This is a genomic window from Methylobacterium sp. CB376 (assembly GCF_029714205.1).
Classification (GTDB): domain Bacteria; phylum Pseudomonadota; class Alphaproteobacteria; order Rhizobiales; family Beijerinckiaceae; genus Methylobacterium.
Map to the genome: position 1 here is coordinate 515,264 of NZ_CP121648.1, position 54,128 is coordinate 569,391.

The 54,128-nt window shown below is 72.6% G+C and carries 55 protein-coding genes, 1 tRNA gene and 1 pseudogene (2 of these 57 running past the window's edge); 27 read left to right on the forward strand and 30 right to left on the reverse strand.

The window, feature by feature from the left end; genetic code table 11:
- The 3 genes in view from efeB to efeU are tightly spaced (at most 21 nt apart) and all read right to left on the reverse strand, a layout consistent with a single transcriptional unit that may run on beyond the window.
- A protein-coding gene (efeB, locus tag QA634_RS02180; protein WP_012330415.1) for an iron uptake transporter deferrochelatase/peroxidase subunit crosses the window boundary here: on the reverse strand, positions 1 to 185 show its 5' end (the start). The gene continues 1,054 nt to the left of window position 1, outside the view; only the first 185 of its 1,239 coding nucleotides appear in the window; the start codon lies at positions 183 to 185; its stop codon lies beyond the left edge, outside the window.
- Positions 186 to 195: 10 nt separating this feature from the next.
- On the reverse strand, positions 196 to 1,311 hold the full coding sequence (gene efeO, locus QA634_RS02185; RefSeq protein WP_012330416.1) for an iron uptake system protein EfeO: 1,116 nt from the start codon (positions 1,309 to 1,311) through the stop codon (positions 196 to 198).
- 21 nt (positions 1,312 to 1,332) lie between these two features.
- Entirely contained in the window at positions 1,333 to 2,169 is an 837-nt protein-coding gene (efeU, locus tag QA634_RS02190) for an iron uptake transporter permease EfeU (protein WP_012330417.1), read from the reverse strand.
- Between the two features lie 223 nt (positions 2,170 to 2,392).
- Here efeU and QA634_RS02195 point away from each other — a divergent pair, with 223 nt between their 5' ends.
- From QA634_RS02195 to QA634_RS02210, 4 genes are all read left to right on the forward strand, one after another.
- Positions 2,393 to 3,046 carry an ABC transporter ATP-binding protein gene (locus tag QA634_RS02195; RefSeq protein ID WP_012330418.1) on the forward strand — a complete coding sequence of 218 codons (654 nt, stop codon included), beginning with the start codon at positions 2,393 to 2,395 and terminating at the stop codon, positions 3,044 to 3,046.
- A 239-nt stretch (positions 3,047 to 3,285) separates the two neighbouring features.
- The gene (locus QA634_RS02200) at positions 3,286 to 4,527 is read left to right on the forward strand and encodes a capsule polysaccharide transporter (protein ID WP_012330419.1); all 1,242 of its coding nucleotides are present in this window, start codon (positions 3,286 to 3,288) and stop codon (positions 4,525 to 4,527) included.
- Positions 4,528 to 4,539: 12 nt separating this feature from the next.
- Positions 4,540 to 5,313: an SHOCT domain-containing protein gene (locus QA634_RS02205; protein WP_012330420.1), complete on the forward strand. Its 774-nt coding sequence runs from the start codon at positions 4,540 to 4,542 to the stop codon at positions 5,311 to 5,313.
- Positions 5,314 to 5,446: 133 nt separating this feature from the next.
- Positions 5,447 to 6,493, forward strand: a complete 1,047-nt coding sequence (locus tag QA634_RS02210) for a spore photoproduct lyase family protein (RefSeq protein ID WP_085984456.1) — start codon at positions 5,447 to 5,449, stop codon at positions 6,491 to 6,493.
- 16 nt (positions 6,494 to 6,509) lie between these two features.
- Here QA634_RS02210 and QA634_RS02215 read toward each other — a convergent pair whose 3' ends face one another.
- Both QA634_RS02215 and QA634_RS02220 read right to left on the reverse strand, forming a co-directional pair.
- Complete coding sequence (locus QA634_RS02215) at positions 6,510 to 6,818, reverse strand: ETC complex I subunit (RefSeq protein WP_012330421.1); 309 nt, start codon at positions 6,816 to 6,818, stop codon at positions 6,510 to 6,512.
- A gap of 42 nt (positions 6,819 to 6,860) precedes the next feature.
- Positions 6,861 to 6,937: transfer RNA gene (locus QA634_RS02220), tRNA-Pro, on the reverse strand.
- Between the two features lie 305 nt (positions 6,938 to 7,242).
- Between QA634_RS02220 and QA634_RS02225 the strand changes: the two genes are divergently transcribed.
- Complete coding sequence (locus QA634_RS02225) at positions 7,243 to 7,698, forward strand: hypothetical protein (RefSeq protein WP_012330422.1); 456 nt, start codon at positions 7,243 to 7,245, stop codon at positions 7,696 to 7,698.
- Positions 7,699 to 8,245: 547 nt separating this feature from the next.
- Positions 8,246 to 9,016 (forward strand): glycosyltransferase, encoded by a 771-nt coding sequence (locus tag QA634_RS02230; protein WP_168169127.1) that lies wholly within the window; start codon positions 8,246 to 8,248, stop codon positions 9,014 to 9,016.
- Between the two features lie 6 nt (positions 9,017 to 9,022).
- Here the strand turns inward: QA634_RS02230 and QA634_RS02235 are convergent, their stop codons facing one another.
- Positions 9,023 to 9,997 carry a class I SAM-dependent methyltransferase gene (locus tag QA634_RS02235; RefSeq protein ID WP_265576511.1) on the reverse strand — a complete coding sequence of 325 codons (975 nt, stop codon included), beginning with the start codon at positions 9,995 to 9,997 and terminating at the stop codon, positions 9,023 to 9,025.
- Between the two features lie 409 nt (positions 9,998 to 10,406).
- Here QA634_RS02235 and QA634_RS02240 point away from each other — a divergent pair, with 409 nt between their 5' ends.
- On the forward strand, positions 10,407 to 11,108 hold the full coding sequence (locus tag QA634_RS02240) for a glutathione binding-like protein (protein WP_012330424.1): 702 nt from the start codon (positions 10,407 to 10,409) through the stop codon (positions 11,106 to 11,108).
- Positions 11,109 to 11,317: 209 nt separating this feature from the next.
- Here the strand turns inward: QA634_RS02240 and QA634_RS02245 are convergent, their stop codons facing one another.
- The 3 genes from QA634_RS02245 to QA634_RS02255 all read right to left on the reverse strand — a co-directional run bounded on the left by QA634_RS02245 (position 11,318) and on the right by QA634_RS02255 (position 13,799).
- A complete protein-coding gene (locus tag QA634_RS02245) occupies positions 11,318 to 11,548 on the reverse strand; it encodes a hypothetical protein (RefSeq protein ID WP_018262793.1) in 231 nt (76 codons plus the stop codon).
- A gap of 143 nt (positions 11,549 to 11,691) precedes the next feature.
- On the reverse strand, positions 11,692 to 12,186 hold the full coding sequence (locus tag QA634_RS02250; protein WP_012330425.1) for a GNAT family N-acetyltransferase: 495 nt from the start codon (positions 12,184 to 12,186) through the stop codon (positions 11,692 to 11,694).
- Positions 12,171 to 13,799 carry a glucan biosynthesis protein G gene (locus QA634_RS02255; protein ID WP_012330426.1) on the reverse strand — a complete coding sequence of 543 codons (1,629 nt, stop codon included), beginning with the start codon at positions 13,797 to 13,799 and terminating at the stop codon, positions 12,171 to 12,173. Before QA634_RS02255 ends, QA634_RS02250 begins: the two co-directional genes overlap by 16 nt.
- A 674-nt stretch (positions 13,800 to 14,473) precedes the next feature.
- Here QA634_RS02255 and QA634_RS02260 point away from each other — a divergent pair.
- Together QA634_RS02260 and QA634_RS02265 are read left to right on the forward strand one after the other, a co-directional pair.
- Complete coding sequence (locus QA634_RS02260; RefSeq protein ID WP_026190940.1) at positions 14,474 to 15,640, forward strand: type III PLP-dependent enzyme; 1,167 nt, start codon at positions 14,474 to 14,476, stop codon at positions 15,638 to 15,640.
- A 197-nt stretch (positions 15,641 to 15,837) separates the two neighbouring features.
- Positions 15,838 to 16,401: a GNAT family N-acetyltransferase gene (locus QA634_RS02265; protein WP_012330428.1), complete on the forward strand. Its 564-nt coding sequence runs from the start codon at positions 15,838 to 15,840 to the stop codon at positions 16,399 to 16,401.
- A gap of 796 nt (positions 16,402 to 17,197) precedes the next feature.
- Here the strand turns inward: QA634_RS02265 and QA634_RS02270 are convergent.
- Complete coding sequence (locus tag QA634_RS02270) at positions 17,198 to 17,419, reverse strand: hypothetical protein (protein WP_012330430.1); 222 nt, start codon at positions 17,417 to 17,419, stop codon at positions 17,198 to 17,200.
- A gap of 427 nt (positions 17,420 to 17,846) precedes the next feature.
- On the reverse strand, positions 17,847 to 18,059 hold the full coding sequence (locus QA634_RS02275; protein ID WP_018262790.1) for a hypothetical protein: 213 nt from the start codon (positions 18,057 to 18,059) through the stop codon (positions 17,847 to 17,849).
- Between the two features lie 254 nt (positions 18,060 to 18,313).
- On the opposite strand from QA634_RS02275, the gene QA634_RS02280 reads away from it, so the two are divergent.
- The 5 genes from QA634_RS02280 to QA634_RS02300 all read left to right on the forward strand — a co-directional run bounded on the left by QA634_RS02280 (position 18,314) and on the right by QA634_RS02300 (position 24,251).
- The gene (locus QA634_RS02280) at positions 18,314 to 19,744 is read left to right on the forward strand and encodes a homospermidine synthase (RefSeq protein ID WP_012330432.1); all 1,431 of its coding nucleotides are present in this window, start codon (positions 18,314 to 18,316) and stop codon (positions 19,742 to 19,744) included.
- 135 nt (positions 19,745 to 19,879) lie between these two features.
- A complete protein-coding gene (locus tag QA634_RS02285) occupies positions 19,880 to 20,446 on the forward strand; it encodes a Uma2 family endonuclease (protein ID WP_012330433.1) in 567 nt (188 codons plus the stop codon).
- A 14-nt stretch (positions 20,447 to 20,460) separates the two neighbouring features.
- The gene (locus QA634_RS02290) at positions 20,461 to 20,802 is read left to right on the forward strand and encodes a hypothetical protein (protein WP_012330434.1); all 342 of its coding nucleotides are present in this window, start codon (positions 20,461 to 20,463) and stop codon (positions 20,800 to 20,802) included.
- 31 nt (positions 20,803 to 20,833) lie between these two features.
- Positions 20,834 to 22,249: an amidase gene (locus tag QA634_RS02295; protein WP_012330435.1), complete on the forward strand. Its 1,416-nt coding sequence runs from the start codon at positions 20,834 to 20,836 to the stop codon at positions 22,247 to 22,249.
- 40 nt (positions 22,250 to 22,289) lie between these two features.
- On the forward strand, positions 22,290 to 24,251 hold the full coding sequence (locus QA634_RS02300) for an SDR family NAD(P)-dependent oxidoreductase (protein ID WP_012330436.1): 1,962 nt from the start codon (positions 22,290 to 22,292) through the stop codon (positions 24,249 to 24,251).
- A gap of 301 nt (positions 24,252 to 24,552) precedes the next feature.
- Here QA634_RS02300 and QA634_RS02305 read toward each other — a convergent pair whose 3' ends face one another.
- Positions 24,553 to 25,590, reverse strand: a complete 1,038-nt coding sequence (locus tag QA634_RS02305; protein WP_415926897.1) for a DUF2865 domain-containing protein — start codon at positions 25,588 to 25,590, stop codon at positions 24,553 to 24,555.
- A gap of 161 nt (positions 25,591 to 25,751) precedes the next feature.
- Between QA634_RS02305 and QA634_RS02310 the strand changes: the two genes are divergently transcribed.
- Positions 25,752 to 26,273, forward strand: a complete 522-nt coding sequence (locus QA634_RS02310; protein WP_018262787.1) for a CreA family protein — start codon at positions 25,752 to 25,754, stop codon at positions 26,271 to 26,273.
- 130 nt (positions 26,274 to 26,403) lie between these two features.
- Here QA634_RS02310 and QA634_RS02315 read toward each other — a convergent pair whose 3' ends face one another.
- Positions 26,404 to 26,739, reverse strand: a complete 336-nt coding sequence (locus QA634_RS02315) for a hypothetical protein (RefSeq protein WP_012330439.1) — start codon at positions 26,737 to 26,739, stop codon at positions 26,404 to 26,406.
- Between the two features lie 345 nt (positions 26,740 to 27,084).
- On the opposite strand from QA634_RS02315, the gene cysS reads away from it, so the two are divergent.
- Entirely contained in the window at positions 27,085 to 28,467 is a 1,383-nt protein-coding gene (cysS, locus tag QA634_RS02320; protein ID WP_012330440.1) for a cysteine--tRNA ligase, read from the forward strand.
- Positions 28,468 to 28,676: 209 nt separating this feature from the next.
- On the opposite strand, the gene QA634_RS02325 is transcribed toward cysS, so the two are convergent.
- Positions 28,677 to 29,270 carry an LOG family protein gene (locus QA634_RS02325; RefSeq protein WP_012330441.1) on the reverse strand — a complete coding sequence of 198 codons (594 nt, stop codon included), beginning with the start codon at positions 29,268 to 29,270 and terminating at the stop codon, positions 28,677 to 28,679.
- A 213-nt stretch (positions 29,271 to 29,483) separates the two neighbouring features.
- Here QA634_RS02325 and QA634_RS02330 point away from each other — a divergent pair, with 213 nt between their 5' ends.
- Entirely contained in the window at positions 29,484 to 30,599 is a 1,116-nt protein-coding gene (locus QA634_RS02330; RefSeq protein WP_283027207.1) for a peptidoglycan-binding protein, read from the forward strand.
- Positions 30,596 to 30,802: a LysM peptidoglycan-binding domain-containing protein gene (locus QA634_RS02335; RefSeq protein WP_283027208.1), complete on the forward strand. Its 207-nt coding sequence runs from the start codon at positions 30,596 to 30,598 to the stop codon at positions 30,800 to 30,802. Before QA634_RS02330 ends, QA634_RS02335 begins: the two co-directional genes overlap by 4 nt.
- Positions 30,803 to 31,095: 293 nt before the next feature.
- Here QA634_RS02335 and QA634_RS02340 read toward each other — a convergent pair whose 3' ends face one another.
- From QA634_RS02340 to QA634_RS02355, 4 genes are read right to left on the reverse strand one after another with little or no spacing between them, the layout of a single operon-like run.
- Entirely contained in the window at positions 31,096 to 31,827 is a 732-nt protein-coding gene (locus tag QA634_RS02340; RefSeq protein ID WP_012330443.1) for a maleate cis-trans isomerase family protein, read from the reverse strand.
- Positions 31,827 to 32,600 carry an ABC transporter ATP-binding protein gene (locus QA634_RS02345; RefSeq protein WP_012330444.1) on the reverse strand — a complete coding sequence of 258 codons (774 nt, stop codon included), beginning with the start codon at positions 32,598 to 32,600 and terminating at the stop codon, positions 31,827 to 31,829. Before QA634_RS02345 ends, QA634_RS02340 begins: the two co-directional genes overlap by 1 nt.
- Positions 32,601 to 32,602: 2 nt before the next feature.
- Positions 32,603 to 33,469, reverse strand: a complete 867-nt coding sequence (locus QA634_RS02350; protein ID WP_012330445.1) for an ABC transporter permease — start codon at positions 33,467 to 33,469, stop codon at positions 32,603 to 32,605.
- Entirely contained in the window at positions 33,453 to 34,454 is a 1,002-nt protein-coding gene (locus QA634_RS02355; RefSeq protein WP_043700745.1) for an ABC transporter substrate-binding protein, read from the reverse strand. Before QA634_RS02355 ends, QA634_RS02350 begins: the two co-directional genes overlap by 17 nt.
- Positions 34,455 to 34,687: 233 nt before the next feature.
- On the opposite strand from QA634_RS02355, the gene QA634_RS02360 reads away from it, so the two are divergent.
- Complete coding sequence (locus tag QA634_RS02360) at positions 34,688 to 35,407, forward strand: GntR family transcriptional regulator (RefSeq protein ID WP_012330447.1); 720 nt, start codon at positions 34,688 to 34,690, stop codon at positions 35,405 to 35,407.
- A 3-nt stretch (positions 35,408 to 35,410) separates the two neighbouring features.
- A complete protein-coding gene (locus QA634_RS02365; protein WP_012330448.1) occupies positions 35,411 to 36,163 on the forward strand; it encodes an aspartate/glutamate racemase family protein in 753 nt (250 codons plus the stop codon).
- 23 nt (positions 36,164 to 36,186) lie between these two features.
- Here QA634_RS02365 and QA634_RS02370 read toward each other — a convergent pair whose 3' ends face one another.
- The 5 genes from QA634_RS02370 to QA634_RS02390 form a co-directional block, all read right to left on the reverse strand.
- The gene (locus tag QA634_RS02370) at positions 36,187 to 36,720 is read right to left on the reverse strand and encodes a gamma carbonic anhydrase family protein (protein WP_012330449.1); all 534 of its coding nucleotides are present in this window, start codon (positions 36,718 to 36,720) and stop codon (positions 36,187 to 36,189) included.
- A gap of 64 nt (positions 36,721 to 36,784) precedes the next feature.
- Entirely contained in the window at positions 36,785 to 37,501 is a 717-nt protein-coding gene (locus QA634_RS02375) for a di-trans,poly-cis-decaprenylcistransferase (protein ID WP_012330450.1), read from the reverse strand.
- 56 nt (positions 37,502 to 37,557) lie between these two features.
- Positions 37,558 to 37,926: a transcriptional regulator gene (locus tag QA634_RS02380; protein WP_415926898.1), complete on the reverse strand. Its 369-nt coding sequence runs from the start codon at positions 37,924 to 37,926 to the stop codon at positions 37,558 to 37,560.
- Positions 37,913 to 38,533 carry a hypothetical protein gene (locus tag QA634_RS02385; protein ID WP_012330452.1) on the reverse strand — a complete coding sequence of 207 codons (621 nt, stop codon included), beginning with the start codon at positions 38,531 to 38,533 and terminating at the stop codon, positions 37,913 to 37,915. The genes QA634_RS02380 and QA634_RS02385 overlap by 14 nt, the downstream gene beginning before the upstream one ends.
- Positions 38,534 to 38,848: 315 nt before the next feature.
- Positions 38,849 to 40,351, reverse strand: a complete 1,503-nt coding sequence (locus QA634_RS02390) for a response regulator (RefSeq protein ID WP_050777456.1) — start codon at positions 40,349 to 40,351, stop codon at positions 38,849 to 38,851.
- A gap of 431 nt (positions 40,352 to 40,782) precedes the next feature.
- On the opposite strand from QA634_RS02390, the gene trxA reads away from it, so the two are divergent.
- The gene (gene trxA, locus QA634_RS02395) at positions 40,783 to 41,106 is read left to right on the forward strand and encodes a thioredoxin (protein WP_012330454.1); all 324 of its coding nucleotides are present in this window, start codon (positions 40,783 to 40,785) and stop codon (positions 41,104 to 41,106) included.
- A gap of 123 nt (positions 41,107 to 41,229) precedes the next feature.
- On the opposite strand, the gene QA634_RS02400 is transcribed toward trxA, so the two are convergent.
- The 7 genes from QA634_RS02400 to QA634_RS02430 all read right to left on the reverse strand — a co-directional run bounded on the left by QA634_RS02400 (position 41,230) and on the right by QA634_RS02430 (position 48,347).
- Positions 41,230 to 42,138, reverse strand: a complete 909-nt coding sequence (locus tag QA634_RS02400; RefSeq protein WP_012330455.1) for an outer membrane protein — start codon at positions 42,136 to 42,138, stop codon at positions 41,230 to 41,232.
- 331 nt (positions 42,139 to 42,469) lie between these two features.
- Positions 42,470 to 43,795: a bifunctional folylpolyglutamate synthase/dihydrofolate synthase gene (locus QA634_RS02405; protein WP_012330456.1), complete on the reverse strand. Its 1,326-nt coding sequence runs from the start codon at positions 43,793 to 43,795 to the stop codon at positions 42,470 to 42,472.
- Between the two features lie 336 nt (positions 43,796 to 44,131).
- A complete protein-coding gene (gene accD, locus QA634_RS02410; protein WP_012330457.1) occupies positions 44,132 to 45,043 on the reverse strand; it encodes an acetyl-CoA carboxylase, carboxyltransferase subunit beta in 912 nt (303 codons plus the stop codon).
- Positions 45,044 to 45,153: 110 nt separating this feature from the next.
- Positions 45,154 to 45,981, reverse strand: coding sequence for a tryptophan synthase subunit alpha (gene trpA, locus QA634_RS02415; protein WP_012330458.1), 828 nt, complete (start codon positions 45,979 to 45,981; stop codon positions 45,154 to 45,156).
- 72 nt (positions 45,982 to 46,053) lie between these two features.
- On the reverse strand, positions 46,054 to 47,055 hold the full coding sequence (locus QA634_RS02420) for an ABC transporter ATP-binding protein (protein WP_012330459.1): 1,002 nt from the start codon (positions 47,053 to 47,055) through the stop codon (positions 46,054 to 46,056).
- A gap of 6 nt (positions 47,056 to 47,061) precedes the next feature.
- Complete coding sequence (locus tag QA634_RS02425; protein WP_012330460.1) at positions 47,062 to 47,343, reverse strand: hypothetical protein; 282 nt, start codon at positions 47,341 to 47,343, stop codon at positions 47,062 to 47,064.
- 149 nt (positions 47,344 to 47,492) lie between these two features.
- Complete coding sequence (locus tag QA634_RS02430; RefSeq protein ID WP_012330461.1) at positions 47,493 to 48,347, reverse strand: LysR family transcriptional regulator; 855 nt, start codon at positions 48,345 to 48,347, stop codon at positions 47,493 to 47,495.
- Positions 48,348 to 48,463: 116 nt separating this feature from the next.
- Here QA634_RS02430 and QA634_RS02435 point away from each other — a divergent pair, with 116 nt between their 5' ends.
- From QA634_RS02435 to QA634_RS02460, 6 genes and pseudogenes are all read left to right on the forward strand, one after another.
- Positions 48,464 to 49,096 (forward strand): cysteine hydrolase family protein, encoded by a 633-nt coding sequence (locus QA634_RS02435; RefSeq protein WP_012330462.1) that lies wholly within the window; start codon positions 48,464 to 48,466, stop codon positions 49,094 to 49,096.
- A 221-nt stretch (positions 49,097 to 49,317) separates the two neighbouring features.
- The gene (locus tag QA634_RS02440) at positions 49,318 to 49,989 is read left to right on the forward strand and encodes an SCO family protein (protein WP_012330463.1); all 672 of its coding nucleotides are present in this window, start codon (positions 49,318 to 49,320) and stop codon (positions 49,987 to 49,989) included.
- 1,067 nt (positions 49,990 to 51,056) lie between these two features.
- Positions 51,057 to 51,605, forward strand: a pseudogene (locus QA634_RS02445) (galactose oxidase-like domain-containing protein); the annotation flags it as partial.
- A gap of 296 nt (positions 51,606 to 51,901) precedes the next feature.
- Entirely contained in the window at positions 51,902 to 52,504 is a 603-nt protein-coding gene (locus QA634_RS02450; RefSeq protein ID WP_283027209.1) for a tectonin domain-containing protein, read from the forward strand.
- Between the two features lie 352 nt (positions 52,505 to 52,856).
- Positions 52,857 to 53,201, forward strand: coding sequence for a DUF2293 domain-containing protein (locus QA634_RS02455; protein ID WP_012330465.1), 345 nt, complete (start codon positions 52,857 to 52,859; stop codon positions 53,199 to 53,201).
- Positions 53,202 to 53,280: 79 nt separating this feature from the next.
- Positions 53,281 to 54,128, forward strand: the 5' portion of a protein-coding gene (locus QA634_RS02460; RefSeq protein WP_012330466.1) for a primosomal protein N'. It continues 1,345 nt past the right edge of the window; only the first 848 of its 2,193 coding nucleotides appear in the window; the start codon lies at positions 53,281 to 53,283; its stop codon lies off the right edge, out of view.

A 54,128-nucleotide genomic window follows, 5' to 3' on the forward strand; every position in this document is an offset into this window, starting at 1 on the left:
AGCGCGGAGGCTGGCTGGGGCGTCAGGATGCCGGCCTGGTGGAGGCCCCGGAAGGGCTGGCGGTCGGCGGTGCCGTCCGCCTCCTCCAGGGAGGCGGCCCGGCCGGGGACCGGCGCCAGGGCGGCGGCGCCGGTGCCCGCGGCGAGGGCGCGCAGGAGGCTGCGGCGGGAGGGAGCGTCGGTCATCGTCCTGGCCTCAATCGAGCCCGAGCTTGCCGCGCAGGGTCGAGAGATCCTCGGCCAGCACGGTGATGGGGGCCTTGAGGGCCTGCCGGTCGCGCTCGCTGAGCTTGTCGTAGGGCGCGAAGCTGCCGTCCTCGGACCGGTACTTCAGCAGCAGGGCGTCGACGCGGGCGAAGTTCTTGTCGGTGCGGGCGACGAGGTCGGGGTCCCGCTTATCCACCAGCGGCCGCAGCAGGTCGTAGATCTTGCGCGAGCCCTCGACGTTGGCGTGGAAGTCGGACAGGTCGGTGCGGCTGTAGCGGTCCTCCTCGCCGGAGATCTTGGTGGCCGCGACCTCCTCGATCAGGCCCGCGGCCCCGCCCACCATCTTGGCGGGCGGGATGGTGAGGTCGCGGACGCGGCGCTGCAGTTCCTCCGCATCGGCCAGGAGCTTGTCCGCGTGCGGGCCGAGCTCCTCCGTGCTGTTGTCGGCCCAGAGGCCCTTCTCGATGCGGTGGAAGCCGATGAAGCCGGGATCGGCCTCCTTGTGCTCGAAATCGTCCGCCCGCACGTCCATGCTCTTGTCGAGGTCGTTGAACAGCGAGGCGACCGGCTCGATCCGCTCGTAGGGCTGGCGGGCGGCGGCGTAGAGGGCCTTGGCCTCGGCGAGGCGGCCGGCCTTGACGGCCTCCGCGAAGGCCCGGGTGCGCGCCACGAAGGTGTCGACCTGCGTCGAGACGTAGTGCTTGTAGGCGGCGAGCGGCCCGACCAGGGCCAGCGGATCCGGGGGCCCGCCGGGCGCGGTCTCGGCGGCGGCCAGCACGGTCAGCGTGCCCTTCGGGTTGCTGAGGAGCCCGCAGGTCATCTGGTAGGAGCCGGGCTGCAGCGTCGCGCTCAGCGTCTGCACGAAGCCCGGCACGATGTTCTCGCGCTCCTCCACGATCATCGTGCCCTGGAGGATCTCCCATTCGAGCACCCGCCGGCTCTGGTTGCGGATGCGGAAGACCGACTTGCCGGCCGGCACGGTGAGGCTCGCCGGCTCGCAGCCCTTGTCGGTCACCGTGACGGCGACGGGCGGCGGAGCCTCCGCGAGGGCGCCGCCCGGCAGGGCGAGGAGGGCGGCGAGGGCCGGGAGGCGACGGGGCGGCATGGGACGGCGCTCCTGAGACGATCAGGCGTGGAGGGTTTCGGGGCGGGGCGGGGCCGCGACCGCCGCGGGGGACGCGGCCAGGAAGAGCCAGAGGCTCGGGACCAGGAAGGCGAGGTAGGCCAGCACCTCGCCCCAGGCCGGCGCCTCCTGGTAGCCGAAGATGCCGGTGAGCAGGGTGCCGAGCACCGTGTCGGCGGGCAGCACGCCGCTGAGGTCGAAGGCCGTCGCCTGGAGGTGGTTCCAGAGTCCCGCCTCGTGGAAGGCCCTGAGCGCGCTCGCGATCAGGCCGGCGGCGACGAACAGGATGAAGATCCCGGTCCAGCGGAAGAAGCGGCGCAGGTCGAGGCGCACGCCGCCGCGGGCGATGCCCCAGCCGACCAGGACCGAGGCCGCGATGCCGAGGGCCGCCCCGGCGGGAACGCCCCAGCCCACGTCCTGCTGCACCGTGGCGAGCAGGAAGAACACCGATTCGAGCCCCTCGCGCCCGACGGCCAGGAAGGCCATCAGCACGAGGCCGAAGGCGCCGCGGTGCAGGGCCGCGTCGACCGCCCCGTGCAGGTCGGCCCGCACCGAGCGCGCGGCCTTGCGCATCCAGAACACCATCCCGCTCAGCATGCCGGCGGCCAGGAGCGCGATGGCGCCCTCCACCATTTCCTGCTGCTTCTGGGGGAATTCGGCGCCGACCCGGTCGAGGACGAGGCCCAGCGCGAGGCACAGCAGGGCGGCGAGCACCACGCCCGTCCACACCGCCGGCATCCAGGCGCGCCGGCCGGTCTGCGCGAGATAACCCGCGATGATGCCGACGATGAGCGCGGCCTCGATCCCCTCGCGCAGCATGATCAGGAAAGCGATGAGCACGATCGGGCACCCGCGCAGCGTTACGACAGGCCCCGGCTCTTAATCCCCGATCGCGCGGCCGAGAAGCCGACAATTGGAAGCAAAGCTTCTTTATAACAAATCGAAATTGGCCCGGGTCGGCGCGGCGAGGGTGGGGGCGCGTTCTCAGATTCGCCGCTTTCGGCGCTTAGGGCCGAGGCTCGGCAGGGAGCGCCGCGCGCCGCCCGTCACCACCGATCGTACCATGATCCGCTTCGAGAACGTCACCAAGATCTACAGGACGAGCGGGCATCGCCGCACCGTCCTCGACCGGGCCTCGTTCACCATGCGCTCCGGGGTGAGCTACGGCATCCTCGGCATCAACGGTGCGGGCAAGTCCACGATGATCCGCATGATGGCGGGGTCCGAGGGCCTGACCAAGGGCCGGATCATCCGCACCTCGCGGGTGTCCTGGCCGCTCGGCTTCTCGGGCGGCTTCCACCCGAACATGACCGGCAAGGAGAACGCCATCTTCGTGGCGCGCGTCTACGGCGAGGACCCCTACAAGGTGCTCGACTTCGTCAGCGATTTCGCCGAGATCGGCGACTACATGAACGTTCCGATCCGCACCTACTCCTCGGGGATGGGATCGCGCTTCAATTTCGGGATGAGCATGGCGATCCCGTTCGACACCTACCTGATCGACGAGATCACCTCGGTGGGCGACGCCCGCTTCCAGCAGCGCTGCGAGGAGGTGTGGAGCAAGCGGCGCGCGAACGCCGACATTATCATGTGCTCCCACAACATGGACGTGATCCGCCAGTTCAGCTCCGAGGGCATCGTCCTGGCGAACGGGCGCGCGGTCATCTACTCGGACGTCAACGACGCCATCGAAGTCTACCAGAGGCTGAACCAGTAGCGCATTTTCCGACGAAGCGGATGCCGGGTCGTCGGAGACGATGCGGCACGATCGATGACCGAGAGCAGCGCCCGATCGCCCCGTGATCGGGCGCTGCTCTCGCGCAGAGCCCGGCGGGCAATCCGCGCCCGACCGGCGATGCGGACAAGTTCCCCTCTCGGCGCGGGATCCGGCCCTCGCCGGACCGCCCTTCCCGCCCGTCGCGCCGGTCGCGCGTCGCGCCTGCCACGGATCCCCGCATGACGGTCGATGCCCGCAACCCGACTGGCCAGCCGCTCGACTCGGCCGAGCGGTCGCGCCTGATCGCGGAATCGCTGCGCCAGATGGCGCGCGTGTCGCGCCACAACGACCCGCGCGCGGTCGTCCGCGGCGGCGGGCTGCTGCGGGGCCGGGACCTCGTCACCCCGCTCCTGTTCCTGGCGCTCTGCGTCCTGCCCTCGCTGCTCGCGACCGCCTTCTTCGGGTTCTACCTCTCGGACCGCTACGTGACGGAGGTGCATTTCGCGATCCGCCCGGCGCTCGGCGCGGCCGAGAACGCCGCCCGGGACGGGATGGGGATGACGGCGGCCATTCCCCGCGAGATGATCGCGCAGGACACGCTCCTGCTCGCGGATTACATCGCGAGCCGGCCGATGGTGGAGGCGATCGAGCGCCAGCTGCCGCTGCGGGAGATGTTCTCCCGCCCCTCGATCGACGCCCTGTCGCGCTTCGACCCGAAGCGGCCGGTGGAGAAGCTCGTGCGCTACTGGCGCAACCGGGTCGCGGCGAAGATCGAGGGCACCTCCGGCATCATCTCGGTGACCGTCAACGCCTTCGAGGCGGGGGAGGCGGTGGCGATCAGCCGGGCGGTCCTGGCCGAGAGCGAGCGGATGGTGAACGACCTCAACGCCCGCGCCCGCCAGGACGCGCTCGCCGCAAGCGAGAGCGCGCTCGCGCGCATCAAGGAGCGCCTCGACGCGGCCGAGGAGGCGGTGCGGGATCTGCGCAACCGGGACCGGGTTCTCGACGCGCTGAAGACCAACGAGGCCACGATCAAGACCATCGGGCAGCTGCGCGAGCAGCGCATCGCGCTCAGCGTGAAGCAGTCGCTGCTGCTGCGCGACCTGCGGGAGGACGCGCGCAGCGTCCAGGATCTCAAGGCCCAGATCGCGCAGCTCGACGGCTCGATCCAGCGCCTGGAGCGCGAGGCGACGACCCCGGATCCGACGCGGCGCCAGGCGCTCGCCGACGCGCTGACGCGCTTCGAGGAGGCCGACACCGAGCGCAAGAACGCCCAGGCCCTCTACAACGCGGTGCTGGCGGCGCGCGACCGGGCACGGATGATCCTCGACCGCCAATTCGAGTTCTTCAGCGTGGTGGTGGCGCCGGTCGAGGCGCAATCCCCGCAGCAGCCGCGGCGCGGCCTGTGGATCGGCAGCATCGTGGCCGCCTCCGCCCTCGCCTTCGCGGCCGTCGTCATGACCCGCAAGATCCTCGCCTGACAGGGTGCCGCCATGCTCGACCTCTCCGCGATCGCCGCCCGCCACGGGGTGAGCGTCGACGCCGCCCGCCACCTCGCCGAGGCGCTCGCGCAGGGCGGCGGGACGGCCGCGCAGTTCAACCACCCGGACCTTGGCGGGATGGGGCAATGGTCGTCCGGCGGCATGATCATGATCGGCGACATGTTCAATGCCGGCCTCAAGGCCCGCGTCGCCGCGCTCTGCGCCGACCTCGCCCCGATCGCCGGGAGGCTGGCGGCGCCGGCCGGCTGGTGGCCCGCCGAGCTCGGCCACCCGGCCTCGGCCGGGTCGCAGAACGGGCTGCGCTACGCCTACTTCCCCGACACGCGCCGCCTCGCCGTGGAGGCGGGAGGGCAGCTCGCCGTCTACGACACCGGCGAGCACCGGATCGGCGGCGTGTCGCAGCAGCAGGGCGGCGCGTCCTCGCTGCTCTTCACGAGCCAGTTCGGCCCGGTGCGCCCGGAGGATCTCCCGCTGGTGAGCGGCGGCGCGGCGCAGGCCCCCGCGCCGCCGGTCCCCGCGCCGCCGCAGCTGCAGGTCCAGGGATGGGCGCAGCCGGCTCCCCCTCCGGCGGCCCCGCAGGCCCCTCCGGCGGCCCCGCAGGCCGAACCGCCGATTCCGGCCCCCGCGCCGGCGGCGGCCGCGGTGCCCGCCGCGGCGGGCGATCCGCTAGCCCTGATCGAGCGCCTCGCCGAACTGCACCGCAAGGGCGTGCTGACCGAGGCGGAGTTCACCACCAAGAAGAGCGAGCTGCTCGGGCGGCTGTGAGGCGCGACCGGGCGCCCCGCCGGCCGGGCCCTGGCGGCGCGGGTCCCGGGGCGCCATATCGGGCGGCGACGGCGCCGCGGGCGCCCCGCGCCGAGGCCCGCCCCTGCCCTCCTCGCCCCATTCCCCCTCGCCCCTGGCCATCGATACGATCTACCTGGAGCCCGCCGTCGAGGCGTACCGGCGGGGCCGCGAGATCCGCGCGCGCTTCCCCGAGGCGCGCCGCATCCCGGTGCGGTCGCACTGGGCGATCCCCGAGCTGCACGGCAATGCCGGCGCCGCCGAGGAGTGGCTGCGGATCAAGCGCAGCACCCTGGTGCTCGGGGTCAAGAAGGGGCTCGGCCTGCGCCCGAACGGGCGCAGCGCCCATTTCATCGCGCCGTCGAGTTCGAACGGGTGCGCGATGGCCTGCGCCTACTGCTACGTGCCCCGCCGCAAGGGCTTCGCCAACCCGATCACGCTCTTCGCGAACACGGAGGAGATCGCCGCGGCGATCGCGCGCCACGCCGCGCGCCAGGGTCCCCTCCCGGCCCCGGATCAGATCGACGAAAGCTGCGTCGTCTACGACATCGGCGAGAACGGCGACCTCTCAGTGGACGCCCTCGCCTGCGACACCCTGCGCGACCTCGTCGCCCTGTTCCGCGCGCTTCCGTACGCGAAGGGCTCCTTCGCGACCAAGTTCGTGAACCGCGACCTCCTGGATTACGCGCCGGCCGGCAAGACGCGGATCCGCTTCTCGCTCATGCCGGAGCGCGTCGCGCGGGTCGTCGACGTGCGCACCTCGCGGATGGCCGAGCGCATCGCGTCGATCGACGACTTCGTGCGCGCCGGCTACGAGGTCCACGTCAACTTCTCGCCCGTGATCCTGTACGAGGGCTGGGAGGCGGATTGGCGCGACCTGTTCCGGGCCCTCGACGCGGGGATCGGCGCCGCCGCGCGGGCCCAGCTCGCCGCCGAGATCATCTTCCTGACCCACAATGCGGCGCTGCACGCGGTCAACCTGCGCTGGCATCCGCGGGCCGAGGAATGGCTGTGGCGCCCCGACATCCAGGAGACCAAGCGCTCCGAGGGCGGCCAGGAGAACCTGCGCTACCGGAGCGCCTGGAAGGGGCGCTGGCTGGCGCGGTTCCGGGCGCTCCTCGCCGCCGAACTCCCCTCCTGCCGGGTCCGCTACGCCTTCTGACGGATTGCCGGCGCGGTCAGTGGGTCCAGGGCGCGGTGCGGTTGTACTTGAAATTGTCCGCGTAGGAGAGGCCCTTGCGCAGCAGGGGCTTGGGCTCTTCGAGGCGGTAGGCGATGCCCTCGCGGGTGGCGTAGGCGACCGCCTCCTCGCGCGTGTCGAATTCCAGGCGCACCTGCTGGAGCATGTCGGACGACGAGGTCCAGCCCATCAGCGGATCGGTCTCGCGCGGGGCGGTCTGGTCGAATTCCAGCACCCACTGCTTGGTCCGGGCCATGCCGGACTGGGACGGATCCTTGGCGGGCTTGTAGATGCGGGCGCTCGGCATGCCGTGTCGATCTCACGAGGGAGCCGGAAAGGGGGGAGCCGGTGGTCGGGGCGGCCGGATTCGAACCAGCGACCCTCTGGTCCCAAACCAGATGCGCTACCAGACTGCGCTACGCCCCGCGAACCGGCTACGGGGTTGATCCTGTATCGGTTCGGGCCCCGCGCCGCAAGCGGCGCGGGCCGCACGGAGGGGCGCCGAGGGACGCGGGGGGAACCGGGAAGCCAAGCCGGGACGGGAAACCCCAACCGGGCCTCCCGGCCCGTTCGCCCAACCCGCCCCGTCCTCGACGGAGGATCCGCGGACGGGGCTCGCCGGCGCGCCCCGATCGTGGCGCGACCGCTCTGCTCCGAGCGGCACTCCGCGCGGTGGCCGCAGCGTCGGAGCAGCCCTACCATCCTGAGGGGGGGGGCGGAGCGGACGAGCGATGCTGGGAGACGTCACCAAGCTGTCGATGGGAGCGGGCGCGGTCCTGGTCGCCTCGGCTCACCCCGCGCCTGCCGAGCCCATCGCCAACTGGGCAGAGATGCGGGCGGCGCTCGCCGCCTGCTGGACAATCCCGTCCGGCACCGAGGGATCACTGATCGCGTTCCGGTTCGGACTCGACAAGACGGGCGCGATGCGCGGCCAGCCGCTCGTCACCGCGCGTCGCTTCAAGGGCGACAGGGGCGCTGCCGAGCACTTCGAGGACGCGGCCCGCGCGGCCCTGGCGCGCTGCTTTCCCATGCGGGTGACCCCGTCATTCGGCGCGATCCTCGGCGAGAGCCCGATCCGCCTTCGCTTCGTCAACACCCGGCCGTCGAACGCCTACCAGATCAACAGCAATATCACGATCTTCGCCCCGCAGAACGATGCGTCACCGGCAACTCCGTCCCGGCCGTGAGTTGCGGCGATCGATTCCGGATCAGGCGTGCACCGGATGGGGCGCGGAACAAGGGCTCGCTGCCCGCGACGGGATCGACCGGCAGAGGGATGTCTCGCCGCGAGCGTGAGCAGGCCGCCCGTGAACTGGCAATCGGACGGGTGTCCCCGCCGCCCGCGGCGGGGGCCGACCACGCCGCGATCCGATACGGATCCGGGACATCGAAGGTGGAGCGACGCCCACGATGAGCGGGCGTTCCCCCGGGGGGAGTTCGCCGAGAGTCATGCCCGCGCGCCGGCCAAGGGCGGCAGGGCGGCGGGATCGGGGGCGAGCCAGCGACGCTCGCGCAGGTGACGGCCTGCGAGGCGCGAGATGCCGCGCGTTCCGAAAATTGAAGACAGGCCGCGCGCGAGGCGCCCTGAGCCGGACAAAGCTAATTCCGCCCCGCGCCCCAGAGCGAGGACCTCACCCGAACGCGTTCATTACCGTTGACAAACAGGACACCCCACGCAATGAAGAGTCGGCTGCACATGCGAGGCGCGCACCTATGCCGACAATTTCTGGTGTCATGCTGGTTCTGAATGAGCTTCCTTTCTTAGAAATCAACGTTCCTCTATTGGTGTCTTTGCTGGACGAGCTCATCATTGTCGATATGGGCTCAACCGACGGCAGCAGAGATTTCATCAGCACAACCAACAGCATTCCTGCCAAGCTGGTTGATTATCCAAGGTCAAACCTCTTTCGATTCGGCTTCGCCCACGCGAGAAACTATGGCGCCGGATACGCCCGCGGCGACTGGATCTTCTCGATCGACGCCGACGAGATCATCCTGGACGACGCCCTGCGCGCGGCCGTGAGCTCCTGCGATCACCAGACGAATTGCCTCCTGGTCGAGAGAAAAAACTATAAACTAAACCCAGAACTCAAATTATCGGAGCCGCGCGCGATCGTCCGCTCGGCAGAATATTCCGTTGAACATCATAAAAGAATCTACAGAAACGTTTCTTCTTTAGAATATAGAGGAATCGTGCACGAGGAACTGCATGAGAACGGCGTCAGCCCCGTCGTCAATCAAAAGTACACCGACCTGACATTACATCACCTTTCAGCTTACCGCCCCGGGAATGATTCGAACGAGAAGCATCTACTCTACAGTTATTTATTAATGAAAGCATATCATTACAAGAGTTTCCGAGCCGGAATGAACGATTGGTATTTTAAAGAATACATTCCGAAATATTTCCAAGACATCAACCACATGGCAGTCGCCTTCGCCGACGCGAATGGACTGGAACGCTACGACGCCGATCCTGTCCCCCTCGGCCGGGCGGCGGGATGACGCGTCTCAGCGGTAGCGCCGCTCGGCCTTCATCGATTTCAGCAGATTGACGACGTTCTGCTTGGCGATCCAAACGCTCGCGTGATGGTAGCCGGGAAGCGCGCGGTGAACCGTGTCGAAGCCGAGTCGGGTGAGGTTGTCCAAGAAGTAGCTGCGCTGAAACCCGAACTCGACCCATCCGACATCCCTGATGGCGCTGAGAGCGCCACCGTCCATGCGAAATCCCCAGGGGAAGGGGACCACCGGATCGTCGTCGTCGCAGATCGGCTCGGCGCCGAAGATGAACACACCCTCCGCGGACAGATGGTTCCTAAGTTGGCGCACGATCCCCCACGGCGACGGCATGTGGTGAAACGACTCGTAGAAGACGATCGCGTCGAACTCTTTGTCGAACGTCATGTGTTCGACCTCGCCGGCACGGGCGTCCACCGTCCCGCCGAAGCTCTTGACGCGCTGCTCCAGGTAGTCGCAATTGCTCTGACGCACCTCGACGGCGGTCACGTCGAGGCCGCACCTCACCATGAGTTCCGCTAGGCCGCCGGCGCCGAAACCGATCTCAAGCACCCTGCTGCCGCGGCTCAACGAGGCCATCTGGATCAGGTGAGCATAACAGATCTCCCAATATGCTGCGTCGCTCGGTCCGCCCCCAAACGGAAACGCGGTCATAGCATCGAAATTTACCGTATCATGCCCCTCAAAATTCAATTCATGCCGCCTCCCGGCGATCGGTTCATAGATAAGCCTGAGCTGAGCCTCATAGTATGATTGCGTTCCGATGGCATATTGAGACAATTCGCGCCGCATCTCGTCCGGCGGAACGAACATAACTTGAGACAGGATCTCGGATCCTTTTTGGATATCGGACCTCCGCACCGCCAATCCTTCATCAAGAGCGCGAATCAAATCTTCTATATTATCAATATATTTCACAGCACGATCCCTGATCCTGGACGATCCGAATCTCTCGGTGCCGCGGAACATGATGCTTGTCGCGCGGCACCGGGGAGTCGGGCCGCGCACGCGACGTCGCTGCCAGCGTTCCCCGAGCCAGGCTAGTACCGGGCGCGGCGCCCGAAGGGCAACAGGCGAGTGAGGGGGCGCGACGCCGGCGCAGGACGGCGCCGCGGCACCCGCTCCCGGCGGCGGCCGAGCGCGCCTCCGACCCGGAGCAGAATGACGGTCGCAGAACCGTCCGGACCGCCGTGCCTCGCACCGGCCGCGCCCGCGAGGGTCGCGAGGAGACCGCGGAGGCGGGCCCGCGACCGTGCCACCGTCGCTCGATCGGTCCGAGGCTGCCGGAGCGGGCTGACGCCTCACCCCGGCTTGACCTCGCCCCCGCCCCACACCACCTCCGCGGCGGTCCGACCCGGACTCTGCCGCGGAGCGCAGGATGATCGACCTCTACTACTGGACGACGCCGAACGGTCACAAGGTGACGCTGTTCCTGGAAGAGACCGGCCTGCCCTACACCATCAAGCCCGTGAACATCGGCAAGGGCGAACAGTTCCAGGCGGACTTCCTCAAGATCGCGCCCAACAACCGGATCCCGGCCATCGTCGATCACGCGCCCGCGGATGGCGGCGCGCCGGTGTCGCTGTTCGAGTCGGGCGCGATCCTGCTCTACCTCGCGGAGAAGACCGGGCGCTTCATCCCGGGCGAGCTGCGCGGCCGGGCCGAGGTGCTGCAATGGCTGTTCTGGCAGATGGGCGGGCTCGGGCCGATGGCGGGCCAGAACCACCACTTCGTCCAGTACGCCCCCGAGCCGATCCCCTACGCGATCGACCGCTACGTCAACGAGACCAACCGGCTCTACGGCGTCCTCGACCGGCGCCTGGCCGACCGGACCTTCGTGGCGGGCGAGGAATACAGCATCGCCGACATGGCGATCTATCCCTGGATCGTGCCGCACGAGCGCCAGCGCCAGAACCTCGACGCGCACCCGCACCTGAAGCGCTGGTTCTCGGCCATCGCCGAGCGCCCGGCCACCAAGGCCGCCTACGCCAGGGCCGCCGAGATCAACCAGCAGCCGACGATGTCGGAGGAGGCCAAGACGATCATGTTCGGCCAGACCGCCGCCAACACGAAGCGCTGAGCGGGCGCGGCATGACGGGCCGTCCGACGCGGGGGCGCAGGCTCCTGCGGCTCGCCCTCACGGCCGGCCCCTCGCCGGCATCGTCCTGATCGGTCAGGCCGTCGTGGCCTCGATCGGGGGCGACATCCGCCAGTGGGAATTCGCCCTCGTCGCCCTCGGCTTCGCCGGGCGACGGGTCCCGGAGGGCTGAGCCCGCCCGGCGGGACGGCTCAGACCGGCCCGCCGCCTCCCCCGGACGCCCGAGTGTCCGTCAGCGTCCCCGCCCCGTCGACGTCCACGAAGGCCTGCGGCGCCCTGCGCGCGATGTCGGGCTCGTGCAGCGCGCCCGCGTGCAGGATGACCTCGCCCCCTCCTCGGCCAGGACGCGCGACGAGCGCCCGATCGCGGACCGAGCCGAGCACCCGGGTCTCGGGGCCGCGCGCGATGTCGAGCCCGACCATCGCGTGGCCCGCCGCGCGCCGGCGCGGTGCCCGGGCCCGGCCGAGCCGGCCCGACGAGCCGGTGAGGAGGACGCGCAGCGGCCGCTCCCGCGAAGCCGAGGCCCGAAGCGCCCGGCCGCGATCGACCCGGCGTCAGGCGCCGGTCATGCCGGGTCCGCGGCCTCCTCCCGCGGCGCCAGCACCTTCTCGTAGCGCCAGGCCGTGGTGCCGTCCTCGTAGTAATCCGGCACCGTCTCGAAGCGGACGTAGCCCGCCCGCTCGTAGAGGCGGATGCCCGGGCCGTTATCCTCGCGCACCTCCAGGCGCAGGCGGGTGCAGCCGTGGCGGCGCGCCTCCGCCTCGGCGGCGTCGAGGAGGAGGCGGCCGAGCCCGGTCCCGGCCCGGGCGGGCGCCACCGCGATGGAACTCAGGCGCGCCCGCCGGCTGGTGCGCCGGCGCTCCAGCGTGGCGGCCCCCACCAGCACCGGCCCGTCGAGGGCGACGAGGAGCGAGATCGTCGGCGAGCCGATGGCGTGCCGGATCGCCCGCCGCTCCGCCCGGTCGGTCGCGAAGGTGGCCGCCTCCAGGGCGACGAGCGCGTCGAGATCGGCGGGCGTCGCCGGGCGGACCGTCACGCCCCGGCTCACGCGGCCTTCCACGGGAAGGTCCAGGTCTCCGAGAGGGTGCGCCCGCCGGCCCGCAGGAAGGCCCGCAGGTCGGTCGCCTGGCCCGGATCGTCGAGCCGCACGTCGAGGGCGGCCCGGAATCCCTTCACGTGCAGGTTCGGCACCAGCGAGGTCGCCACGATCCGCCCCCGCGTGGTCGAGGGCACGATCTCGACCGCCTTCGGGTCGCCGAGCCAGTAGGCGAGGTCGCCGCCCGAGAAGTCGATCAGGAAGCGCCGGCTCAGCGGGTCGGGCGCCTCGGCCGGGCCGCCGCTCGCCGCCGGCCGCGCCACGTAGGTGTTCACGACCCGGGCGCCCGGATGCAGGCTCTCGGATTCGCCGATCGCCCGCAGCAGGTAGGAGAGCTCCACCGCCTGGCCGGCCGCGAGGGGCTGGCGCGGCTGCCAATAGGCGACGACGTTGTCGTGGGTCTCGTTCCCGGTGGGCAGTTCGACGAGGTGCACCGCCCCCTCCCCCCAGGCGCCCTGCGGCTCGACCCAGTAGCTCGGCCGCCGGTGGTAGAAGGCCTCGAGATCCTGGTAGTTCTCGAACACCCGGTCGCGCTGCATCAGGCCGAACCCCTTCGGGTCGCGGTCCTGGAACGCGGAGATCCAGCGCTCCTGCGGGTTGCGCAGGGGCCGCCAGATCCACTCCCCGCTCCCCGACTGCATCAGCAAACCGTCCGAATCGTGCAGTTCGGGCCGGTAATCGTCCGAGCGGTGGCGGTCGTTCTCGCCGATGAAGAACATCGAGGTGAGCGGCGCCAGCCCGATCCCCGCCACCTCCCGCCGCGGATGCAGCGAGACGCGGACGTCCACCACCGTCTCGTCGCCCGGATAGACCAGGAACTGGTAGGCGCCGGTGCAGGCGGCGCCGTCGAGCAGCCCGTAGATCACCGCCCGGTCGGCGTTCTTCGGCGGCACCTCGATCCAGAACTCGCGGAAGAACGGGAATTCCTCCGGCCCGCCCTGGGCCTCGACGTTCACCGCGAGGCCCCGCGCCGAGAGGCCGTAGAGCTGGTCGCGCCCGAGGAAGCGGAAGTAGCTCGCGCCCAGGAAGGCGATCAGCTCGTCGAGGATCCCGGGCCTGTTGAGGGGATAGTGCAGGCGGAAGCCCGCGAAGCCGAGATTGAGCGGCAGCGGGCCGTCGAGCTTGGTGCGCCCGAGGTCGAACAGGGCGGCCTGGTAGGGGATCGGCGTCGGCACGCCCTCGCGCACCACGTTCACGGTGACGGGGCGCTTGAACAGGAAGCCGAGGTGGAAGAGCTGCAGGCGGAACGGGCCGTCCCGGTCGCCGAGCAGCGCCTTGTCGGGCCGGAAGCGGATGTCGCGCCACGCGTCGTAGTCGAGCCCGGCGAGCGGCCCCGGCAGCGCCGGGACGCCGCCGTCGAAGGGCGCGTTGGCGAGGTCGCGGGCGCGCCGGACCACGTCGTCGAAGCGGAACGGCGTCGGCCCGGCCGGCGGTGGGGACGGCAGGGCGCTCGGCCCCGGCTGGGTCGGCCCGACCTGGGCCCGACCGACCTGGGCCCGGGCGGGGAGCGCGGCCCCGGCCAGCAGGCCGGCGAGCAGGGTGCGGCGCGACGGCTCGCGCGATGGCTCGATCGTCATGGAACCTGGGATGTCACGGGAGACGGGACCTCTCCGCTTCGGGACCCGGTGAATGAACGCTTCCCGCCTGCTTGAGAAGGGGGCGGCGGCCCGAAACGCCCGTCCCCGTGGCCGATCCGCCACCCGGCGGATTTTCTGCGGAACGGCGCGATTTCGGGGTTGCGATCCGGCCCCGCTGACCGTATCTACCCCCTTGCCCAATTTCGCACGTGCCTGTGGCCGCGTGCCGGTTGGTGGGCATCCGGACAAGAGGCCGGACAGCCGCCAGGGGTCTTAAAGGATCGATGGTCGACAGGGTGGATCCCTCCGGCCGGCATCCAGGTGGCGACACCGGACCCCGACAACAACCGGCAGCCGGAGGCGAAACCGGCGAACCCCGCTCTCCACGGGGGACGCAGCTTAAAGCAACGACGAACGGGCTTTTTTGGTCTCGTCGGCCCTCCAAAGGTCGACACCGAAGAGGCTTGTTTCTCCTTGCCCCATGTGCGGATCGGGTCATCCCGCTCCAATCCAAGGCAGCTTCCGGGTGCTCTGCGCCCGCGTCGCCCAGCGTGTCTCCACAGCACGCCCGCGACGCGTCGCATCGCCCCCTGACGCCGGACGGCTGCGCGCCGTCTGATCTTCGACATCGGGTTCCCGCGCGGGACCCCCTTGAGCCTTTGGTGGGGATGATCATGACCGATCGCATCCGCGATTTCCTGCGCGCTCGCCGTGACCTCGGCCGTGACGAGGGGCCGGTGATGGTCCTCGACCTCGACGTCGTGCGCGACAATTACCACGCCTTCGCCCGCGCCCTGCCCGACACCCGCGTCTTCTACGCCGTGAAGGCGAATCCGGCGCCGGAGGTGCTCGGCCTGCTGGCCTCGCTCGGCTCCTGCTTCGACACCGCCTCGGTGGCCGAGATTCAGATGGCGCTCGCCGCCGGCGCCACCGCCGACCGCATCTCCTTCGGCAACACCATCAAGAAGGAGCGCTGCATCGCCCGCGCCCTCGCGCTCGGCGTGCGCCTGTTCGCGGTGGATTGCGAGGCGGAGGTCGAGAAGATCGCCCGCGCGGCCGCTTGCGCCGACGTGGCGCCCGAGGAGGTGCAGGTGTTCTGCCGCATCCTCTGCGACGGGGCCGGCGCCGAGTGGCCGCTCTCGCGCAAGTTCGGCTGCGTGCCCGACATGGCGGTCGACGTGCTGGAGCACGCGCACCGGCAGGGCCTGCGCGCCTACGGCGTCTCCTTCCACGTCGGCTCGCAGCAGGGCAATACGGAAGCCTGGGACGGGGCGCTGGCCTCGGCCGCGATGATCTTCCGGGAATGCGCCGAGCGCGGCATCGCGCTCGCGATGGTCAATCTCGGCGGCGGCTTCCCGACCAAGTACCTCAAGGAGGTGCCGGGCGTGGAATCCTACGGTGGCGCGATCTTCCGGGCGCTCACCAAGCACTTCGGCAACCGCATGCCGGAGACGATCATCGAGCCGGGCCGCGGCATGGTCGGCAACGCGGGCATCATCGAGGCGGAGGTCATCCTCGTCTCGAAGAAGTCCGAGGCCGCCGACGAGGTGCGCTGGGTCTACCTGGACATCGGCAAGTTCGGCGGGCTCGCCGAGACGATGGACGAGTCGATCCGCTACCGCATCCGCACCGACCACGACGAGGACCGCATGGTCCCCTGCGTGCTCGCCGGACCGACCTGCGATTCGGCGGACGTGCTCTACGAGAAGATCCCCTACCCGCTGCCCGTGTCGCTCTCCATCGGCGACAAGGTGCTGATCGAGGGGGCCGGCGCCTACACCACCACCTACGCGGCGGTGGCGTTCAACGGCTTCCCGCCGCTGCAATCCTACGTGATCTGACCGGTCCGATCCGCGCCGCCCGCCGGCGCCGTGGCGGCGCCTGCCGGCGCCGTTCGTCTCGCGCCGGCCCCCGCCCCGACCGGGCGGCGGGCCGGGCGCGTCCTGCACCCCACCCGGTCCCGGACGGCCCGCGGGCGCTGCGCGCCCAGGCGGGTGCGAGGGCTGTTCTCTCCCCTGACCTTCGGGAGGCTACGGCCGTGATCCAGATCCGCGACGAGCGCGCCACCGACATCGCCGCCCGCGAGCAGCTCCTCGACACCTGCTTCGGCGAGGCGCGCTTCACCAAGACCTGCGAGCGCCTGCGCGAGGGCCGCCTGCCGGCCGAGGGCCTCGCCCTCGTGGCCGAGCAGGACGGGCGCCTCGTCGGCACGGTGTGCCTGTGGGACGTGGCGGCCGGCCCGCGCCGCCCGGCCCTGATGCTGGGCCCGCTCGCCGTGGAGCCGGGCCTGCAGGGCCTCGGCGTCGGGGGGACGCTGATGCGCGCGGCGCTGGCGCGCGCCGCCGCCCTCGGCCACCGGGCCGTGATCCTGGTCGGGGACGCGCCCTACTACGCCCGCTTCGGCTTCGCGGCCGGGGCGGTGGGCGCCCTCTGGCTGCCGGGCCCCTACGCCCGGGAGCGCTTCCTCGGGCTGGACTTGGCGCCGGGAGCGCTCGCCGGCGCGGCAGGCCTCGTCCAGGCGACCGGCCGGCCGGCGCCGGCGCCGGACCTCGCCGCGCTGGTGGCGGCGGAGGCCGCGCGGCCGCTCGCGCTGGCGGCGTGAGCATGGCGAAGCGCGGCCCCGCCGGAACGGGGCCGCGCCCTGGCGGGTCCCTCAGGGCAACGCCGCAGGGTCGCGGAACCTGCCGGCGCGCACCTCGGCCGGATCGTCTCCGGCCGGGGGGTGACACGATTCTCGATCCCAAGCCAAAGGGTTGGCGACGATTCGAGAACCGAACCGGCGGTCACGGGACGTGACTGCGGGCATCGGACCAACGTCGGAGGCCGGGATCGTGCGCGAGCGCCGCACGATCCCGAACCGCTCGGGCGGAAATCCCATGACGGATGCGGATCGGGTTGCTGCACCGAGCCCGGATCCGAGAGATCCCCGATGGCCGACGCGGTGATGAGCCTTGGGGCGCTGTCCGAGAAGCGCTTCGGCCCCGATCAACGGCGCGAGATGGGCGGCAGCCCGCGATGCGGGCTGGCGCATGACAGCAAGCTCACCGCGAGACACACGATGTCGTCCTGGCCGGCGCCAAAAGAAAACGGCCGGCCGATGCCAGCTCTCGACCGCGATATGGCAATGTCTATCGTTCCGGCGGGTCAAGTCCGCGCGCAACACGATCGAGGACTAGCGGAGCGCTTCCACCGAGATAGATCGCACTCCAGACATTCTGCGCGTCGAGTGCGATCGGAAGGGCACCCGCAATGAAAGCAAATGCGACCTTCAAGGTCAGGAAAGAGATCCTGTGGTATTTCTTCGGCAGGATCCGCCATTGGCCCCCGCCGCAGTCAGAGCCGCACCAACCTCGACACTTATACTTCCCAGAACGCCCCAGAGATAGATATTCGGAACATCAAGCCCTGAGACGATCATTCCGGCAGTCGTCCTCGCTGTGACGTCCGACCTTGAACAGCCATGTGACGCGAGAGGCAAGGCTCGTGATGCGCCGAGCCAGTCGATCGCGATGGGTCAGGCGGGCCACGAGCAGCGCGATGTTCGCCGCCACGAGCACGCCAAGGCCCGAAGCGAACACCACGAACACCCCATCTGCGATTCGGTCCGTCACGGCCGACATCCTCCGATACAGAACGGATCGCGGAATCGACACCGCGTCATGCGGTAACGCGATCCGATCGGGGCGATCGGGTGAGGGCAGGAGGTGACAAGGGAGGCGGGTTCTGAATCGGCCGGCGACCCTGGCCGGGGTTGGCGGGCCGGGGGTTTCGACGCAACGGCGCTCCTCGATGACCTTGCGGACAGGCCCGATCCCCGACGGTCGGGCAAAGTCGCCGGCCGCCCCTTCCGTCGGCGCCTCCCGGGCAGGCCTGCCACACCGGCAGCCTGACCGCGCCGGACCGGCCGGTCATTGGGGTGGGTCTGCCATCAGCCACGCCGCGGCCCGGGGCGCGATCCTTCGCGTGGTCGCAGCCCAATGCCGGCGAGGCATGACGCCGCCGCGGCTCGGGGCGGGCGGCGGCTCGCGCCGGCCCGCCCGGGCCCGATCAGCAGAAATACTGCCCGATCTGCCGCTCGATGTCGTCGGTGACGCGCCCGCCATGGGCCTGGATGAAGCCGCCGATCTGCGCGTCGCGCCGACGCAGGCGCTCGGCATGGACGGCCTGCACGATGCGGCTGATCAGGGCGAGGAAACCGGGCTCGGCCTCGGCGGCGGTGGGGGTGCGGTGGGGAAGAGCGTGGCTGAGAACCGCGAGCATGGGACACTCCTGAAAGTGATGTGCGCGCGGGCGTTTCCATCTGTTTGTTGCAACGCAATATGGGATATGACGCGGCGCACACGAAGGCCCGCCGCCGCAGCGGAGCCATGCGGCTGCCTCATGGCGGCGGCAACGCTTCGTTCCCCCGGACGGCCGGTTGACCCTGCGGGCCGGAGTCGCCAATCACCGCGTCGCCGGCCCGTCACCGATCTCGGCTAACCACGCGCACTTTCCCATCCACGGAGGCACTTCCCATGACCGACTGGCCCGTCCACGGCCATATCAGCGGCCCCATCGTGATGATCGGCTTCGGGTCGATCGGACGCGGCACCCTGCCGCTGATCGAGCGCCACTTCACCTACGACAAGGCGCGCTTCACGGTCGTGGAACCCTCCGACGCGCACAAGGCCCTGGCCGAGCGGCACGGGCTGCGCTTCGCGCAGGTGGCGCTCACCCGCGACAATTACCGCGAGGTGCTCACCCCCCTCCTCACCGAGGGCGGCGGCCAGGGCTTCTGCGTCAACCTCTCGGTCGATACCTCCTCGCGCGACATCATGGAACTGTGCCGGGAGATCGGCGCGCTCTACATCGACACCGTCGCCGAGCCGTGGCCGGGCTTCTACTTCGACAAGAATGCCGGCCCGGGCGACCGCACCAACTACGCGCTGCGCGAGCAGATCCTCGACGCGCGCCGGCGCAGGCCGGGCGGCACGACCGCGGTGTCCTGCTGCGGCGCCAATCCCGGCATGGTGTCCTGGTTCGTCAAGCAGGCCCTCCTCAACGTCGCGGCCGATCTCGGCCTCTCGGTCGAGGAGCCCAGGACCCGCGAGGGCTGGGCGGCGCTGATGCGCGAGGTCGGGGTCAGGGGCATCCACATCGCCGAGCGCGACACCCAGCGCGCCAAGTCCGAGAAGCCGATGGGCGTGTTCGTGAACACGTGGTCGGTCGAGGGCTTCGTCTCGGAGGGCAACCAGCCGGCCGAGCTCGGCTGGGGCACCCACGAGACCTGGATGCCGGAGAATGCCCGCACCCATGCGGGGGACGCGCCGGCGATCTACCTGCTCCAGCCCGGCGCCGACACCCGCGTGCGCTCCTGGACCCCGACCGCCCAGGCTCAGTTCGGCTTCCTCGTCACCCACAACGAGGCGATCTCGATCGCCGACTATTACTCGGTGCGCGAGGGCGGCAAGGTCGTCTACCGGCCGACCTGCCACTACGCCTACCATCCCTGCAACGAGGCGGTGCTCTCGCTGCACGAGATGTTCGGCCAGGCCGGCCGCGTGCAGGAGAAGCACCACATCCTCGACGAGAACGAGATCGTCGACGGCATCGACGAGCTCGGCGTGCTCCTCTACGGCCACGGCAGGAACGCCTACTGGTACGGCTCCCAGCTCTCCATCGAGGAGACGCGGGCCATCGCGCCGTACCAGAACGCCACCGGCCTGCAGGTGACCTCGGCGGTGCTCGCCGGCATGGTCTGGGCGCTGGAGAACCCGGAGGCCGGCATCGTCGAGGCGGACGAGGTCGATTTCCGCCGCTGCCTGGAGGTCCAGCTGCCCTATCTGGGGCCCGTCGTCGGGGTCTACACCGACTGGACGCCGCTGGCCGACCGTCCCGGGCTGTTCCCGGAGAATATCGACGCGAGCGATCCCTGGCAGTTCCGCAACGTGCTGGTGCAGCGCTGAGACGCGGGCGCGGCGCCCGCTGCGGCGCCGCGCCCCACCGTCGCGCAGCGCCGCAGGGCCGCACGGCGAAGAGCCGCCGCAGGCTGTCGCGCTTGCCCGCCCGGTGCTAGCATCGGGGCACGGACGGGAGCTTCGATGTCCCTCGCGCTGCGCCGCGAGCCGCGCATGCGGTTCGCCGAATTCCTGAACCTGATCCGGGCGCGCCCCGACGAGGAACGCTGGGAACTCCTCGACGGCGAGCCCGTGCTGATGGCGCCCCCGACGGGGCGCCACCAGCAGATCGTGATGAATCTCGGCCGACACCTCGCCGAGCTGGCCGAGCGGCGCGGCTGCCGCGCCCTGCCGGGACTCGGGCTGCACAACGACGCCGTGGACGATTTCGCGCCGGTGCCGGACCTCGTCGTGCGCTGCGGCCCGCTCCTCCAGGACGGCTACGCCCGCGATCCGATCCTGGTGGCGGAGGTGCTGTCGCCCTCGACCATGCACGAAGACCGCGGACGCAAGGCCGCGTTCTACCAGTCGCTCCAGACGCTGCGGGCCTTCCTGATCGTCTACCAGGACGAGACGCGGGTGGAGGTCTGGTCGCGGGGCAACGGGCCGGACTGGACCAAGCGGGCGCTCGGCGGGGGCGACGCGATCGACCTGCCGGATCTCGGCGGGAGCCTGCCCGTCGCCTCCCTGTATGCCGGCCTCCACACCTGACCACGGGTCCGCCCTTGCCCCATTTCGACGAATTCTACGCCAACAAGCTGCGCGGCACCCTCGGGGTGACGGATGCCGAATCGGTGCTCGACCTGCGCGGCACGCCCCGGGCGAAGGCGGAAGCCTCGCTGACCGACATGCTGGAGCGCAGCCGCTTCGCCAAGGGCAAGACCGTGGCGGTCCGCCTCGACGCCCCGGTGCCGGGCGGCGGCGAGACCCTGTTCCAGCCCGTCGGCCGCCTGCTGCTCGAAGCCAAGCGGCGCGGCTGGGTCGACCGCCTGCAGACCCTGCCGGCCCAGGACGGGCTCGGCTTCTACATCGCGCTCGCCGGCAAGCCGGCCCGGGAGGGCGCGTGACCGCCCGCGCGATCTCTCCCCGCGAGGCGCGATGACCGAGTCCCTGGCCGACCTCTGCGCCACCGACCTCCTCGCCCGCTACGCCGCGCGCGACCTCTCGCCCGTCGAGGTGACCGAGGCGGTGCTGGCCCGGGTGGAGGCCATGGAGCCCACCCTGCAGGCCCTCTGCCTGCTCCTCCCCGAGGAGGCCCGGGAGGCCGCCCGCGCCTCCGAGGCGCGCTGGCGGCGCGGCGAGGCGCTCGCCCTCGACGGCGTGCCCGCCACCGTCAAGGAGAACATCGCCACCCGGGGCGTGGCGATGCCCCTCGGCACCGCGGCACGGCGCGACGCGCCCCCGAGCCCGGAGGATGCCCCCGCGGCCGCCCGCCTGCGCGAGGCCGGGGCGATCCTGTTCGCGCGCACCACCATGCCGGATTACGGCATGCTCTCCTCGGGCCTCTCCAGCATCCACCCCCTCACCCGCAACCCCTGGGACCCGACCCGGACCCCGGGCGGTTCCTCGGCCGGGGCGGGCGCCGCCGCGGCTGCCGGCTACGGGCCCCTGCATCTCGGCACGGATATCGGCGGCTCGATCCGCCTGCCGGCCGGCTGGTGCGGCATCGTCGGCCTCAAGCCCAGCAACGGCCGCGTGCCGGTCGACCCGCCCTATTACGGCCGCTGCGCCGGGCCGATGACCCGCAGCGTCGCCGACGCGGCCCTGGCCATGCGCGAACTCAGCCGCCCGGATCACCGCGACGGCACCGCGCTCCCGCCCGCCGGCCTCGACTGGCTCGCCCTCGACGGCCTCGACCCGAAGGGCCTGCGCCTCGGCCTCCTGCGCGAGGCGGGCGTCGGCCTGCCGGTCGACCCCGCCGTCGCGGCGGTGATCGAGGACGCGGCCGCGCGCCTCGCGGCGGCGGGCGCTCGGGTGGAGCCGGTCGCGCCCTTCCTCACCCGCGCCATGCTCGACGGGCTCGACACGTTCTGGCGCGAGCGCGCCTGGAGCGACATCGGCGCCCTCGCCCCGGAGCGGCGCGCCGCCGTGCTGCCCTTCATCCGCGACTGGGCGCAGGCCGCGCGGGGGTCGAGCGGCGCGGCCGTCTTCGCGGGAATGAGCCAGATGGGGGCGATGCGCGACGCAGCCCTGCGGGCGATTCGCCCCTTCGACTTCCTGATCAGCCCGGTGGCGCCGATCCCGGCCTTCCCGGCGGAGCTCGCCTCCCCGACCGACGACCCGATGCGCCCCTTCGAGCATATCGGCTTCACGGTCGCCTTCAACATGTCGGAGCAGCCCGCCGTCGCGGTCCCGGTGGGCCTCACCCCGGAGGGCCTGCCGGTGGGCCTCCAGATCGTCGGGCATCGCTTCGACGATCTCGGCGTGCTGCGCCTCGCGCGGGTCTTCGAGGATCTGCGGGCGCCGCTGCCGCGGCGGGCGCCGGCCGCGCCGCCGCGGGCCCCGGCGCGTTGACAGCGGGGGAAGCCCGGCCGATACCCGCGCCGGCTTCCCGATGCGCAGACCGACCCTCAAGAGCGCGGCGATCGTCGCCCACGACCTCGTGGCGACCGCCCTCGCCGTCACGCTCACCTTCCTGATCCGCTTCGATGACGCGCGGCTGGCCGAGCGCCTCGCGCATCTGCCGGTGCTGCTCGGCCCCTTCGTGCTCTATGCCGGGCTCGTCTATCGCTGGTTCGGGCTCTACCGCACCAAGTGGCGCTTCGCCTCGCTCCCCGACCTCGCCGCCATCGTGCGGGCGGTCGCCGTCCTGGCCCTGTCGCTGCTGCTCCTGGATTACGCGCTGGTCTCGCCCGCCCTGTTCGGGATCTACTTCTTCGGCAAGATCGCGATCGGGCTCTACTTCGTCCTGCAGCTCTTCCTGCTCGGCGGCCCGCGCGTCGCCTTCCGCTACCTGAAATACAGCCGCTCGCGCCAGAGCCACGCCCGCGCCGCGACGACGCCCGCGCTCCTCCTCGGCCGCGGCGCGGAGATCGAGGTGGTGCTGCGCGCCATCGAGGCCGGGACGGTGCGCAAGCTCGCGGCCCAGGGCATCCTCTCGCCCCGGGCCGAGGATCGCGGCCAGAGCCTGCGCGGCGTGCCGGTGCTGGGCGCCTTCGCCGACCTGGAGCAGGTCGTGGCGGACCTCGCCGCCCGCGGCGTCGCGGTGCGGCGCCTCGTGGCGACGCCGAACGCCCTCACACCCGAGGCCGATCCCGACGGGCTCCTCGCCCGCGCCCGCCGCCTCGGCCTGCCGCTCGCCCGCGTGACCACCCTCGGCGAGGGCCTGCGCGACGCCGAACTGGCGCCCCTCGAGATCGAGGACCTGCTGCTGCGCCCGACCGTCCCGATCGACCGGCCGCGCCTGGAGCGCTTCCTCGCCGGCCAGCGCGTCGTGGTGACGGGGGGCGGCGGCTCGATCGGCTCGGAGATCTGCGCCCGGGCCGTGGCCTTCGGCGCCTCGGCGCTCCTCGTCGTGGAGAATTCCGAGCCCGCCCTGCACGGGGTGCTGACGCGGCCGGCCCTGGCCGAGAGCGAGGCGGAGGTGAGCGGCGTCATCGCCGACATCCGCGACCGGGAGCGGCTCTTCCACGTCCTGCGCGCGTTCCGCCCCGACGCGGTCTTCCACGCCGCCGCGCTCAAGCAGGTGCCCTACCTGGAGCGCGACTGGACCGAGGGCATCAAGACCAACGTGTTCGGCTCGGTGAACGTGGCCGACGCGGCGCTGGCGGCGGGCGCCCGCGCGCTGGTGATGATCTCGACCGACAAGGCGATCGAGCCGGTCTCGCAGCTCGGCGTCACCAAGCGCTTCGCCGAGATGTACGCGCAGGCCCTCGACGCGGCCGGCGGGCCGGCGCGGCTCGTGGCGGTGCGCTTCGGCAACGTGCTCGGCTCGGTCGGCTCGGTGGTGCCGGTGTTCAAGGCGCAGATCGCCCGCGGCGGGCCGGTCACGGTCACCCATCCCGAGATGGTGCGCTACTTCATGACCGTGCGCGAGGCCTGCGACCTCGTGCTCACCGCCGCCTCCCACGCCGACCGCGAGGGTCGCGACCCGCGGGCGGGCGACCAGCGCGCCGCCGTCTACGTGCTGAAGATGGGCCAGCCGGTGCGGATCCGCGACCTCGCCGAGCGCATGATCCGCCTCGCCGGCTTCGAGCCGGGCCTCGACATCGAGATCGCCGTGACGGGCGCGCGGCCCGGGGAGCGCCTGAACGAGATCCTCTTCGCCCGCGACGAGCCGATGGTGACCCTCGACGGGATCGAGGGGGTCATGGCGGCCAAGCCCGTCTTCGCCGACCGGGCGCAGCTCGCGCGCTGGCTCGAGCGGCTGCGCGCGGCGGTGGCGCAGGCCGACCGCGCGGCGGCCGAGGCGGTGTTCGCGGAGGCGGTGCCGGATTTCGCCCGGCGGCCGGGCGCGGCGCGCGAGGCGCCGGCGGCCGAACTGGCGCCGCGGGATGTCGGGGCGGGCGGGGCGTGATCCGGGCTCCGCTTGCTCGAAGCGGAGCCCGGATCACGAGCCCGCGCGGCGCCTGAGCGAAGCCGACATCCGCATTGCCGAAATGGGAGATGGCGAAGCAATCAACCGGATGGCGTAATGACGCCCGCCCTCGGCCGGGCCGCGCTCGCGCCGGAGGACGCGCGTCGTACCGGCGGTCGTGAGAAGAAGCGACCGCTGGCCTGGTCCGGCGACGCGTCCTTCGCCCAATCGGCCGGCGGTCCGGGCCGCGGGATGCTGCGGCGTCCGACCGTCCCGGGGACGCGGGTCGCGCGGCCCCGGATCAGGGCGTGGCGACGGGCTCGGTCCCGGGCGCCGGGCTCGCCGGCGCCGCCGCCTGGGGCCCGTCGATGCGCGCCTGGATCGGGACCGGGATGATCGTCGGCGCGATCACCCGCACGGCGGGCCTCTCGTCGGGCCCGGCGGGCTTCGCCGCGGGCGTCGCCGGCGCCTCGGCGCCGGGCGGCTCCTCCAGGCCGTTGCGGGCCGCGGCCGAGGCGGCCACCACCGCGGCCGAGCGGTCGGCGCGGCCGACGAGGGTGAGGCGGACCTTCGGCCGCGAGAGCGCCTCCGCCTGGGCCGGCGTGACGAAGATGTCGCCCTTGTGCTGGACCAGCATGCTCTCGGCCTTCACCAGGGCCTGCGCCCAGGTCTGGCCCTGGCCCCGGCAGGAGCAGTTCGGCACGAAGGTCTTCTGGAACTTGAAGGCGTTCGGCAGCGCCGCGTAGGCGCGCCGGGTCTGGATCGCGGCCGCGTCCTTGAGGCCGTTGTCGCTCGCCGGCATCGAGTAGGCGGCGGCCTCGGTGCCGGGGCAGAGGGCCTTGCACATCTCGTCGGCGCCCTCCCGCCCGTCCGGCAGGTTCGGCATCGGGAAATAGGCGCCGTCGCACAGGCGCACGCAGATCACGTGGCCGCCGCCGCGGGCGAAGCCGTCCGCCAGCTTCGCCGCGGCCGGCAGGCCCGTGCACGAGTCCTTGACGGCGGCGACGAGCTGCTCGCGCCGGGCATCCGCCACCTGCGTGTTGCCCGCCCCGTAGCCGGCGTTGAGGGCCCGGATCCGCTGCTCGACCTGGGCGCATTGCGGCGGGCGCATGTCGAAGAACAGGAAGCGCCCGCCCTCGCAGCCGATGGAGCTGCGGTAGGCGACGAGGCGCTGGATCTCCTCGACCTGGCCGCGGTTCGACTCCCGCTGCAGGTTGGCGAGCTCGGCGCGGAAGCGCTGGCAGGCGGCGGCGTTCGGCTCCGCCCAGGCACCCTGAACGAGGGCGGCCACGGCGACGATCCCGGCGAGGAGCCGGGCGAGCAGGCGGGACAGCGTCATGGCGTTCCGGCGATGGATCTGACAGGGGGCGGGCTCGGCCGCGGAGGCCGAGCCGGCGGCGTCCCGCATCGACGCCGCGAGACTTGGCTGTTCTAACCGCCCTCGCCGTTCGGCAACAGCCTTCCTACATGCCTTAACGTTGGTTTGACGGGGATCCGGGAATGGTGTGGCGGCGGAGTCTCATGCGGGTGGCGCTGGCGGCGGGAATGCTCGCAGGTCTCGGCGGAGCGGCGCGGGCGGAAGAGCCCGACCGCATCTTCGACAAGTCCACGGTCTGGCGGCCGCTGACGCCGAACGACAAGCTCGTCGTCTACGGGATCGACGATCCGGACGTTGGGGGGGTGGCCTGCCACTACACCCTGCCGGAGCGCGGGGGCATCAAGGGAACGCTCGGGCTCGCCGAGCAGGTCTCGGACATCTCGCTGTCCTGCCGGCAGATCGGGCCGGTGCAGTTCAAGCGCAAGCTGACCCAGGGCGAAGTGGTGTTCAGCGAGCGCCGCTCGCTGATCTTCAAGAGCATGCAGATCGTCAGGGGCTGCGACGCCAAGCGCAACACCCTGGTGTACATGGTCTATTCCGACAAGCTGATCGAGGGTTCGCCCAAGAACTCGACCTCGACGGTGCCGCTGATGCCGTGGGGCACCGAGCCGCCGCCGAAATGCGGCGACTTCCTGAAGGGCTGATCCGCTGTCCGGACGATCACGTCCGGAGAGCGGATGCCAAGCCCGCGCGGCGCGTGAGCGACGCCGACATCCGCATGGCCGAAATGGGAGATGGCGCAGCAATCCGTCGGATGTCGGATGACGACCCGCGTCAATCCCGGCAGGTGATGCGGATCGGGCGGTCGGCGGGCCGGCTCACGGGCGCCGACGGGGTGTCGATTGCACCCGTGTACTCGTCCTGCGCGGCGGCCCCGAAGGAGGCGGCCTTGGCGAAGCCCTGGGACTCGCACCACGCATCGGCGACCACCTGGCCGCACTCGCCGCCGCCGGTGCTCAGGCACTCGGCGACGCCGTAGCCGTCGCTCGACGGGATCAGGAAGGTCTTCTCCGCCCCGGGCGCCGCCGCCGCCTCCGATCCAGCGGCCAGCGCGGGGCCGGCGAGCGCGAGGAGACCGACGAGGCCGAGGGCGGCGAGGGAGCGACGCATGGGATTGCCTTCTGGATCGGAACGCTTTGGCAACCGACACTCGGAGGCGTCGGTAAACAAAGGCTAAACGGAACCCGCGCACGGCCGGCGGGCGGGAGGGCGGAGAAGGGTTTGGGCGGGTGGCCCGCGCCCGTCGCCGGCGGCTCGAAAACCGTGCCGAGCTGGGCTAACCCGGTTCGGCCGTCCGCGGCGTCTCGCGGCTGCAACAGCGGCCGGAAACGGATGACCCGCCCGATCCGGCGCGGATCGCGATTGGGCCGGGGGGATCTCCGGCAGGCCAATGTGTTAGAAGCGCCGCGGGCGCGCCCGACCGCGCCGCCGCATCATCCCAGGGAGCAGGGTTTCATGGCCCCGTTGTTGCGCCTCTACAACACGCTCACGCGGGCCAAGGAGCCGTTCGCCCCGATCGACCCGTCCCGGGTGCGGATGTACGCCTGCGGCCCGACCGTCTACGACGCGGCCCATATCGGCAACGGCCGGCCGATCATCGTCTTCGACCTGCTCTTCCGCCTGCTGCGCCACCTCTACGGGGCCGACGCGGTCACCTATGTCCGCAACGTCACGGACGTGGACGACAAGATCAACGCGCGGGCGGCCGAGCGCGGCGTCTCGATCCGCACCCTGACGGACGAGACCCTGGCGGGCTTCCACGCGGACCTGCGCCGGCTCGGCGTGCTGATGCCCGAGGACGTGAACCGGCCGGGCGCGCGCCCCGCCTTCATCGAGCCGCGGGCGACCGACCACATCGCCGAGATGGCGCAGATGATCGAGCGGCTCGTCGCCGCCGGCCACGCCTACCTCGCCGAGGATCACGTGCTGTTCGACGTGCCCTCCATGCCCGATTACGGGGCGCTCTCACGGCGCCCCCTCGACGAGATGGAGGCGGGGGCGCGGGTGGACGTGGCGCCCTACAAGCGCTCGCCCCTCGACTTCGTGCTCTGGAAACCCTCGAAGCCGGGCGAGCCGGCCTGGCCCTCCCCGTGCGGGATCGCGGCGCCGGGCCGTCCTGGCTGGCACATCGAGTGCTCGGCCATGTCGTGGAGGCATCTCGGCGAGACCTTCGACATCCACGCGGGGGGCATCGACCTCGTCTTCCCGCACCACGAGAACGAGGTCGCGCAGTCGCGCTGCTGCTTCGGCACGCCGGTGATGGCCAATGTCTGGCTGCACAACGGCTTCCTGCAGGTCGAGGGCGACAAGATGTCGAAGTCGCTCGGCAACTTCGTCACCCTCAGGGAGGTGCTGGCGGACTGGCCCGGCGAGGCGGTGCGGCTGGCGATGCTGCGCACCCATTACCGCCAGCCGATCGACTGGACGCTCCGGGCGCTGGAGGAGGCGAGCCGCACCCTGGAGCGCTGGTACGAGAGCGTCGGGGACCTCGGCCCCGCGCCCGCCGTGCCGGAGGGGGTGCGGGACGCGCTCCTCGACGACCTCAACACGCCGGCCGCGCTCGGCGAATTGCACAGGCTGGAGGATCCGGCGGCGCTCAAGGCCGGGGCGGGGCTGATGGGGCTGCTCGGCGCGACCCGCTCGGCCCGGGCCGAGGCGGCGGTGGCGGCCTCCGGGATCGACGTCGCGGCCGTGGAGGGGTTGATCGCCGCGCGCAAGGCCGCGCGCGCGGCGAAGAACTGGGCCGAGTCCGACCGCCTGCGGGGCGCGCTCGCGGGGATGGGCGTCACCGTCAAGGACAACAAGGACGGGACGACGACCTGGACCGTGGAGGGGTGAGGCGGGATCCGCTTGATCGACGCGGATCCCGGATCACCAGCCTGCGCGGCGCCTGAGCGCGGCGCCTGTGCGACGCCGACATCCGCATGGCCGAAATCGGAGATGGCGAAGCCATCAACCGGATGTCGGATGAAGCGGGGCCCCTCCCCGGCCGGGTCGGCGCCCGGGCCCGAGGGGGAATGCCACCCCGCCCCGACGCCGCGGCGCCGTCAGAACCGCTCCTCGATGAGGGCGTCCGCCTCGGGCCGGGGCGGATGGGCGCGCAGGGCGCTCTCCAGCATCCCCACCACCGCCTCGGGGCGCTCGGCGACGAGGTAGTTGAGGTCGAGCCCCTCGCGGATGAAGCCCTTCGCGCGCATGTGGTCGAGCAGCGCCAGGAGCGGCGCCCAGAACCCCGCCACCGACAGGAGCAGGATCGGCTTGGCGTGCTGGCCGAGCTGCGCCCAGGTCATCTGCTCGACGAGTTCCTCCAGGGTGCCGATGCCGCCGGGCAGGGCCACGAACGCGTCCGAGCGGTCGAACATCAGCCGCTTGCGGGTGTGCATGTCGGGCACGACGATCGTCTCCTGCACGTCGTCGAGCATCCGCTCGCGCGACTTCAGGAAGTCCGGGATGATGCCGGTGACGTGCCCGCCCGCGTCGAGCACCGCCCGCGCCACCGTGCCCATCAGCCCGACATTGCCGCCGCCGTAGACGAGGCCGATCCCGGCCTCCGCGAGGGAGTGGCCGAGGGCCCGCGCGGCCTCCCGGAACACCGGGTCGGTGCCGAAGCCCGAGCCGCAATACACGCAAACCGTCCGCATCAATGCTCCGCGTTCCGCTGCCGCGCCGGCGCCCGGACGGTCCGGGGGCCGGCCGCGGGGCGGCGCAAGATCCGGTCCACCTCCGCAAGGTTCCGCAGCTTGGTGTCTTCCGGACATGCCTGATAATATGGCGGCGATCGACCAGCGTTGTCGACCAGGAGGCGAATGGCCGCGCGCCGACCCTGAAGCCGGCGCGACCAGGAGTGGAACGCCATGACGGCGGAGTTGCGGCGAGGCGTGGCGCTCGCGGGCATCGGGCTCGTGAGCGGGATCGTGCTGATCGGCATCGTGTCGAGCGGCAACCGGATGCTGTCGACGAGGGACGCGCCCGAACCCGCCGCCCCCGGCGCGGCGGCCGAGCAGCAGGCGGCCCTGGCGCCCCCGCCCGCGCCGCCCTCCGCGCCGCCCTCCGCGCTGCCGTCCACTTGGCCGCCCTCGGCGGCGCCGCGCGCCCCGAGCTTCGACGTGATCCGGGTGGAGCCCACCGGCGAGAGCGTGGTGGCCGGCCGGGCGGCGCCGGAGGCGCAGGTGGAGCTCCTGCGCGACGGCGAGGTCTTCGCCCGCACGCAGGCGGATGCGAGCGGCCAGTTCGTCCTCGTGCCCCCGGCCCTGCCGCCCGGCAGCCACGCGATCGGCCTGCGCAGCGTCGCGCCGGACGGCACCCGCACGACGGGACCCGAGAGCGCCGTCGTCGCGGTCGCGGCGAACGCCGCCAGCAAGCCGCTCGTCGCCGTGAGCGCTCCCGGCCAGCCGACCACCGTGCTGTCGCAGCCGGAGGAGGCGCCGAAGCCCGCGCCGTCCGTCGTCGCCGCGGCGCGGGAGGCCCCGGCGGCCCCGCCGCCCGGGACGACGCCGATCCGCATCGCCAGCGTCGACGCCGAGACCGGCGGCAAGCTCTTCGTGAGCGCGCAGGGGGCGCCGCAGACGAATGTGCGGCTCTACCTCAACGAGACGCTGATCGCGCCCGGCCGGACGGGATCCGACGGTCGCGTCGCCTTCTCGATCGGGCGCGGGGTGCGGCCCGGGGATTACCGGGTGCGGATCGACCAGGTCGACCCCGCGACCGGCTCGGTGAGGACGCGCTCGGAAGTGAAGTTCGCCGTCCCGCCGAGCGTGGAGGCCGCGCCGGTGGTGGCCGCCGCGCGACCCGCCCCCGCCGGGCCGCCGAAGCCGGCGGGCCATCCGGCGCCCTCCCCGGCCGCGGCGCCCGCGCCCCCGGCCCCGCGACCCCGGCCGTCGACGCGGCGATCGCGCCCGCGGGACCCGCCGCCCTCGCCGCCGCCGGGCCGGCCTCCGGGCGGATACCGGACCCCTCCACGGTGTTCGTGAGCGCGGTCAGCACGGCCACGGTCACCCGCGGGGACAATCTCTGGAGCATCAGCCGCAAGGCCTACGGGAAGGGGGTGCGCTACACGGTGATCTTCGGCGCCAACCAGGCCCAGATCCGCAACCCCAACCGAATCTATCCGGGGCAGGTCTTCGTGCTGCCGGGCGAGGCCCCACCCGCCGCGGTCGGGGCGAAGCGGGGCTGAGGATCGCGCGACCCGGCCTCGCCCGGGACGCGCGATCGGCCGATGCCGAGGCCGCTCGCTCCCGCATCGGGCGATCCGGCTCGATCCTGCGTCGACGGATCAATCATGGGTGGCGCGCCGGCGCTGCGGGGCCATCCCGCCCAATGCCGCCGGTCATTTCTCATGACCGGTGGTGCGGCACTCGAATTGTCGCCAAGCCTCTCGTTCGCCAAGCCTCTGGTTCACCAAGCCTCTGGTTCACCAAGCCTCTGGCTTGAAATCGAAAATTCGAGATGGAGCGACGGCCCGCTGCGTCAGCATCCTGAGCCGTTGGTACAAGGCGCGAACAGCCGCCCCCAGCGCGCGAGCGGCGCCGGGTCGGCCCCGGCCCGGCGCAGGGCCGCCCAGAGCGTGACGGCGATCGAGTCGTAGACCGGGAGGCCGAGCTCCGCCTCCAGGGCGGGGGCGAGCGCCGTCCCGTCCAGGTTGGTGCAGACGATCGCCACCGCCTCCACGCCCTCGGCGGCCACCGCCCGGACCATGCCGGCGAGGTCGCCCTCGGGCAGAGCCGCGAAGGAGAAGTTGTCGGAGAGGCCCGCATGCCGCTCGGCCGCGCAGGCGAAGCCCGCCGCCTCCCAGTTTGCGCGGATGCGGGCCTGCACGTCGCCCCGGTAGGGCGTCACCAGGCCGATCCGGCGGTGGCCGGCGCGGCGGAAGACGTCGCGGAAGCCCAGCACCGCCGTGCAGGCCGCGATCCCGGTCCGCGCCTCGATCCCGGCGCAGAGCGCCTCGTCGCGGTCGAAGCCCAGCCACGCCGCCGAGGTGCCGTTCCAGGCCACCACGTCGACCTTGGCGTCGGCCAGGAGATCCGCCGCCGCCAGGACCGGCTCCGCGTCGAACTGGCCGAGATCCTCCGGCGCGAGCGAGATCGCCGTGACCCGGAAGCGCGAGAAATGGGCCGTCACGCCGGGAAGGTCCCGCAGCATCGCGGCGGTCGCCGGTTCGAGCCGCGTGTTCGACGAGGGCGTCAGCATCCCGAGCCGCATCAGGCGGCCCGAGGCGGACGGGCCGATTCCGCGCGGATCAGGCCGAGCACGTGGCGCTTCACGTCGTTGAAGGCCGGGCTGGTCACGTCCCGCGGCCGGGGCGCGTCGAAGGGCAGAACCTCGCGGATGCGGCCGGGCCGCCGGCTCATCACGGCGACGCGGGTGCCGAGCACCAGCGCCTCGTCGACCGAGTGAGTGACGAAGATCACGGTCGCGCCGACCCGCTCCCAGATCGCCACCAGCTCCTCCTGCATCTCGCTCTTGGTCTGGGCGTCGAGGGCGGCGAAGGGCTCGTCCATCAGGATCACGGCCGGGTTCATCAGCAGCGCCCGGGCGATCCCGACCCGCTGGCTCATCCCGCCCGACAATTCGGCCGGGTAGTGCCGCTCGAAACCGCGCAGGCCGACGAGGTCGAGATAGGCCTGCGCCCGCTCCCGGCGCTCCGCCCTGCCGACGCCCTTCAGCGTGAGGTGGAAGGCGACGTTGTCGATCACGGTGAGCCAGGGCATCAGCGTCGGCTGCTGGAAGACCACGCCGCGGTCGGCGCCCGGCCGCTCGACGCACCGGCCCGCCACCCGGATCTCGCCCGAGCTCGGCGCCTCGAAGCCGGCGACGAGGTTCAGGAGCGTGGACTTGCCGCAGCCGGAGGGGCCGAGCAGGCACAGGAACTCCCCCGCCGCGAGCGACAGGCGGGTCCGCTCCAGGGCGACGAGGTCCTGGCCGTCGCGGTCGCGATACACCTTGCGGACGTCGAGGAGGTCGATCGCACTCATGCTCAGCGGCCCTGCACGGTGGTGCCGCGCTGCCAGTGCAGCACCGTCGCCGCCACCGCCTTGAGGCAAAGATCGGAGAGGTAGCCGAGCAGCCCGATCGAGATCATCGCCGCCAGCACGATGTCGTAGCGCAGGAAGTAGTAGGAATCCCACAGCACGTAGCCGAGCCCGCTCTTCACCGCGACCATCTCGGCCGTGACCGTGAGCATCCAGGCCGAGCCGATGGCGATGCGCAGCCCCGAGACGATGGCGGGCAGCGCGGCCGGCAGCACGATCCGCGCCAGGAGCTGGCGCTCGCTCGCTCCCATCATCGCCCCGGCGCGGATCAGGTTGCGGTCGACCGAGCGCACGCCGTGGATCGTGTTCATCAGGATCGGGAAGAACGCCCCGAGGAAGACCAGGAAGATCGCCGGCCTGTCGGCGATGCCGAACCAGATGATCGCGAGGGGGATCCAGGAGACGGGCGGGATCGGGCGCAGCATCTGCAGCGTCGGCTCGACGGTGCGCTCGACGAGGCGCCACCAGCCGATCGCCACCCCGAGCCCGACGCCGCAGAGCGCCGCGATCGCGTAGCCCGCCAGCACCCGCGACAGGCTGGCGAGGGCGTCCGAGGGCCAGTGGCCCGAGGAGCTTTGGGTGCTCTCGTCGAGGCCGAGCATCCAGTCGGCCAGGGCGTGGAGCACCGCCGAGGGCGCCGGCAGGAGGGCGGGCGGCAGCGCGCCCGAGCGCGCGAAGGCCTCCCAGCCGGCGACAAGGACGAGCGGCAGCGCCGCCCGCTCGGCCCATCCGGCGAGGCGCCGTCGCAGGACGGCCCCGGGCGGCAGGCGCAGGGCCGAGGCCGGCCGCGGCAGGTCAGTGGCCGAGGCCATCGCGGCTCTGCTTGGTGGCCGCTTCCAGGAAGGAGTAATCCATGTTGGCCTCCACCTCCTTCGACACGTCGCGGCTGATGTACTTCAGGTCCCGCATCATCTCGGCAATGGCGAGCGTCCGGGCCCGGTACATGCGGTAGTCGGGCTCGGCGTTCTTGAGCGCCTCGGCGGCGACGTCCTTGGATAGGCCGGTCTTCTGGTTGATCACGTCGACCCAGACGCCGCGATCCGCCTGGAGCTTGGCGACGAGGGCGACGTCGGCATCGACCACCGCCTGCACGGCGGCGCGGCGGGCCTTGATCACGTCCGAGCGGGTGACGATCAGGTTGGTGAGCTTGCCGGCCGCCTGGTCGTAGGGGAGCACGAAGTGGTTCGCGGCCCCGGCCATCCGGATCTGCGAGGCGAAGGGCTCCACCGAGCAGACGAGGTCGACCTCGCCCCGCTGCATCGCCGCGAGGTGGTCGGACGGGTTCGGGATGTTGACGAACTGGATGTCGCGGTTGGGATTGATGCCCTGCTTGAGGAGGGCGCCGCGCATGTGGATGTCCTGCGCGTTGCCGCGCGAGGCCGCGACCTTGAGCGGCGTGCCGGCCGCCTTGCGGGCCTCGACCAGCGCCTTGAGGCCCGCCCAGTCCTCGGCCGCGAGGTTGAGGCCCTTGGTCGACAGGCATTCCGAGCCGCCATTCACCTCTCCGGCCACCGCGACGAGGTCGAAGCCCTTGTCGAGGGCGGTGACGTAGTGGAGGTAGGTGACCTGCGCGACGTCGAGGCTCTTGGCCACCAGGGCGGTGAGGACGTCGTTGCCGGAATTGAAGCCCGTCGCCTCGACCGTCACCCCCTTGCCGAGCTCCTTGCCGAGCTCCTTGGCGAGATCCGGGATCAGCGCCATCGGCAGGCAATGGGCGCATTTCGCGTAGCCGAGCCGCACCGGCGCGCCGTCCTGCGCGGTGGCCGCGCCCGACCAGGCCCAGAGGGCCGCCACCATGACGAGACCGAAACGATGCCGGAGCACGGGACACCTCGGGGGCTGCCGCAGCGGCCGATCCGCCGCTCCCGCAGGAGCCTGATCGGCTCCGCGGCCGGCCGCAACGGATTTTTCGGTCATTGCATGCAATTCGTGCTAAATGGCGGCGCAAGCGCCAGAACATGCCCGCAATTGATGCGCCCGCCCGGCCGGCGAGCCGCTATGCTCGGGCGTCACCCCGCGAGGTCCCCTCCATGGATCAGGTCCGGCGTCCGCGCGGACGCCCCCGCAAGCCCGCCCTCCTCGGCCCCGTCGCCGGGTCCGGCCGCCTCTCCCTGCACGAGCAGGCGGTGCGGCGGCTGCGCGCCATGATCGTCGAGGGGGCGCTCCCGGCCGGGGCGCCGCTGGTCGAGACCGAGCTGTCGGAGGCGCTCGGCGTGTCGCGCACGCCGCTCCGGGAGGCCGTGAAGCTCCTCGCCATGGAGGGCCTCGTGGAGCTGCGGCCCAACCGCTCGCCCCGCATCGCCGCCCTCGATCCGGAGGCGGTCCGGGCGCTGTTCGAGGCCCTGGCCTGGATCGAGCGGGCGGGGGCGGAGCTCGCGGCGCAGCGGATGGGGCGGGACGACCTCGACCGCTTGCAGGCGCTCCAGGCCGCGATCGAGGCGCATCACCGGAACGGGGAGATCGCCCCCTACTTCGCCGCCAACCACGCGACCCACGCGCTGATCGTGGCCTGCGCCGGCAACCCGCCCCTGCGCGAGGCCCACGAGGCGCTGCACGCCCGGGCCGAGATCGCCCGGCGGCGCGCCCTCGACAGCCACGGCCGCTGGAGCGAGTCGGTGGCGGAGCACCGGGCGATCCTGGCGGCGCTGGTGGCCCGCGACGGGCCCCGGGCCGGCCTGCTCCTCGCCGAGCACGTCTCCCATACGGGGGCGGCCCTGCTCGCCGCCCTGTCCCGCTCCGACGCGGCCTGAGCGATGCGCCTCCTCCTCCTCAACCCGAATACCAGCCGCGACGTCACGGCGCTGATGCGCGACACCGCCGCCGCCGCCGCGGCGCCCGGCACCGAGATCGTGGCCGCGACCGCGCCGCGGGGGGTGCCCTACATCGCCAACCGGGCCGAGGCGCAGATCGGCGGCGCCATCGCCCTCGAGATGCTGGCGGAGGCCGGGCCGGGGATCGACGCGGCGATCCTCGCGGCCTTCGGCGATCCGGGCCTGGTCGGCGCCCGCGAGCTGTTCGACATCCCGGTGATCGGGCTCGCCGAGGCCGCGATGCTGAGCGCCTGCCTGCTGGGCGGGCGCTTCGGCATCGTCACCTTCGCGCAGGGGCTGCTGCCCTGGTACCGCGACTGCGTCGCGATGCACGGGCTCTCGGCGCGCTGCGCCGCGATCCGGGCGATCGAGGGGCGCTTCGCCTCCCTGGCGGGGGTGCAGGCGGAGAAGGAGGACCAACTCGTGGCCCTGGCCGAGGCCGCGGTGCGCGAGGACGGCGCCGACGTGCTGATCTTCGCGGGCGCGCCGCTCTCGGGGCTCGGGCCGCGGGTGCGCGAGCGGGTCCCGGTGCCGGTGGTCGATCAGGTGGTGGCGGCCGTGAAGCTCGCCGAGGCCGCGGTGGCGCTGCGGCCCCGCAAGGCCGCGTCCGGCGCCCTCAGCCGCCCGCCCGCGAAGGAGAGTCGGGGCCTGCCGGAGGCGCTGGCGGCGCGGCTCGCCCACACCGATCGGGGCTGAGGCGGGGAGCGCCGCCGCCCCGCTCAGGGGTCGAGGCGCCGCAGCCCCGCCTCGTAGCGCCGGCCATTGGCGACGTAGCGCGCGGCGGCGAGGCGCAGTCCCTCGACCGCCTGCTCGTCGAGGCTGCGCACCGCCTTGGCGGGCGCGCCGACGATCAGGCTGTTGTCGGGGAATTCCTTGCCTTCGGTCACGAGGGCGTTCGCGCCGACGAGGCAGTTGCGGCCGATCCGGGCGCCGTTGAGCAGCGTCGCGCCCATGCCGACCAGGGAATTCGCACCCACGGTGCAGCCGTGCACGATGGCCCTGTGGCCGATCGTGACGTCCTCGCCGATCTCCAGGGGGAAGCCCGGATCCGTGTGGAGCACCACCCCGTCCTGGATGTTGCAGCGCGCCCCGAGGCGGATCGGCTCGTTGTCGCCGCGCAGCACCGCCGAGAACCAGATGCTCACGTCGAGGTCGATCTCCACCTGCCCGATCACCTGGGCATCGGGAGCGATCCAGACCCGGGCCGGGTCGGCGAGGCGGGGATGGTGGGCGTCGAGGGCGTAGAGCGGCATGGCAATCCCGATGGAGGCGGTCTCAGGGTCTTCTACCCCAGCCCGCCTCCCGCGCCACCTGCCCTCAGGCGGCGGCCGGGACCGTCCCGAGCCCCCCGAAGCGCCGCTCGCGCCGGGTGAAGTCGCGCAGGGCCGCCGCCAGGTCGTCCCCGCCGAAATCGGGCCACATCCGGTCGGTGAAATGCAGTTCCGCGTAGGCGCATTCCCAGAGCAGGAAGTCGGAGAGGCGCTTCTCGCCGCCCGAGCGGATCATCAGGTCCACGTCCGGCACCCCGCCGCTGAGCCGGCGCCCGAAGGCCTCCCGGCTCTCCGCCCCGACATCGGCACCGGGCGCGCCGGCGGCGGCCGCCAGGATCGCGTCGCGGGCCGAGTAATCGACCGCGATGCGCAGGTGCAGGCGCGCGCCCCCCGCGGTCTCGGCCTCCGCCCGCGCCAATGCCCCGGGCAGGCCCGCGGGCAGCCGGTCGCGGCGGCCGATCACGGTCAGGCGCGTGCCGGTGCGGGCGAGGCGCTCCGTCTCGCGCCGCAGGTAGCGGCGCAGGAGACCCATCAGCGCCGCCACCTCCGCGGGCGGCCGGCGCCAATTATCCGACGAGAAGGCGAAGAGCGTGAGCGTCCCCACGCCGAGATCGGGCGCGGCCTCCGCCACCCGGCGGATCGCCTCCACGCCCGCGCGGTGCCCGGCGCTGCGCGGCAGGCCCCGGGCCGTGGCCCAGCGCCCGTTCCCGTCCATGATCATCGCGACGTGGAGGCCGCCCCCCTGGGAACAAGAACTTTGCACGACAAAGTCTCCGGGCGATGCGTCTGAGGAGCGGGGAAGGACGGGAGGGCGCGCCCTCAGGGGCGCAGGGAACCGAAGGCCGCGGGCGCCTCGTCGAGCGCCTCGGCCGCGTCGCGGACCACCTGCTCCAGCACCGCGAGGTAGTCGAGGAAGCGGCGGCGCCCGCCCGGGGTGAGGCGGCAGACCGTCTGGGGCCGGTTCTGGGCGTACCCCTTGCGCAATTCCACCAGGCCCGCCTCCTGCAGCACCTGCAGGTGCCGGCTGAGATTGCCGTCCGTGAGGCCGCAGAGCTGCTTGAGGTCGGCGAAGAGGAGGCCGTCCGGGTGGGTGACCAGGGAGGTGAGCACGCTCAGCCGCGCCCGCTCGTGGATCACCCGGTCGAGGCCCTCGTAGGAGAAGCGTCCGCTCGGCTCAGACATCGGCATCCCGGCAGGTGAGATGGAGGATGAGGGCGAGGAGGACCTGCCCGATGCCGAAGGGCAGTCCCATCGCCCAGGGCGACAGGTCGCGGGTTCCGGCCGCCACGACCAGCCCCGCGAGCCCGGCGAGGAGGTACCACGCCCCCGCGAGCGAGACCGCCCGCGGCAGCGTCCGGGTCGCGGCGAACAGGCCGAGGCTGACGAAGACCTGCCAGAGCCCCGGCAGCAGCCAGAGGCTGTCGGGCGCGACCCGGACCAGCACCAGGGCGACCAGCGCGCCCGCCGCGAGGGCGGGCAGGAACTGCTCCACCGCCGAGCCGATCATCGCGTCCGCGAGGCCGGAATGCAGGCGCCGCGAGCGCGTCACCGCCTCGGCGCCGATCAGCGCCACGGCGAGCGCCGCGACCGCGATCCAGTACAGCAGGTAGGCGAGCGCCCCGACCGGCATCAGCCAGAGCGCCTGGAGCCCGGCGGCGAGGAGGGCGATCCCGCCCGTCGCGGCGATCGTCGCCGGGCCGAGGCCGCGGAAATGCGTGTCGCGGGCGATCTGGCTGCGAATCGCCACGATGTCGGCGAGGGCCCGGTCGAGGTCCCTGTCAGTCTGGTACGGCATCGAGGCGTCCCGCGAGCCCCCCGGCAGGGCTGCTTTGCAATGCAAAGTAGGGCCGATCGGCGGTCGGCGCAAGGGCTTCGGCGGCGCCCCGCGGGCACGGTTCGGGCTGCCCGGGCCGGGGGTGACGTGCGGCGGCGGGCGGCGCCGCGCGAGGCCGCGAAAAAGCCCCGCTGGCGGGGGCGCAGCGGGGCTGATCGGAGTGTCGCTCGTGAAAGCGGCGCCAATGCTACTCGGCCGCGTCGCCTTGTCCAGTCCGAACCGCCCGGCCTCACCCGAACGGATGAGCCGCGTCCCGGGGGCGGGGACCGGCGCCCGCTACCCCGCCGAGGAGGCGAGGGCCGCGCCGCCCGGGGGCCGCGCGCGCTCGCCCTCGAGCAGGGTCCAGTGGGCGATCACGGCGGTCAGCTCCGCCCGCTTGAAGGGCTTGGCGATGACGTCGTCCATGCCGGCCTCGCGGCAGGCCTCCAGGTGACGGGGCAGGATGTGGCCGGTCATGGCGACGATCGGGATCCGCCCCGAGGGCCCGCCCATCTGGCGGATCCGGCGCGTCGCGGTCAGGCCGTCCATGGCCGGCATCTGCACGTCCATCAGCACGAGGCGGTAGGGTGCGGAGCGGATCATCGCCACCGCCTCGACGCCGTTCGAGGCGGTGTCGACGGCGTAGCCCTCCTCCTCCAGGATCAGCCGCACGAGCTTCTGGTTCGCCGGGATGTCCTCGACCAGGAGGATGCGGGGAGCGGCCAGGAAGGGCTCGGGCTCCGGCGGGGCGGCGGCGGGCGCCGGCGCCACCGGCTCCAGGTCGAGGCGCACCCAGAAGGTCGACCCGTAGCCCTCGTGGCTCTCGAAGCCGATCTCCCCGCCCATCAGCGCCACCAGCCTGCGGCAGACCGCCAGGCCCAGGCCCTTGCTGCCGACCCGCGGAGGGTCGGGGCCGTCCTGCGACAGCAGCGTCGCCTGGCGCTCCGGCGGGATCCCCGGCCCGGTATCCTTGACCGCCAGGGTGACGCGCCCGCGCCGGCTCACCGCCTCCTCGCAGCGCAGGCTGACGCCGACCGCGCCGGCCGCCGTGAAGGCGACCGCATTGCCGAGGAGGTTGAGCAGGATCTGGCGCACCCGGTCCGCGTCGCCGCGCACGCGGGCGGGCACGTTCGGCGCGATCTCGACCGAGAGGCTGAGGGCCTTGGCCTCGGCGGCGGGCCTCACCATGGCGAGGCTCGTCTCCACGAGGGCGTGCAGGTCGAAGGGCTCGCTGCGCAGGGCGACCTTGCCGGCCTCGATGTTCGAGACGTCCACGACGTCGTTGACGAGCGAGAGCAGCGCGAAACCCGAGACCTGGATGATGTCGAGCCGGCGCCGATCCTCGGGCGAGCGGTCGGGATCGGCGAGGAGGAGATCGGTGAAGCCCAGGATGCTGCTGAGGGGCGTGCGGATCTCGTGGCTCACGCGGGCCAGGAAGGCGCTCTTGGCGGCGCTCGCCGCCTCGGCCGCGTCGCGCTCGCGGGTGCGGGCGGCGAGGTCGCGGTCGAGGCGGCGCAGGTCCTCCGGCGAGGGCAGCGCCGCGGCAGCGGCCAGGAACCGCCGCAGACAGGCGAGCAGCGGCAGCGCGGCGAGTGCGGCGAGAACCTTGGCCGGTGCCTCGATCCCGCCATCCGGGACCAGCGGCGTCCCCGGACTCCACGCCGTCCAGGCCTCGGCGAGCTGCGCCGCCGCGCAGGCGAGCAGGAAGGCGCCGATGCTCCAGGAGAGCACCCGGACCCTCAGGTCCGGACGCCTGGTCAGGACCAGCATCAGCCCGACCGCGAGCGAGAGAAAGCTCAACCCGAGGATTGCAGCCGCTGCCGTATGGGTCCAGATCAGTTCGGTCCGCACGGCAAGCAAATCCCACGCGAGTAACAGCGGTTGACCTCGCGCAATTCCTGCAGCGCATCCAGCATCAGGCTTTCCCCCAACCGACGTTATCCTCCGCAGGACGGATCTCATCGGGCCGCGAAGGGGGGATGAGCGGTCCGCAGAGACGTTGGCCCCGCGGTGAATTTTGACGATCCTCCTGCGGAAATCAACCTAAGCTTGCCTCATTTGATGGACTTTCGTCACGGCAAGGGCGGCCGGCGCCCGGATGTGCGACGGCGCACGGGGATCCCGGGCAAGCGTGGCCGTGCGCGCTTGATCGGGCCCTCCCGGCTTCCTACGTTGCGCGGACGCGGGATGAGGCCGGGTCTGCCGCGTCCCGGACAAACAAGGGTTTTGCGATGGCAACCGTGAAGGTGACCGACGCGAGCTTCAGGCAGGATGTCCTCGAAGCGTCCGAGCCCGTCGTCGTCGATTTCTGGGCCGAGTGGTGCGGTCCCTGCCGGGCGATCGGGCCGGCGCTTGAGGAGATCTCGAGCGAGATGCAGGGCCGGGTGAAGATCGCCAAGGTGAACGTGGACGAGAATCCCGGCATCGCCTCGGAATACGGCATCCGCTCGATCCCGACCCTGATGATCTTCAAGGACGGCAAGCTCGCCAGCCAGAAGGTCGGGGCGGCGCCGAAGGGCGACCTGTCGCGCTGGATCCAGTCCGCCAGCGCCTGATCGCGGCGCCCGCGCGATCCGCAGCGAGCCCGGCCGAGAGGCCGGGCTTCTTTTTCATGCCCCCTCAACGGAAAAGCCCGGCCGAGAGGCCGGGCTTCCCCGCAACCGGGCTGTCGCCCGATCCTACCAGGTACCGAACTTGTAGTTGAGGCCGGCGCGGACCACCGCGAACTCCGTGTTGCGGCGAGCGAGGTTGCCAACCGCCGGGAAGCCGGCGGTGTTGCTCAGGATGATGGAGTTCGGCAGGCCGGCGACGATCACGCCGGCGTTGTCGAACGCGTAGGCGCCGTTGCGGCGGTTCCGGTCGAGGTTCACGTAGAGACCTTCGACCTTCAGCGTCACTGCCGAGGACCGGAAGAAGTTCAGGAACGAGTCGGTGGGCAGCGCGTACTCGATGCCGCCGCCGGCCGTCCAGCCGGTCTGGAAATCGTCGGTGTTCGGCAGGCCGAAATTGGTACCGCCACCGCCGCCATAGGCGAAGCCGCCGGTCCCGTAGAACAGCACGCGGTCGAAGGCGTAGCCGAGGCGGCCGCGCACGGTGCCGAAGTAATCGAGCCCGGACAGGCCGCGCGGGTCGAACAGGCGCAGGCCGTTGGCGCCGTTGAACTGAGCGCCGGGCTGGTTCGGGATCGCGAACGAGAAGGCGTTGCGGTTGCGGCCGAAGTCGACGTACTGCGCGTCCGCCTCGATGCCGACCACGACGCCCGCGCCGGGCGTGAACTGGTAATTGTAGCCGATCTGGCCACCGCCGCTGAAGCCCTCGGTGTTGCGGTCGCCCGTCCAGCCGATGGCGAGGGCCGAGCCGGCCGGGCCGGCGACCACGCGCGGGTCGCGGGTCAGGACGATCACGTCAGGGTTGGTGCTGCTCGCGTCGAACCCGTAGCCCGCGTTGAAACCGGCGTAGAAGCCCGTCCAGGTGAAGACCGGAACCGGCGCAATCACCGGAGGAGCGACGCGGCGCGGCAGATCGGCCGCCGAAGCGGCCGCGGTCAGCGCAGTGAAAGCAGCAAACGCACTCAGAAGTCTCTTCATGATGGTCCCCAGCAGGTTCCCCGATCGGGAGACAAGCTAGACCATTCCGGCCGGGCCCGATGTAGCGCATGCGCCACAGGATCTCCCGAAAGCCACAACCCGGAGCATCAATCTCGCGGGCGAGCACGCGGGCGGCGGCGGCGCGGAAATCGTGAACGGCCGGAGAAGAACGGGTTTCTATTGACAGAGCGGAAGCGGGCGGGACCCGTTCTCATACGGGATCCGCTTGATCGAAGCGGATCCCGGATCCCAAGCCCGCGCGGCGCCTGAGCGACGCCGACATCCGCATTGCCGAAAGGGGAGATGGCGAAGCCATCAACCGGACATCGTATCAGACCGGTGGCGTCCCGTTCGCGGTCAGCACGGCGCCCGCGAGGTAGAGCGAGCCGCAGATCAGCACGCGCGGCGGCGCCTCCCAGGCCCGGTCCTGCAGGGCCACGAGGGCCGCCTCGATGCTCGGAGCGGTTGTGGCAGGCAGGCCGACCGAGGCCGCGATGGCGGCGACCTCCTCGGCGGGCCGCGCGGCGAGCTGCCCGCTGATCGGCACGGCCACGACCGCGCGGGCGAGCCCGACGAAGTTCTTCAGGAACCCCTCCGCGTCCTTGGTGCCGAGGAGCCCGGTGACGAGGACGAGGGGCGCGTCGCCGCGCTCCTGCAGGTCCGCCATCGCGGCCGCCAGGATGCGCCCGCCATCGACGTTGTGGCCGCCGTCGAGCCAGAGCTCGCTGCCGGCCGGCATCAGGCCGGGCAGGCGCCCGCGCCCGAGCCGCTGCAGGCGCCCCGGCCAATCGACCTGGCTGAGGCCGGCCTCGAAGGCGGCGGTGCCGAGATCGCCGAATCCCGCCGCCCGCAGCGCCGCGATGGCGGTGCCCGCGTTGACGATCTGGTGGCGCCCGGCGAGGCGCGGGCGCGGCAGGTCGAGCAGCCCCTCCTCGTCCTGGTAGACGAGGCGCCCGCGCTCCTCGTGCACCGAGAAATCCTGGTTGCCGACCAGGACGGGCGCGGCCCGCAGCGCCTCCGCGCGGGCGCAGAGCACCCGGTCGGCCTCGGCGTAATCCTGCGGCGCGATCACGGCCGGGCAGCCGCGCTTGAAGATGCCGGCCTTCTCCCCCGCCACCGCCTCGACGGTATCGCCGAGATATTCCGCGTGGTCGCGCCCGATCGGCGTCACCACGGCGGCGGCCGGCCGGTCGATCACGTTGGTGGCGTCGACGCGGCCCCCCAGGCCGACCTCCAGCAGGAGCACGTCGGCCGGGCACTCGGCGAAGAGCAGGAGGGCCGCCGCCGTGGTGATCTCGAACACCGTGATCGGCTCGCCCGCATTGGCCGCCTCGCAGCGGGCGAAGGCGTCCGCGAGGCGGTCCTCCGCCACGAAGCGCCCGCCGCCGACCTGGCCCAGGCGGATGCGCTCGTGGAAGCGCACGAGGTGGGGCGAGGTGTAGACGTGGACCGAGAGGCCGCCCGCCTCCAGGATCGCCCGCATGGTGGCGATGGTCGAGCCCTTGCCGTTGGTGCCGGCCACGTGGATGACCGGCGGCAGGCGCCGCTCGGGATGGCCGAGGGCGGCGAGCAGGCGCTCGATGCGCCCGAGCGACAGGTCGATCGTGCGCGGGTGCAGGGCCAGGAATCGCGCCATCAGCGCGTCGGAGGACTCCATCGGGCGACCGTCTCGTGTGGCGGGGCGTCGGGTCTCGCTATCGGCCCGATCGCCGGTCAGGTCCAGACCCGGATCGCGTCCGGGCCGTCCCGCCTCGCTGCGCGCGACGGCCGGACGCTCGATCGGGACCCGCACGACGCTCACCGGCCGAAGGGATCGGGCGCGCGAGGTGATCAGACTTGTCGAAGGCCAGCAAGCCCGACTTGATGGCATGGGTCCGCGATCGGGTCCGCGATCGGGTCCGCGATCGGCCGGCTGCGCGGCGGATCTCCCGGGCCGCGCCGCGCGCCGGGTCGGCCCGCGCGGGTGCGGCGCGCGCCGCGGCGGCGGGGTCGCTCAGGCCGGGACCGGCTGCGCGGCCGCGGAGGCCGGCGCGGGCGTCGCCGCCGGCGCCTGCATCAGCAGGCCGCAGAGCCGGGCCACCGTCGCCTTCAGGTCGCGCCGGTGCACGACCTGATCGATCATCCCGTGCTCGCGCAGGTACTCGGCCCGCTGGAACCCGTCCGGCAGCTTCTCGCGGATCGTCTGCTCGATGACCCGCGGCCCGGCGAAGCCGATCAGCGCGCCGGGCTCGGCGAGGTGGACGTCCCCGAGCATGGCGTAGGAGGCGGTGACGCCCCCGGTCGTCGGATTCGTGAGCACCACGATGTAGGGCAGCCGGGCGCGGTTGAGGCGGCGCACCGCCACGGTGGTGCGCGGCATCTGCATCAGCGACAGGATGCCCTCCTGCATCCGGGCGCCGCCGGAGGCCGCGAACAGCACGTAGGGCGTGCGCTTGTCGAGGGCCGTCTCGGCCCCGCGCACGAAGGCCTCGCCGGCCGCCATGCCGAGCGAGCCGCCCATGAAGCCGAAATCCTGCACCGCCAGGGTCATCGGCAGGCCGCCGACGCGGCCGAACCCGACCTTGAACGCGTCCGCCATCCCGGTCTTGGCCCGGGCGTCCTTGAGCCGGTCGACGTAGCGCTTCTCGTCGCGGAACTTCAGGGGATCGACCGGCGCCTCGGGCAGCGGCACGTCGAGCCAGGTGCCCTGGTCGAACATCATCTTCAGCCGCTGCTGGGCGCTCATCCGCAGGTGGTGCTCGGAGCCCGGTATCACGAAGTCGTGGGCCTCCACCTCCTTGTGGAAGACCATCTGCCCGGTCTCAGGGCACTTCACCCAGAGGTTCTCGGGCGTCTCGCGCTTGAACAGGGTCTTGATCCGGGGCCGGACGACCTCCGTGATCCAGTTCATGGTCTCGACCTTCATAGGCTGTCTCCGGTCGGGCCCGCGCATCATGCGCCGAAGCGACGGCCGCTCCGGCGGGACACACGATGCGCGGGCGAATCCCTCGGCGGAATGGCCTCGTCCCGTTCCGCTCAGCGGGCGGCGGCGCGCACGCCCGCGGCGAGGTCGCGCACCAGCGCCGAGACCGCCGCGACGCTGCCCGAGGTGGCGCGCCCGTCGAGGTCGAGGGAGCGCGCGAGCGCGTCGACCAGGGCCGAGCCGACCACGACGCCGTCCGCGCCGCGGGCGATCGCGGCGGCGTGCGCCCCGGTCTTGACGCCGAACCCGACCACCACCGGGAGTGCGGTCCTGGCGCGGATGCGCGCCACCGCCGCCTCGACCTGGCCGAAATCCGGCGTCGCCGACCCGGTGATGCCGGTGATCGAGACGTAGTAGACGAAGCCCGAGGTGTTCGCCAGGACGGCGGGCAGGCGGCGCTCGTCCGTGGTCGGGGTGGCGAGCCGGATGAAGGCGAGCCCCGCCTCCTGGGTCGGCAGGCAGAGCTCGTCGTCCTCCTCCGGGGGCAGGTCGACGACGATGAGCCCGTCGACCCCCGCCGCGACCGCGTCCGCGAGGAAGCGCGCGACGCCGTAAATGTAGAGGGGGTTGTAGTACCCCATCAGGATCACCGGCGTGGTCCGGTTCTCGGCCCGGAACCGGCGCACGAGGGCGAGGGTGCCGGACACGGTCTGGCCCGCCTTCAGCGCCCTCAGGCCCGCCGCCTGGATCGCCGGGCCGTCCGCCATCGGGTCGGTGAAGGGCAGGCCGAATTCCACGATGTCGGCGCCCGCCTCGGGCAGCGCGCGCAGCACCTGGAGCGAGGTCTCGGGGTCCGGATCGCCCGCCATCACGTAGGTGACGAGGGCGGCGCGTCCCTCCGCGCGGCAGCGGGCGAAGGTGTCGTCGAGGCGGGTCGTCATGGCTGTCCTCAGGGCCGTCCGGGGGCGGCGCGGCGGGCCGCCCGGGGGCGTCTCGCCCGCCGCGCTACACCATCAGGGGGGAGAGGTGAAGCCACCGGCCGAATCGGCCGCAGCGGCGCGCAGGGAGGAGAGCGTCACCACGCCGCCCTCCGCGAGCCCCACCGCCTCGTCCGTCCCGGCGACCAGCGCCGAGAGCGCGTCCCGCAGGGAGGCCTGCGGCGGCAGCGAGGCAAGCGGCGGCAGCGAGGCAAGCGGCGGCAGCGAGGCAAGCGGCGGCAGCGAGGCACGCGGCGGCGGGCCGGCCGTCCGGGCGGCGGCGGCCGGGATCAGGGCGAGGCGGCGCAGCCAGCGGTCGGCGCCGACGAACTCCTCCGCGAAGGGATCGGCGGGCCTGGCGAGCAGGCGCTCGGGCGGGTCGACCTGCACGAGGCGGCCCTCCCGCATCAGGGCGACGCGGTCGCCCATGCGCAGGGCCTCGTCGATGTCGTGGGTGACGAACAGCACGGTCTTGCCGAGGCGCCGCAGGATGGCGCCGATCTCCGCCTGCAGGCGCCCGCGCACGAGCGGGTCCACCGCCCCGAAGGGCTCGTCCATCAAAAGCACGGGTGGGTCGGCGGCGAGCGCCCGGGCGACGCCGACCCGCTGGCGCTGGCCGCCCGAGAGGGAATCGGGCCGCCGGTCGCGGAACGTGGCGGGGTCGAGCCCGACGAGGTCGAGCATGGCATCCACCCGCTCGGCGATCCGGCGCCGGGGCCATCCGAGCAGGCCCGGCACCGTGGCGACGTTCTGCGCCACGCTGCGATGGGGGAACAGCCCGACGCCCTGGAGCACGTAGCCGGTGCGCCGCCGCAGCCCGATCGGGTCGAGCTCGGCCACGTCGCGCCCGCCGACCCGGACGCGCCCCGTGCTCGGGGTCACGAGGCGGTTGACCATCCGCAGGGTCGTCGACTTGCCGCAGCCCGAGGGGCCGATCAGCACGCAGGTGGTCCCCTCCTCGACGGCGAGGTCGAGCCGGTCGACGACCGGCCGGGCATGGCCCGGATAGGCCTTGCCGGCGCCCTCGAAGCGGATCATCCGGGCTCAGCAGCCCGAGCAGATCGAGCCGAGGGTGCGCTTCATCTTGGCGTCCCAGGCCTTGTCGCGGGCCGCGGCCTTGCGGGCCGAATCCTCCGGGCTCGGCAGCGCGGCGCTCCCGGCCTCGGGCTTGCCGCCGACCGTGTCGGGCCGCGGCTGGCGGTGGCCCCGCACGCCGGGCGCCGGCTGGGCGAGGCCGGGCGGGCTTGTCGGGTCCGGCTGCTGGGCGGCCGCGAGGTCCGGCAGGATGGCGAGCCCGAGGATGGCCGGGGCGAGGAGCATGCGCATGGGGTTCGTCTTCGATGCTGGAGAGAGCGGAAACCGGACGTGCCGCGAACCGGACGTGCCGCAGACCGGACTTGCGGCCGATCCTAGCGGCCCGCGGGGCGGCGGGCCACCCGTTCGGCGCCGCGCGGCGCCGGGCGCCTCCCGCGCGCTCACGGCGGGCCGTCGGCCGGGGGCGGGAGCAGGCCCTCGATCCACGACGCCACCGCCCGCACCAGGGGCTGGCCCTCGTCCTCCGGGTGGCCGATCAGGAAGATCGGGCGGCTCACGGCGGGTGCGAGGCGCCGGAGCGCCGGATCGCGGCCCGCCATGATCTCCGGCAGGACGGCGCGCACGCCGCCGGCCCGGGTCAGGCGCAGCAGCGTCTCCAGCCGCGAGACGCGGTGGCGCGGCCCGGCCCGGCCGGCGGCGCGCTCGGCGAAGCGGACCTCGGGCAGGTGCGCCAGCGCCCCGTCGAGGGCGGCCCAGGGCAGCCGCTCGGGCGCGCCCTCCCCGGCCGCGGCGAAGACCGCGTAATCGAGCCGCCCGACCGGCCGGGCGGCCGCCGCGCCCCGCGCGGGCGGCCCGAGGCGCAGGGCGAGATCCGCCTCGCGCCGGGTCAGGCTGAGGTTGCGGTCCTCCGCGATCAGGTCGAGCCCCAGGGCGGGCCGCGCGGCGAGGAGGCGCGGCACGGCGGGCGCCAGGAGGTGGTCGCAGAGCACCGCGACCGCGGTGACCCGGACCGGGCGCCATCCGGGCCCGGGCGCCTCGTCCGACGCGGCCTCGCCGGCGACCTCCCGCAGCGCCCGCTCGGCGGCTTCGAGCCGCGGCATCAGGGCGAGGCAGGTCCGGGTCGGGACGAGCAGGCCGCCCTCCCGGGCGAGGAGCGGCCGGCCGAGCGCCGCCTCCAGGCGCCGCACCCGCCGCCCCGCCGTGGTCGCGTCGATGCCGAGCCGGCCGGCCGCGGCGGAGAGCCGGCCGGTCCGCGCCACGGCGAGCAGGGTCTGCCACGCGTCCCAGCTCTCCATCGCGTCCTCCCGGGCTGCATTCCCGCAGGTTCGAGCACGGCTCTCGCCGCTCGCCAAGCGCCGATGCCGATGCGAGTCCGGGGGCGGCGCGGCGCGCGCCGCCGGAGATCGAAGCCATGCACGAACCCAGAACCCTTTTGCAGCTCGCGGGCGCGACGCCGACGCCCGCGCGGATCGCGCGGGCGGTCCTCGTGGTCATCGACGCCCAGGGCGAGTACGCGGACGGCGCCCTGCCCCTCGACGGATTCGGGCCCGCCCTCGCGGCGGTCCGCGCGCTCCTCGCGGCGGCCCGGGAGGCGGGCGCGCCGGTCGTGCACGTCGCCCATCGCGGGCGGGACGGCGGCCTGTTCGACCGCGGCGGCCCCGGGGGCGCCATCGTGCCCGAGGCGCTGCCCCGGCCCGGCGAGCCGGTGATCGAGAAGACGCTGCCGAACGCCTTCGCCGGAACCGACCTCGCGGCGCGGCTGCGGGATCTCGGGCGGACCGACCTCGTGCTCGCGGGCTTCATGACCCACAATTGCGTGAGCGCGACCGCGCGGGCGGCGCTCGACCTCGGCTACCGGGTCACGGTCGCGGGCGACGCCACCGCGACCCGGGCCCTGCCCGACCCGCTCGGGGGTCCGCCCCTCCCGGCCGAGGCGGTGCAGCGGGCCGCCCTCGCGGCGCTCGCGGACCGCACCGCGGTCGTCGCGCCGGCGCGGGAGATCGTCGCGCCCGCGCCGGGGATCCTGGGCGCCGACGCCCGCTGATCGCCCGGCGCGCCGGGCGGGAGCCCGAAACGGGAAGATCGGCCGCCGCGACGCCCGCCTCCGACCCATCGCGGAACAATTCGCCTGCGAGGCGTCCCGATCCGGCAAAGTCATCTGAAAATTAACGCTGACTCGACGGCCCCGATCTGCGACTTTGACCGACAGTCATCTCAGCTACTATCTTAGGGGAAAGGAAGTTTCACGAAGGCGAATTGTTCACCATGGCGACACCTCGCGCAGTCCGGATCGGCGCCCTCCTGCTCGGACTGGTCGCCCTGGCGGGGTCGGTGCCGGCGGCCCCCGGCGGGGCGCTCGGGCCGGAAGGCGGTCGACCGAGCGCGATCGAGGATCTCGTCTGGCCGGACGCGCCGGGGACCCGGATCCGGCGGGACCAGTCCGGTCGCCCCCTCACCCCCGAGACCCTGCGCGACAAGGTGGCGGTGGTCGGCTTCGTGAGCACGCAATGCCCGATCACCTGCGTGGTCCTCGCCCGCGAGCTCGACGCGCTCGCCGGGGCCCTGCCGCCCTCCCTGCGCGACAGGGTCGTCATCGTCGCCGTGACGGTGGACCCGGCCCGCGACGACGTGGCGGCCCTGCGGCGCTTCGGCGAGGGCATGGGGATCGACCCCGGCCGCGTGCGGCTCGTCACCAGCGACCCGGCCGCCACGGCCCATCAGGCGGCGCTGCTGCGCTATCCGGCGGACCGGCTCCCGCTGCCGCCGCCGCGCCTCCTCGTCTTCGACCGGCGGGGCGACCTCGCGATGATCTACGGCACCGAGCCGGTCGACCGCCCGCGCCTCCTCACCGACCTCGCCCTCCTCGAACGCTTCGAGGCCGGCATCCACGCGCCGCCGCGGCCGGACGGCGCGCCGCTCCCCGCCTCCAACCCGTGACCACGAAGGACACCGAGATGACCCGCAGGCTCCCGCTGGCGGCGCAGCGTGCGCGCCGGCTCCTCCTCGCCACGACGATCCTGGGGGCGCTGCCCGCCTTCCCGGCCCTGGCCGCCCAGTTCGGCGTCGTGGTGAATCCGGTGCAGGACCCGCTCTTCGCCAACCTCGCCATCCCGGATTCCGCCCCCGCGACCGGGATGTGGTCGGCCGTCCAGGCGTGGCCGCTCAACGCGATCAGCACGGCCCTGCTGCCGAACGGCAAGCTCGTCAGCTGGGGCACGCCGGTGAACGCGCCGGGCACGCAGGACGGCCACAGCTTCGCGATCTGGGACCCCTACCAGGGCTTCGCGCCGGGGAGCCACACGATCCTGCCCGGTGTGCTGAACGTCAACAGCTTCTGCGGCACCCAGGCCCTGCAGGCGGACGGGTCGCTGCTCGTCTCGGGCGGCATCTTCGACAACGGCAACGACAAGGGCAGCGCCGTCGTCAACACGGGAGCGACCGGGGTCTCGGCGCTCGGCGCGCGGCTCGCCGCCGATCGCTACTACGCCACGATGATCACCCTGGCGGACGGGCAGAAGCTGATCATGGGCGGCGCCTATCCGTACGCCAGCGGCTGGGGCGACCCGAACGGGAGCATCGCCAAGGGCCTGATGAGCGGGATGACGCCCGAGATCTACAACCCGGCCACCGGCTGGCGCAGCCTGTTCGGCGCCAACAGCCGCGACGCGTTCGGCCCCGACTTCAATCGCTGGTGGTATCCCCGTGCCTGGGTCGCGCCGAACGGCAAGGTGTTCGGGATCACCAGCGACCGGATGTGGTTTCTCGATCCGACCGGGAACGGGTCGGTCTGGGCGATGCCGTTCCGCGCCCCGCAGCGGTCCGTCACCGTCGCGACCGACGCTCCCAATGTCGGGCCGAACTCCACGGCCGTGATGTACGACGCCGGCAAGATCCTGCAGGTCGGCGGAAATTCCTACGACAACGGGACCGGGTTCCTGGCGAGCAGCCGCGCGACGATGATCGACATCAACGGGAACGCGCCCATCGCCAACGACATCGCACCGATGAATATCGGCCGCTCCTGGGCCAACGCGACGGTTCTGCCGACCGGGACGGTCGCCGTCACCGGCGGCAGCAAGTCCGTCGACGCGGCCGGGGGCGACACGGTGCTCGAGGCCGAGCTGTGGGACCCCCGGACCGGGCAGTGGACGCTCGGCCCGCGCGCCGCGATCTATCGCGGCTACCATTCGAGCGCGGTGCTCCTGCAGAGCGGCGCCGTCCTGACCTCGGGCGGCGGCGCGCCGGGCCCGGTCTCGAACCAGAATTCCGAAGTCTACTACCCGCCCTACCTGTTCACGACCGTGAACGGCAAGGCCGCCCTGGCGCCTCGGCCTCAGATCGTCAGCCTGAACACGGTCAGCCTGGCGCATGGGCAGAGCCTGCAATTCGAGTTCACCTCCGCGAACGGCCTCGCCCAGGTCGCGCTGCTCGGCCTCAGCCAGGGCACGCACAGCTTCAACACCGGCCAGCGGCGCAGCCTGCTGACCTTCACGCAGGCCGGTCAGGTCGCGACCGTGCAGGCGCCGGCCACCCCGGCGCTCGCGCCGCCGGGCTATTACCAGATCGTGGCGATCGACCAGAAGGGCGTGCCCTCGCCGGGCGTGATCATCGCCCTCGGCAGCGGCGTCGCCCCGCCCGCCCCCGCAGGTCGCGGCCCCGGTCGGCAACGTCGCGCAGGGCGGCGTGACGCCCCCGCCGCCTCCGCCGCCTGCGCCCCCTCTGCCGCCCCCGCGCCGCCCCCGCGCCGCCCCCTGCACCGCCGCCGCCGCCTCCGGCGCCCACCGATCTCTGGCTGCCGATCGGCAACACGGCCAAGCGCATCGCGGTCGGCCGCGACGGCACCCTGGTCATGCTCAACGCGGTCGACGGCAGCCTCTCGAAATACGCCCCGGACAAAACCTGGGTCAAACTGGCCGGCAACTTCAAGGATGTGGCGGTCGTCGACGCCAACAGCATCTACGGCATCCAGATGGACGGCGTCATCGTCCGCTTCAACGGGCAGACCTGGCGGCGGGTCGGCTACGGCGGCAAGACGATCAGCGCCTCGGCCGACGGCACGATCGTGATCGTGAACATCCTCAACGAGATCTGGAAGAAGTACGGCGACAACGATCAGGAGGCCTGGGGCCAGATTCCCGGAAAGGCGCAGCGCGTCGCGGCGATGAACGCCAACAGCTTCTGGTCGGTCGGCCTGGACGGGGACGTGTACCGCGCCGATCAGACGGGGAAGTGGGTCCTCGTAGGGTCCAACGCGGTCGACATCGCCGCTTCGCCGGACGGCAGCGTGGCGGTGATCAACTCGGACGTCGGCGTGCTCTGGCGCAAGTTCGGCGACGACACCGTCGAAGCCTGGGGCTGGGTGAAGACCCCGGGGCCGGCTCAGGCGGTCGCCGTCCCGAACGGGCAGCACGCCTTCGTGATCGGACGCGACGGCGTCATCTACCGCCAGTGAGACGCTGCCCGGACGTGATCGTCCGGACAGCGTCTGAGAAGCCCGCGCGGCGCGTGAGCGAAGCTGAAATCCGCATGGCGACGCAATCCGTCGGATCTCGTACGACAAGCCCGCGCGGCGCGTGAGCGACGCCGACCTCCGCATCGCGACGCAATCCGTCGGATGTCGGATGACGGATCCCGCCGCGCCCCGTCCCGGGGCGCGGCGCCCGCCCTCTCCGCCCCGCCGGCTCCCTCCCGGCGGGGCTTCGCGCTCGCGGGCCGCCCCGGCGCGGCCCGCCCCGGCCGAGAGGCCGCGGCCCGCGCAGCCGCCGGGCCTTGTGGTAGGAGAGCGCCAGCCGCAGGAGAGCCGCATGCCCGGACGCCGCCCCGATCCCGCGCCGCGCCAGGTGCCGACCCGCCGCGAGAGGATCGCGCAGGCCGTCGCCCGGCTCGCCCCGCGCCTGCCCGCCTTCGAGGCCGAGGCGATCCTCGACCGGGCCCTGGCGAGCCCCGGCCTGCGCGGCGCCGCCCCCGAGAACGCCGCCTGGCTCGGGATGGTGGCCTATGCCCGCCACGTCTTCACCGAGTACGACGCGCTCCTGGCGGAGGGCTACGATCAGGACAGCGCCCGCCACTTCGTCCTCGACGATCTTAACGCCGTCCTCGCCGGCTGGGGCGTGCGGCGGCGGATCGGCGAGGAGGCGGAGGAGGCGTGAGGATCCGGCGAAACCGCGCCGGCCTCCCTATATTCCGGTTTCGTTCTCCGCCTCCTGCCCCGGAGCCCCGTCCCGCGCGATGAGTGCCGCGATCGCCGACGTCCTGATCCCGCTCGCCCTCGACACGGCCTACAGCTACGCCGTGCCGGACGGCCTCACCCTGGCCGAGGGCGACGTGGTCCAGATCCCCCTCGGGCCCCGCGAGACGGTCGGGGTGGTCTGGTCGCTGCGCGAGAGCGCCTCGGGCGGCAACCTGCGGCGGGTCACCGGCAAGATCGCGGATGACGGCATGCGCACGCCCCTGCGCCGGCTGGTCGACTGGATCGCCCGCTACACCCTGGCCCCGAAGGGCTCGGCCCTCGCCATGGCGCTGCGCCTGCCCGAGGAGGGTCCCCGCGGCGAGACCGCCCGGATCGGGGTGCGCGCGACCGGGATGCCGCCGAGCCGGGTGACGCCGGCCCGCACCAAGGTGCTGGCGGTGGCCGCCGACGGGGCGGTGCGGGGCAAGCGGGCGCTCAGCCTGGAGGCGGGCGTCAGCGCGAGCGTGGTCGATGGGCTGATCGACGACGGCGTGCTGGAGACGGTGGCGCTCGCCCCCGAGCGGGTCGCCGAGCCGCCCGACCCGGACCACCCGCACGCGGCCTTGTCGGAGGCGCAGGCCGAGGCCGCCCGCGCGCTGATCGCCAGCCTGACCGCGCCGCCCCGCACGGGCGGTCCGGCCGGGGACGGGGGCGTGACGCTCCTCGAAGGCGTCACCGGCTCGGGCAAGACGGAGGTGTATTTCGAGGCGGTGGCGGAGGCGGTGCGCCGGGGCGTGCAATCCCTGGTGCTGATGCCCGAGATCGCCCTCACCGCCCAGTTCCTCGACCGCTTCGCGGCCCGCTTCGGCGCGCGGCCGGCGGCGTGGCATTCCGGCGTCGGCGGGCG

Excerpts from the sequence above, each read along its gene's own strand:
- QA634_RS02255 (WP_012330426.1), bottom strand. The coding sequence starts at position 13,799 with ATGACGATCGAGCCATCGCGCGAGCCGTCGCGCCGCACCCTGCTCGCC.
- QA634_RS02245 (WP_018262793.1), bottom strand. The coding sequence starts at position 11,548 with ATGGTCGGGCTCGACATCGCGCGCGGCCCCGAGACCCGGGTGCTCGGC.
- QA634_RS02215 (WP_012330421.1), bottom strand. The coding sequence starts at position 6,818 with ATGCCGAGCGCCCGCATCTACAAGCCCGCCAAGGATCCGTCCCAGTCC.
- QA634_RS02355 (WP_043700745.1), bottom strand. The coding sequence starts at position 34,454 with ATGGTGGCGGCCCTCTGGGCCTGGTCGGGCGCGGCCACCGCGCAGGAC.
- QA634_RS02200 (WP_012330419.1), top strand. The coding sequence starts at position 3,286 with ATGACGGTCGATGCCCGCAACCCGACTGGCCAGCCGCTCGACTCGGCC.
- QA634_RS02405 (WP_012330456.1), bottom strand. The coding sequence starts at position 43,795 with ATGGAGTCCTCCGACGCGCTGATGGCGCGATTCCTGGCCCTGCACCCG.
- QA634_RS02385 (WP_012330452.1), bottom strand. The coding sequence starts at position 38,533 with ATGCCGTACCAGACTGACAGGGACCTCGACCGGGCCCTCGCCGACATC.
- QA634_RS02380 (WP_415926898.1), bottom strand. The coding sequence starts at position 37,926 with ATGCCGATGTCTGAGCCGAGCGGACGCTTCTCCTACGAGGGCCTCGAC.
- QA634_RS02370 (WP_012330449.1), bottom strand. The coding sequence starts at position 36,720 with ATGCCGCTCTACGCCCTCGACGCCCACCATCCCCGCCTCGCCGACCCG.
- QA634_RS02235 (WP_265576511.1), bottom strand. The coding sequence starts at position 9,997 with ATGTTCCGCGGCACCGAGAGATTCGGATCGTCCAGGATCAGGGATCGT.
- efeO (WP_012330416.1), bottom strand. The coding sequence starts at position 1,311 with ATGCCGCCCCGTCGCCTCCCGGCCCTCGCCGCCCTCCTCGCCCTGCCG.
- QA634_RS02305 (WP_415926897.1), bottom strand. The coding sequence starts at position 25,590 with ATGACGCTGTCCCGCCTGCTCGCCCGGCTCCTCGCCGGGATCGTCGCC.
- QA634_RS02295 (WP_012330435.1), top strand. The coding sequence starts at position 20,834 with ATGACCGAGTCCCTGGCCGACCTCTGCGCCACCGACCTCCTCGCCCGC.
- QA634_RS02270 (WP_012330430.1), bottom strand. The coding sequence starts at position 17,419 with ATGTCGGCCGTGACGGACCGAATCGCAGATGGGGTGTTCGTGGTGTTC.
- QA634_RS02330 (WP_283027207.1), top strand. The coding sequence starts at position 29,484 with ATGACGGCGGAGTTGCGGCGAGGCGTGGCGCTCGCGGGCATCGGGCTC.
- QA634_RS02240 (WP_012330424.1), top strand. The coding sequence starts at position 10,407 with ATGATCGACCTCTACTACTGGACGACGCCGAACGGTCACAAGGTGACG.
- QA634_RS02350 (WP_012330445.1), bottom strand. The coding sequence starts at position 33,469 with ATGGCCTCGGCCACTGACCTGCCGCGGCCGGCCTCGGCCCTGCGCCTG.
- QA634_RS02345 (WP_012330444.1), bottom strand. The coding sequence starts at position 32,600 with ATGAGTGCGATCGACCTCCTCGACGTCCGCAAGGTGTATCGCGACCGC.
- QA634_RS02365 (WP_012330448.1), top strand. The coding sequence starts at position 35,411 with ATGCGCCTCCTCCTCCTCAACCCGAATACCAGCCGCGACGTCACGGCG.
- cysS (WP_012330440.1), top strand. The coding sequence starts at position 27,085 with ATGGCCCCGTTGTTGCGCCTCTACAACACGCTCACGCGGGCCAAGGAG.
- QA634_RS02430 (WP_012330461.1), bottom strand. The coding sequence starts at position 48,347 with ATGGAGAGCTGGGACGCGTGGCAGACCCTGCTCGCCGTGGCGCGGACC.
- QA634_RS02260 (WP_026190940.1), top strand. The coding sequence starts at position 14,474 with ATGACCGATCGCATCCGCGATTTCCTGCGCGCTCGCCGTGACCTCGGC.
- accD (WP_012330457.1), bottom strand. The coding sequence starts at position 45,043 with ATGAAGGTCGAGACCATGAACTGGATCACGGAGGTCGTCCGGCCCCGG.
- QA634_RS02285 (WP_012330433.1), top strand. The coding sequence starts at position 19,880 with ATGTCCCTCGCGCTGCGCCGCGAGCCGCGCATGCGGTTCGCCGAATTC.
- QA634_RS02225 (WP_012330422.1), top strand. The coding sequence starts at position 7,243 with ATGCTGGGAGACGTCACCAAGCTGTCGATGGGAGCGGGCGCGGTCCTG.
- QA634_RS02360 (WP_012330447.1), top strand. The coding sequence starts at position 34,688 with ATGGATCAGGTCCGGCGTCCGCGCGGACGCCCCCGCAAGCCCGCCCTC.
- trpA (WP_012330458.1), bottom strand. The coding sequence starts at position 45,981 with ATGACGACCCGCCTCGACGACACCTTCGCCCGCTGCCGCGCGGAGGGA.
- QA634_RS02425 (WP_012330460.1), bottom strand. The coding sequence starts at position 47,343 with ATGCGCATGCTCCTCGCCCCGGCCATCCTCGGGCTCGCCATCCTGCCG.
- QA634_RS02315 (WP_012330439.1), bottom strand. The coding sequence starts at position 26,739 with ATGCGTCGCTCCCTCGCCGCCCTCGGCCTCGTCGGTCTCCTCGCGCTC.
- QA634_RS02455 (WP_012330465.1), top strand. The coding sequence starts at position 52,857 with ATGCCCGGACGCCGCCCCGATCCCGCGCCGCGCCAGGTGCCGACCCGC.
- QA634_RS02450 (WP_283027209.1), top strand. The coding sequence starts at position 51,902 with ATGCTCAACGCGGTCGACGGCAGCCTCTCGAAATACGCCCCGGACAAA.
- QA634_RS02230 (WP_168169127.1), top strand. The coding sequence starts at position 8,246 with ATGCTGGTTCTGAATGAGCTTCCTTTCTTAGAAATCAACGTTCCTCTA.
- QA634_RS02435 (WP_012330462.1), top strand. The coding sequence starts at position 48,464 with ATGCACGAACCCAGAACCCTTTTGCAGCTCGCGGGCGCGACGCCGACG.
- QA634_RS02310 (WP_018262787.1), top strand. The coding sequence starts at position 25,752 with ATGGTGTGGCGGCGGAGTCTCATGCGGGTGGCGCTGGCGGCGGGAATG.
- QA634_RS02275 (WP_018262790.1), bottom strand. The coding sequence starts at position 18,059 with ATGCTCGCGGTTCTCAGCCACGCTCTTCCCCACCGCACCCCCACCGCC.
- trxA (WP_012330454.1), top strand. The coding sequence starts at position 40,783 with ATGGCAACCGTGAAGGTGACCGACGCGAGCTTCAGGCAGGATGTCCTC.
- QA634_RS02340 (WP_012330443.1), bottom strand. The coding sequence starts at position 31,827 with ATGCGGCTCGGGATGCTGACGCCCTCGTCGAACACGCGGCTCGAACCG.
- QA634_RS02280 (WP_012330432.1), top strand. The coding sequence starts at position 18,314 with ATGACCGACTGGCCCGTCCACGGCCATATCAGCGGCCCCATCGTGATG.
- QA634_RS02325 (WP_012330441.1), bottom strand. The coding sequence starts at position 29,270 with ATGCGGACGGTTTGCGTGTATTGCGGCTCGGGCTTCGGCACCGACCCG.
- QA634_RS02420 (WP_012330459.1), bottom strand. The coding sequence starts at position 47,055 with ATGATCCGCTTCGAGGGCGCCGGCAAGGCCTATCCGGGCCATGCCCGG.
- QA634_RS02205 (WP_012330420.1), top strand. The coding sequence starts at position 4,540 with ATGCTCGACCTCTCCGCGATCGCCGCCCGCCACGGGGTGAGCGTCGAC.
- QA634_RS02440 (WP_012330463.1), top strand. The coding sequence starts at position 49,318 with ATGGCGACACCTCGCGCAGTCCGGATCGGCGCCCTCCTGCTCGGACTG.
- QA634_RS02195 (WP_012330418.1), top strand. The coding sequence starts at position 2,393 with ATGATCCGCTTCGAGAACGTCACCAAGATCTACAGGACGAGCGGGCAT.
- QA634_RS02400 (WP_012330455.1), bottom strand. The coding sequence starts at position 42,138 with ATGAAGAGACTTCTGAGTGCGTTTGCTGCTTTCACTGCGCTGACCGCG.
- QA634_RS02300 (WP_012330436.1), top strand. The coding sequence starts at position 22,290 with ATGCGCAGACCGACCCTCAAGAGCGCGGCGATCGTCGCCCACGACCTC.